The organism is Limnoraphis robusta BA-68 BA1 (assembly GCF_034932365.1).
GTDB classification, from domain to species: Bacteria; Cyanobacteriota; Cyanobacteriia; order Cyanobacteriales; family Microcoleaceae; genus Capilliphycus; species Capilliphycus robustus.
This window is the reverse complement of sequence record NZ_JAYGHR010000094.1, coordinates 1-48,811: the sequence shown is the minus strand read 5'-3', so window position 1 is coordinate 48,811 and position 48,811 is coordinate 1. Positions and strand designations below refer to the sequence as shown.

At 40.9% G+C, this 48,811-nt stretch carries 41 protein-coding genes, 1 tRNA gene and 4 pseudogenes; 29 read left to right on the top strand and 17 right to left on the bottom strand.

Features of this window, described 5'->3' with window-relative positions; all coding sequences use genetic code 11:
* The first annotated feature begins 250 nt into the window (after window positions 1-250).
* From hoxU to VB836_RS27275, 3 genes are read left to right on the top strand one after another with little or no spacing between them, the layout of a single operon-like run.
* Entirely contained in the window at window positions 251-967 is a 717-nt protein-coding gene (gene hoxU / locus VB836_RS27285) for a bidirectional hydrogenase complex protein HoxU (RefSeq protein ID WP_323224277.1), read from the top strand.
* Window positions 955-1,503, top strand: a complete 549-nt coding sequence (locus VB836_RS27280; protein ID WP_046278548.1) for an NADH-quinone oxidoreductase subunit B family protein — start codon at window positions 955-957, stop codon at window positions 1,501-1,503. The genes hoxU and VB836_RS27280 overlap by 13 nt, the downstream gene beginning before the upstream one ends.
* Before the next feature lie 17 nt (window positions 1,504-1,520).
* Complete coding sequence (locus VB836_RS27275; protein WP_323224276.1) at window positions 1,521-2,951, top strand: Ni/Fe hydrogenase subunit alpha; 1,431 nt, start codon at window positions 1,521-1,523, stop codon at window positions 2,949-2,951.
* An 87-nt stretch (window positions 2,952-3,038) separates the two neighbouring features.
* Here VB836_RS27275 and VB836_RS27270 read toward each other — a convergent pair whose 3' ends face one another.
* Complete coding sequence (locus VB836_RS27270; protein ID WP_323224274.1) at window positions 3,039-3,362, bottom strand: DUF2834 domain-containing protein; 324 nt, start codon at window positions 3,360-3,362, stop codon at window positions 3,039-3,041.
* A gap of 161 nt (window positions 3,363-3,523) precedes the next feature.
* Here VB836_RS27270 and VB836_RS27265 point away from each other — a divergent pair, with 161 nt between their 5' ends.
* The 4 genes from VB836_RS27265 (at window position 3,524) to VB836_RS27250 (ending at window position 8,586) form a co-directional block, all read left to right on the top strand.
* Entirely contained in the window at window positions 3,524-3,871 is a 348-nt protein-coding gene (locus tag VB836_RS27265; RefSeq protein ID WP_323224273.1) for a XisI protein, read from the top strand.
* A 145-nt stretch (window positions 3,872-4,016) separates the two neighbouring features.
* Window positions 4,017-4,433 carry an element excision factor XisH family protein gene (locus VB836_RS27260; RefSeq protein ID WP_323224270.1) on the top strand — a complete coding sequence of 139 codons (417 nt, stop codon included), beginning with the start codon at window positions 4,017-4,019 and terminating at the stop codon, window positions 4,431-4,433.
* On the top strand, window positions 4,421-4,756 hold the full coding sequence (locus tag VB836_RS27255; protein ID WP_323224268.1) for a XisI protein: 336 nt from the start codon (window positions 4,421-4,423) through the stop codon (window positions 4,754-4,756). Before VB836_RS27260 ends, VB836_RS27255 begins: the two co-directional genes overlap by 13 nt.
* Window positions 4,757-4,956: 200 nt before the next feature.
* Window positions 4,957-8,586: a CHAT domain-containing protein gene (locus VB836_RS27250; RefSeq protein ID WP_323224266.1), complete on the top strand. Its 3,630-nt coding sequence runs from the start codon at window positions 4,957-4,959 to the stop codon at window positions 8,584-8,586.
* Here the strand turns inward: VB836_RS27250 and VB836_RS27245 are convergent.
* Complete coding sequence (locus tag VB836_RS27245) at window positions 8,583-8,996, bottom strand: hypothetical protein (protein ID WP_323224264.1); 414 nt, start codon at window positions 8,994-8,996, stop codon at window positions 8,583-8,585. The two genes, VB836_RS27250 and VB836_RS27245, sit on opposite strands and share 4 nt — an antisense overlap.
* A 172-nt stretch (window positions 8,997-9,168) precedes the next feature.
* Here VB836_RS27245 and VB836_RS27240 point away from each other — a divergent pair, with 172 nt between their 5' ends.
* Window positions 9,169-9,627, top strand: coding sequence for a hydrogenase maturation protease (locus VB836_RS27240; RefSeq protein ID WP_323224262.1), 459 nt, complete (start codon window positions 9,169-9,171; stop codon window positions 9,625-9,627).
* Here VB836_RS27240 and VB836_RS27235 read toward each other — a convergent pair.
* On the bottom strand, window positions 9,624-10,262 hold the full coding sequence (locus VB836_RS27235) for a Uma2 family endonuclease (protein WP_323224260.1): 639 nt from the start codon (window positions 10,260-10,262) through the stop codon (window positions 9,624-9,626). The genes VB836_RS27240 and VB836_RS27235 overlap by 4 nt on opposite strands.
* Window positions 10,263-10,286: 24 nt before the next feature.
* Window positions 10,287-10,784 (bottom strand): ATP-dependent zinc protease family protein, encoded by a 498-nt coding sequence (locus VB836_RS27230; RefSeq protein WP_046280403.1) that lies wholly within the window; start codon window positions 10,782-10,784, stop codon window positions 10,287-10,289.
* Window positions 10,785-11,035: 251 nt separating this feature from the next.
* Between VB836_RS27230 and VB836_RS27225 the strand changes: the two genes are divergently transcribed.
* The 5 genes from VB836_RS27225 (at window position 11,036) to VB836_RS27205 (ending at window position 19,417) form a co-directional block, all read left to right on the top strand.
* Window positions 11,036-12,700 (top strand): alpha/beta hydrolase, encoded by a 1,665-nt coding sequence (locus VB836_RS27225; protein ID WP_323224258.1) that lies wholly within the window; start codon window positions 11,036-11,038, stop codon window positions 12,698-12,700.
* Between the two features lie 168 nt (window positions 12,701-12,868).
* Complete coding sequence (locus VB836_RS27220) at window positions 12,869-13,348, top strand: hypothetical protein (protein ID WP_323224256.1); 480 nt, start codon at window positions 12,869-12,871, stop codon at window positions 13,346-13,348.
* 17 nt (window positions 13,349-13,365) lie between these two features.
* Window positions 13,366-14,547 (top strand): lipase family protein, encoded by a 1,182-nt coding sequence (locus VB836_RS27215; RefSeq protein ID WP_323224254.1) that lies wholly within the window; start codon window positions 13,366-13,368, stop codon window positions 14,545-14,547.
* A gap of 89 nt (window positions 14,548-14,636) precedes the next feature.
* Window positions 14,637-17,153 (top strand): alpha/beta hydrolase, encoded by a 2,517-nt coding sequence (locus tag VB836_RS27210; RefSeq protein WP_323224252.1) that lies wholly within the window; start codon window positions 14,637-14,639, stop codon window positions 17,151-17,153.
* Window positions 17,154-17,404: 251 nt separating this feature from the next.
* Window positions 17,405-19,417 (top strand): DICT sensory domain-containing protein, encoded by a 2,013-nt coding sequence (locus VB836_RS27205; RefSeq protein ID WP_323224250.1) that lies wholly within the window; start codon window positions 17,405-17,407, stop codon window positions 19,415-19,417.
* A 3-nt stretch (window positions 19,418-19,420) separates the two neighbouring features.
* Here the strand turns inward: VB836_RS27205 and VB836_RS27200 are convergent, their stop codons facing one another.
* Both VB836_RS27200 and VB836_RS27195 read right to left on the bottom strand, forming a co-directional pair.
* Complete coding sequence (locus tag VB836_RS27200) at window positions 19,421-20,374, bottom strand: Hpt domain-containing protein (RefSeq protein ID WP_323224248.1); 954 nt, start codon at window positions 20,372-20,374, stop codon at window positions 19,421-19,423.
* A gap of 231 nt (window positions 20,375-20,605) precedes the next feature.
* Entirely contained in the window at window positions 20,606-20,851 is a 246-nt protein-coding gene (locus tag VB836_RS27195) for a hypothetical protein (protein ID WP_200906303.1), read from the bottom strand.
* A 287-nt stretch (window positions 20,852-21,138) separates the two neighbouring features.
* Between VB836_RS27195 and VB836_RS27190 the strand changes: the two genes are divergently transcribed.
* The 5 genes from VB836_RS27190 to VB836_RS27170 all read left to right on the top strand — a co-directional run bounded on the left by VB836_RS27190 (window position 21,139) and on the right by VB836_RS27170 (window position 26,523).
* Window positions 21,139-22,107 (top strand): glutathione S-transferase family protein, encoded by a 969-nt coding sequence (locus VB836_RS27190; protein ID WP_323224245.1) that lies wholly within the window; start codon window positions 21,139-21,141, stop codon window positions 22,105-22,107.
* A 151-nt stretch (window positions 22,108-22,258) separates the two neighbouring features.
* Window positions 22,259-23,596, top strand: a complete 1,338-nt coding sequence (locus tag VB836_RS27185; RefSeq protein WP_323224244.1) for an ABC transporter substrate-binding protein — start codon at window positions 22,259-22,261, stop codon at window positions 23,594-23,596.
* Between the two features lie 32 nt (window positions 23,597-23,628).
* Window positions 23,629-24,537, top strand: a complete 909-nt coding sequence (locus VB836_RS27180) for a carbohydrate ABC transporter permease (RefSeq protein ID WP_323224241.1) — start codon at window positions 23,629-23,631, stop codon at window positions 24,535-24,537.
* A gap of 3 nt (window positions 24,538-24,540) precedes the next feature.
* Window positions 24,541-25,413, top strand: coding sequence for a carbohydrate ABC transporter permease (locus VB836_RS27175; protein WP_046277682.1), 873 nt, complete (start codon window positions 24,541-24,543; stop codon window positions 25,411-25,413).
* Between the two features lie 36 nt (window positions 25,414-25,449).
* Window positions 25,450-26,523 (top strand): ABC transporter ATP-binding protein, encoded by a 1,074-nt coding sequence (locus tag VB836_RS27170; RefSeq protein WP_323224238.1) that lies wholly within the window; start codon window positions 25,450-25,452, stop codon window positions 26,521-26,523.
* 29 nt (window positions 26,524-26,552) lie between these two features.
* Here the strand turns inward: VB836_RS27170 and VB836_RS27165 are convergent, their stop codons facing one another.
* The 5 genes from VB836_RS27165 to VB836_RS27145 all read right to left on the bottom strand — a co-directional run bounded on the left by VB836_RS27165 (window position 26,553) and on the right by VB836_RS27145 (window position 31,347).
* The gene (locus VB836_RS27165; protein WP_323224236.1) at window positions 26,553-28,271 is read right to left on the bottom strand and encodes a PhnE/PtxC family ABC transporter permease; all 1,719 of its coding nucleotides are present in this window, start codon (window positions 28,269-28,271) and stop codon (window positions 26,553-26,555) included.
* Window positions 28,272-28,306: 35 nt separating this feature from the next.
* Window positions 28,307-29,077 carry a phosphonate ABC transporter ATP-binding protein gene (locus VB836_RS27160; protein ID WP_323224234.1) on the bottom strand — a complete coding sequence of 257 codons (771 nt, stop codon included), beginning with the start codon at window positions 29,075-29,077 and terminating at the stop codon, window positions 28,307-28,309.
* Window positions 29,078-29,095: 18 nt separating this feature from the next.
* A complete protein-coding gene (locus tag VB836_RS27155) occupies window positions 29,096-29,479 on the bottom strand; it encodes a hypothetical protein (protein WP_323224231.1) in 384 nt (127 codons plus the stop codon).
* Window positions 29,480-29,597: 118 nt separating this feature from the next.
* Entirely contained in the window at window positions 29,598-30,509 is a 912-nt protein-coding gene (locus tag VB836_RS27150; protein WP_323224230.1) for a putative selenate ABC transporter substrate-binding protein, read from the bottom strand.
* Window positions 30,510-30,579: 70 nt separating this feature from the next.
* Entirely contained in the window at window positions 30,580-31,347 is a 768-nt protein-coding gene (locus VB836_RS27145; RefSeq protein ID WP_323224228.1) for a class I SAM-dependent methyltransferase, read from the bottom strand.
* A 58-nt stretch (window positions 31,348-31,405) separates the two neighbouring features.
* Here VB836_RS27145 and VB836_RS27140 point away from each other — a divergent pair, with 58 nt between their 5' ends.
* From VB836_RS27140 to VB836_RS27120, 5 genes are read left to right on the top strand one after another with little or no spacing between them, the layout of a single operon-like run.
* On the top strand, window positions 31,406-31,726 hold the full coding sequence (locus VB836_RS27140; protein WP_323224226.1) for a nucleoside triphosphate pyrophosphohydrolase: 321 nt from the start codon (window positions 31,406-31,408) through the stop codon (window positions 31,724-31,726).
* Window positions 31,727-31,762: 36 nt separating this feature from the next.
* Window positions 31,763-33,412 carry a WG repeat-containing protein gene (locus VB836_RS27135; protein ID WP_323224224.1) on the top strand — a complete coding sequence of 550 codons (1,650 nt, stop codon included), beginning with the start codon at window positions 31,763-31,765 and terminating at the stop codon, window positions 33,410-33,412.
* A gap of 16 nt (window positions 33,413-33,428) precedes the next feature.
* The gene (locus VB836_RS27130; protein ID WP_323224222.1) at window positions 33,429-35,309 is read left to right on the top strand and encodes a DUF3370 family protein; all 1,881 of its coding nucleotides are present in this window, start codon (window positions 33,429-33,431) and stop codon (window positions 35,307-35,309) included.
* Window positions 35,299-36,336 carry a 4-hydroxythreonine-4-phosphate dehydrogenase PdxA gene (pdxA, locus tag VB836_RS27125; RefSeq protein ID WP_323224220.1) on the top strand — a complete coding sequence of 346 codons (1,038 nt, stop codon included), beginning with the start codon at window positions 35,299-35,301 and terminating at the stop codon, window positions 36,334-36,336. The genes VB836_RS27130 and pdxA overlap by 11 nt, the downstream gene beginning before the upstream one ends.
* Before the next feature lie 52 nt (window positions 36,337-36,388).
* A complete protein-coding gene (locus VB836_RS27120; protein ID WP_323224218.1) occupies window positions 36,389-36,559 on the top strand; it encodes a hypothetical protein in 171 nt (56 codons plus the stop codon).
* 73 nt (window positions 36,560-36,632) lie between these two features.
* Here VB836_RS27120 and VB836_RS27115 read toward each other — a convergent pair whose 3' ends face one another.
* The 4 genes from VB836_RS27115 to VB836_RS27100 form a co-directional block, all read right to left on the bottom strand.
* Complete coding sequence (locus VB836_RS27115) at window positions 36,633-38,210, bottom strand: VanZ family protein (protein ID WP_323224217.1); 1,578 nt, start codon at window positions 38,208-38,210, stop codon at window positions 36,633-36,635.
* Between the two features lie 212 nt (window positions 38,211-38,422).
* Complete coding sequence (locus VB836_RS27110; RefSeq protein ID WP_323224214.1) at window positions 38,423-40,525, bottom strand: nucleotide-binding protein; 2,103 nt, start codon at window positions 40,523-40,525, stop codon at window positions 38,423-38,425.
* 507 nt (window positions 40,526-41,032) lie between these two features.
* Complete coding sequence (locus VB836_RS27105) at window positions 41,033-41,920, bottom strand: EI24 domain-containing protein (protein WP_046277695.1); 888 nt, start codon at window positions 41,918-41,920, stop codon at window positions 41,033-41,035.
* A 19-nt stretch (window positions 41,921-41,939) separates the two neighbouring features.
* Window positions 41,940-43,004: a branched-chain amino acid aminotransferase gene (locus tag VB836_RS27100; protein WP_323224212.1), complete on the bottom strand. Its 1,065-nt coding sequence runs from the start codon at window positions 43,002-43,004 to the stop codon at window positions 41,940-41,942.
* Between the two features lie 130 nt (window positions 43,005-43,134).
* Here VB836_RS27100 and VB836_RS27095 point away from each other — a divergent pair, with 130 nt between their 5' ends.
* From VB836_RS27095 to VB836_RS27070, 6 genes and pseudogenes are all read left to right on the top strand, one after another.
* Window positions 43,135-44,556 (top strand): sodium/proline symporter, encoded by a 1,422-nt coding sequence (locus VB836_RS27095; protein WP_323224210.1) that lies wholly within the window; start codon window positions 43,135-43,137, stop codon window positions 44,554-44,556.
* Between the two features lie 151 nt (window positions 44,557-44,707).
* Window positions 44,708-45,202: a DUF427 domain-containing protein gene (locus VB836_RS27090; protein WP_323224208.1), complete on the top strand. Its 495-nt coding sequence runs from the start codon at window positions 44,708-44,710 to the stop codon at window positions 45,200-45,202.
* Window positions 45,203-45,312: 110 nt separating this feature from the next.
* Window positions 45,313-45,555, top strand: a pseudogene (locus tag VB836_RS27085) (hypothetical protein); the annotation flags it as partial.
* 113 nt (window positions 45,556-45,668) lie between these two features.
* A pseudogene (locus VB836_RS27080) lies at window positions 45,669-45,827 on the top strand (RNA-guided endonuclease TnpB family protein); the annotation flags it as partial.
* A 257-nt stretch (window positions 45,828-46,084) separates the two neighbouring features.
* Window positions 46,085-47,176 (top strand): ISAs1 family transposase, encoded by a 1,092-nt coding sequence (locus VB836_RS27075; protein WP_323224207.1) that lies wholly within the window; start codon window positions 46,085-46,087, stop codon window positions 47,174-47,176.
* Between the two features lie 40 nt (window positions 47,177-47,216).
* A pseudogene (locus VB836_RS27070) lies at window positions 47,217-48,058 on the top strand (RNA-guided endonuclease InsQ/TnpB family protein); the annotation flags it as partial.
* Between the two features lie 89 nt (window positions 48,059-48,147).
* On the opposite strand, the gene VB836_RS27065 reads toward VB836_RS27070, so the two are convergent.
* Both VB836_RS27065 and VB836_RS27060 read right to left on the bottom strand, forming a co-directional pair.
* Window positions 48,148-48,221 (bottom strand) — tRNA-Arg (locus VB836_RS27065).
* Window positions 48,222-48,490: 269 nt separating this feature from the next.
* A pseudogene (locus VB836_RS27060) lies at window positions 48,491-48,686 on the bottom strand (transposase); the annotation flags it as partial.
* Between the last annotated feature and the right edge of the window lie 125 nt (window positions 48,687-48,811).

Genomic DNA, 48,811 nt, shown 5'->3' with positions numbered 1-48,811 from the left:
CCACCCGCCTCCCCCCAGCCCCCCTAGCCCCCCTTAGAAAGGGAGGGAGGAGGAGGCTAATTACACCGATTAACCCCCACCAACCGCCCCCAATCCCCCCTAGCCCCCCTTAGAAAGGGGGGTTGGAGGAGGCCTAATTTCTTCTTCCCTCGCCTCGTAGGAGAGGGTTAGGGAGAGGTGGGGAGGGATGGGGAGGGGTCGAGAAAGAGGTCAAAAAACACCTATCCGACTCAAAGAGGAGAACACATTTATGTCTGTAAAAACGCTAAAAATTAACGACATTGACGTTGCCGTAGAAGAAGGTTCAACGATATTAGACGCCGCCAAAGAAGCCGGGGTTCATATTCCCGTCCTCTGTCATTTAGAAGGAATTTCTGATGTGGGGGCTTGTCGATTATGTTTAGTTGAAATCAAAGGAATTAACCGATTACTTCCCGCTTGTGTCACCGAAGTTGCAGAAGGAATGGAAGTGACAACCCACACTCCCCAACTGCAAGACTATCGTAAAATGGTGGTAGAATTGTTATTCTCAGAAGGGAATCATTTCTGTGCTGTTTGTGTCTCAAATGGCAACTGTGAACTGCAAGACGTAGCAATAGAAGTGGGGATGGATCATACTCGTTTTCCCTACATATTTCCTAAGCGAGAAGTTGATATTTCTCATACACAATTTGGCATCGATCATAACCGTTGTATTCTCTGTACTCGTTGTGTTCGAGTCTGTGATGAAATTGAAGGCGCCCACGTTTGGGATGTTGCTGGACGAGGTGCTGATGCTAAAGTAATTACGGGATTAAATCAACCTTGGGGTCAAGTGAGTGCTTGTACCTCTTGTGGGAAATGTGTTGATGCTTGTCCAACAGGTTCAATATTCCGTAAAGGATCGACAGCAGCAGAAATGATTCACGATCATTCTAAGCTTGATTTTCTAGTAACTGCACGGGAGAAAAAAGAATGGCTAAGATAAGATTTGCAACGATTTGGTTAGCGGGTTGTTCGGGTTGTCATATGTCATTTCTAGACTTAGATGAATGGCTAATTGACTTAGCAGAAAAAGTTGATGTTGTGTTCAGTCCGGTGGGCAGTGATATCAAAGAATTCCCCGAAAATGTTGATGTTTGTTTGGTCGAAGGGGCGGTTGCCAATGAAGAAAATTTTGAATTGTTAAAAAAAGCTAGAGAACGGTCAAAATTGCTCATTTCTTTTGGAGACTGTGCAGTAACAGCCAACGTTCCCGCCATGCGAAATATGTTAGGGGGTTCTGAACCTGTTTTAAAACGTTGTTACTTAGAGTTAGGTGATGTCACGCCGCAAATTCCGAAAGACCCCGGTATCGTCCCGGAACTACTTGATCGGGTGCGCCCCATCCATGAAGTCGTGGATGTCGATTTGTTTTTACCGGGGTGTCCGCCATCCGCCGATCGCATTAAAGCCGCGATCGCACCCTTATTAGAAGGGGAAAAACCCGAAATGACCGGGCGAGAAATGATCAAATTCGGATAAAAAAAGGATAACTATTTATGTCTAAAACCGTTGTCATTGACCCCGTGACACGCATAGAGGGTCATGCTAAAATTTCAGTCTATTTAGATGATGCGGGCGAAGTCGAAAATGCGCGGTTTCACGTTGTCGAATTTCGCGGCTTTGAAAAATTCTGCGAAGGTCGCCCAATGTTTGAAATGGCAGGAATTACTGCTAGAATTTGTGGAATTTGTCCCGTTAGTCACCTACTCGCTTCTGCAAAAACAGGCGATAAAATATTAGCGGTTCAAGTTCCGCCTGCGGGTGAAAAACTGCGGCGCATGATGAATTTAGCCCAGTTAACTCAATCCCATGCGCTATCATTTTTCCACCTCAGTAGTCCTGATTTTCTCATCGGTTGGGATAGCGATCCGGCTAAACGAAATGTGTTTGGATTAATTGAATCTGACCCAGATTTAGCCCGAAGTGGAATTCGCCTGCGTCAGTTTGGTCAAACGATTATTGAAATATTAGGCGCGAAGAAAATTCATGCGGCTTGGGCGGTGCCAGGAGGCGTGCGATCGCCCTTATCAGAAGAAGGTCGAACTTGGATAAAAGAACGGCTTCCAGAGTCAAAAACCACCGCAGAAAATGCCCTGGTTTTGTTTAAAGACTTGCTGGATTCTCACTTTACCGATGAAGTAGATGCCTTTGGAAAATTCCCCTCATTATTTATGAGTTTAGTTGCAGAAAATGGCAACTGGGAACATTACGGCGGTCATCTGCGATTTATTGATAGTGATGGCAATATTGTTGCCGATCATTTGAGTGAAGATCATTATCAAGAATTCTTGGGAGAAGCCGTTGAAAATTGGTCTTATCTCAAGTTTCCCTACTACAAACCGTTAGGATATCCTAATGGAATTTATCGGGTTGGGCCGTTAGCCCGGTTGAATACTTGCGATCGCATTGGTACCCCAGAAGCCAACCGAGAATTACAAGAATTCCGCGATCGCGCAGGGGGACGAGTTGCCACTTCTTCTTTCTTTTATCACTACGCAAGACTCATAGAAATTCTCGCTTGTTTAGAAGAAATCGAACATTTAGTAAACGATCCAGATGTCGTTTCTTCACGGGTTCGGGCGACTGCCGGGATTAATAATTTAGAAGCAATTGGCGTCAGTGAAGCCCCACGCGGAACGTTATTTCATCACTACAATGTCGATGAAAATGGGTTAATTGAGAAGGTAAATTTGATTATTGCCACCGGACAAAATAACCTCGCCATGAATAAAACAGTCACGCAAATTGCTAAACATTATATTCATGGAAACGAGATTCCAGAAGGCTTATTAAACCGGGTAGAAGCGGGAATTCGCGCCTACGATCCCTGTTTAAGTTGTTCCACTCATGCCGTCGGTCAAATGCCTTTACAGGTGCAATTAATTCGCCCTGATGGTAGTATTGCTAATGAGGTTTTCCGTAATTAATTCTAACTACCTCAAAGAAAATTGAACCACAAAGACACAAAGTCACGAAGATTTTTTCTCTTAGTGTTCTCTGTGTCTTCGTGTTTTTTATTCTTTCTGTTCTTCTAGTTTGGTTTCCCGAACATACAAAAAGAGGGGAAGGGCAAAGGAATAAGCTATTAAAAAGCCAATCAAAATATAAATAAACCCGAACTTCATATTTAAACGTTTAGACTCAAAATATATCCAAATTGACCCAACAACTGTTGCAATAAACAAATCTAAACTAATTGATTGTGTTGCTAAGTTCCCCGAAGAAGCCGCCACAAATTCCGCTAAACTTCCCGTGAGAAAAAACTGAACATTGTAATACCAGGGAAAAATTAAACCCGCAATAGCAAGGAGAAGATAAATTATTTTTTTGATGTTCATATTTGGACTCGTTTTCTGTTGATTATACTAATTTATAACACTGAAGGGAATTATCGAGATTAACCTCTCCCCCTAACCCCTCTCCTGCGAGGCGAGGGGAGTTAAGAGAAGTAGTATAAAATTAATACAGATGGAGTCTAAAATCGTGAGGAAATAATTCTATGGAAACCCTAAATCAAACCTTAGACAAATGGCGCGATCTCCTGGAGAAAATTCTTCAATATTATGCAGATCTTCCCTATCGTTATGGTGATGTCGTTACATCTTTGATTGTTAGTCGCGATTGCAACCATTTTCTACTCATCCATGAAGGTTGGGAAAATAACCTTAGAGTTCATGGCTGTATCGTTCACGCAGAAATTCGCAATGATAAAATCTGGATTCATTATGATGGAATTGAAGACGGAATTACAGATGAACTCGTTGCTGCTGGAGTCCCTAAAGATCATATTGTTCTTGCTTTTCATCCTCCCGAAGTTCGACAATATACGGGATATGCGATCGCGTAGTTTCTGTTATTAACCTCTCCCCTAACCCCTTTCTTGGGAGGCGAGGGAAAAGGTGTCCCTAATGGGACTATTATTTAATGGCGAGGGAAGTTAAAAGAAGTAGTATAAAATAAATACAGATGGAGTTTGAAACAGGACAACCTTCATGCCCGCCAAAGACCTCTATCACAATACTGTCCGCACTGCCTTGATTAAAGACGGTTGGACAATTACCCATGATCCTTTCAAACTAAAAGTTGGAGGACGTTCAATTTACGTTGATTTGGGCGCAAAAAAGCTCTTTGCTGCGGAAAAAGAAGGGTGCAAAATTGCCGTAGAAATTAAAAGTTTTCTTGAACCATCGCCCGTCAGTGAATTAGAAAAAGCACTTGGTCAATACGAGCTTTACTCCCTAATTATGGAGGATGAAGATCCAGAACGAGTTCTTTATCTAGCAGTTATTAACATCATTTTTGAAGGTTTTCTTTCAGAAGAGATAGGTCAACGGGTTATTCGCAAAAAGAAACTCAGACTGATTATTTTTGACGCTGACACGGAGGAGATTATTGAATGGATAGCTTAACATTTTATCAAGATACAGTTGAGAAAATTCTCAAAGATCATGCGGCTATACCTTACAGTCACGGCGATATAAAACAATACGTTATCGTCGATCAAGATCGCACACATTTTCTACTGTTAAACGAAGGTTGGGATAAGAAAAAGCGGGTTCACGGTTGCGTTGTCCATGTACAGATTATCGGTGAGAAAATCTGGATTCATTATGATGGAATTGAAGACGGAATTACAGATGAACTCGTTGCTGCTGGAGTCCCTAAAGATCATATTGTTCTTGCTTTTCATCCTCCCGAAGTTCGACAATATACGGGGTATGCGATCGCGTAGTTTCTGTTATTGATCTCTCCCCCAACCCCTTTCTTGCTGCGATATTTTATCCACGTCACTTACCAACTCTCTTAGTTTAACACCAGAATAGCAAATCTTAAATTGTAGGATCATAAAAATATTAATCGCTCTTATGCTCTCAGTTGAGAGCCGACTCCCACTCTACTTAAGCTTAGATTCAATACCGGAGGTAACGCGCAATGGATGAAAATCGAGGTCAAGCTTATCTCAATCTGATTCAACAACTCCTCACTTGCCCCAACGGTGAGGAACCAGAGATTTTACAGGCAAACTCCGAATTGGTAGATTTGGAGTTTCTGCAAGTTTGCGAGGGAGTCGCGGCACAGTTGGCAGAGTCAGGAAACGAAAATGCGGCTGATTTTTTGCGAAATATTGCTAGTCAGTTGGGGGAATTTTGGGGTTTTACATCTGCTGCGGGGAATGAGGTTGACAATAAGTCGCCAGATGATTATTTAACATTTTTGCAATTGCTGTTGCAGACAGAAGATGAGAATTTTGGGGGAGATGCGCGGCACATTTATGCAGTATTGCAAGCAAATTTAGATAAGCTGAATCTTAATTTTATTCCAGTTCTGCAACAAAGGATGGCTGAAATACTGTGGGTAATAGATGACCGAGAAGAAGTTGAAGTAATTGCTACTTTAATTGAAAATATTGCTAATAAGATTCAAGAATTTCCTAAAGGCAGAAGGGCGGATAATCTAGAAATTGCCATTGCTGCCTACGAAATTGTACTTTTGGTTTTTACCAGGGAAACTAACCCAGAAGATTGGGCGCAGACGCAGGGTAATCTGGCTGTTGCCTACGATAACAGAATCAAGGGAGAGAAGGCTGATAATCTAGAGATGGCGATTGTCTGTTACACCAATGCACTCGAAGTCTACACCCGTGAAGCTTTTCCCCAAAAATGGGCAATGACGCAAAATAATCTGGCAGTTGCCTACAGTAACAGAATCAGGGGAAAGAGAGCAGATAATATCGAGAGGGCAATCTCATTTTACACCGCAGCACTCGAAGTCCGCACCCGTGAAGCTTTTCCCGAAAAATGGGCAGATACGCAAAATAATCTGGCAGTTGCCTACAGCAACAGAATCAGGGGAAAGAGAGCAGATAATATCGAGAGGGCAATCTCATTTTACACCGCAGCACTCGAAGTCCGTACCCGTGAAGCTTTTCCCGAAAAATGGGCAGATACGCAAAATAATCTGGCAACTGCCTACTATAACAGAATCAGGGGTGAGAGGGCTGATAATCTAGAGATGGTTATCGCCTTGTACACTGCTGCTCTAGAAGTCTACACCCGTGAAGCTTTTCCCCAAAAATGGGCAATGACGCAAAATAATCTGGCAATTGCCTACAGTACAAGAATCAGGGGAGAGAGCGCAGATAATATCGAGAGGGCAATCTCATTTTACACCGCAGCACTCGAAGTCCGCACCCGTAAAGATTTTCCCCTAGATTGGGCAGATACGCAAAATAATCTGGCAGTTGCCTACCGTGACAGAATCAGGGGAAAGAGAGCAGATAATATCGAGAGGGCAATCTCATTTTACACCGCAGCACTCGAAGTCCGCACCCGTGAAGCTTTTCCCCTAGATTGGGCAGATACGCAAAATAATCTGGCAATTGCCTACCATGACAGAATCAAGGAAGAGAGAGCAGATAATATTGAAAGAGCAATTGCCTTTTACACTGCTGCTCTGGAAGTCCGTACCCGTGAAGATTTTCCCGAAGATTGGGCACAGACAAAGCATAATCTGGCAATTGCCTACCGTGACAGAATCAGGGGAGAGAGAGCAGATAATATTGAAAGAGCGATCGCCTTTTACACCGCAGCACTCGAAGTCCGCACCCGCGAGGCTTTTCCTGAAAAATGGGCAATGACGCAAAATAATCTGGGAAATGCCTACTCTAACAGAATCAGGGGCAAGAGGGCCGATAATATTCAGCAGGCGATCGCATTTTACCGAAATGCACTAGAAATTCGTACCTGCGAAGATTTCGCGCAAGACCATGCTGAAACTTTATTTAATTTGGGGCTTACCTACCGAGAAGTTCCCAACTTACAGTCAGCTTATGATAGTTTTGCTGATGCCATTAATACTGTTGAGTTACTTCGAGGTGAAATTCATTCTGGCGATGAAACTAAGCGTAAATTAGCCGAAAAATACAACCAAATCTATCGAAATATGGTGGAAGTTTGCCTAGAAATCAAAAACTACACCGCCGCGATCGAATACGTGGAACGCAGCAAAGCCCGCAACCTTGTCGAACTCCTAGCGAACAAAGACATCTATCCCGAACGAGAGGTTTACCCGAATTCAGAACTTTACCAAAGTCATTGCCAGCAACTCGAACAATTGCGACGGGAAATCCCCGGCAAACAGCGAGAATTAGAAATATTCGGCAGCAGTCGAGAGAGAGAAGAGGAAAATCACGACAGAATCAAAGTTGTGCGATCCCAAATCAATCACTTGCAAGAAAACCTGAATGAACTATTAGCCAAAATTAACCAAATAGATAAACGCTTTGCCTTCACTCAAGAAGTAAAAAAAATCCCCTTCAGCGATATCCAATCCCTCACTGATGAAAACACTGCTATTGTTGAATGGTACATCACAGGCAGTCAAATTTTCACATTAATTATCACCCGCCATCATCCCCATCCTATTGTTGTTGCTTCTGAACAGATGACGGCTTTGGAAAATTGGGATAACGAGTATCGAGATTCCTACCAAAACCAAAAGACTCAATGGATTAAAAATTTAGCATCTCGCCTCCAAAATCTGGCTGAGATTTTGCATATTGATGAAATTATTTCCCGTATTGATGAATGCTTTTTTGAAATCGGTACTAAGTGCGACCGCCTCATCCTCATTCCCCATCGCTACTTACATCTATTTCCCCTTCATGCTTTACCCCTAGCTGACGGTAAATTACTGTTTGAACGCTTCCCTAAAGGTGTGGGTTATGCCCCCAGTTGCCAATTACTGAAACAAGCAAAAGACCAAGAGCAGCATCGACCTGATTTTACCCGCTTATTTGCTATTCAGAACCCTGTCCGAAAAGATCCTGGCCCTTTACTTGGTTCTCAACTAGAAGTTAATAAAATTAGTCAACACTTCGATTCAGAGCAAAGTATTATTCTCAAAGAAGTAGAAGCAACAGAAGCCAATCTCTATCAAAGCATGGAACAAATACGTTCCTCTCATTGCCTTCACTTTTCTTGTCATGGCAAATTCAATTCTGAATCTCCGCTAAAATCCGCCCTACTTCTTACTGATCCAGAAAATAAATTAGGGGAAGAAGGTAAATTGACATTGGGTGAAGTGTTTGAAAAACTTTACCTGAACCAATGTCGCCTCGTCACTTTTTCTGCTTGTGAAAGTGGGATGACAGATCCGCATAGCATCAGCGATGAATATATTGGCTTACCTAGTGGCTTTTTGTATGCAGGTAGTCCTAGTATTGTCAGCACTCTTTGGAGTGTCGAGCCGATCGCCACAACTCTATTAATGGTCAAATTTTACCACAACCTCAAACAACTGCCGCAAATCACAACAGGAGATGTAGCTATTGCCCTCAACAAAGCTCAAAAATGGTTAAGGACATTAACCTATAAAAAGTGGGCGAGAATCCAAAGTTATCCACAATTTGAACACTTAGTTGAGGAAGCGTTTGAAAACTCACCCAAACGCGATTTGAACAGATTTAAGGAATCTTTATCTGCCAGCCTACACCCCAATCGTCAACCATTACCCTTTGCTAATCCATATTATTGGTCAGCTTTTGTCGCGATCGGGATTTAAGGTTGTCCATTAAATGATCGACAAAATTTATCCATCTTTTCTTCTCCAATGTAAAGAGCAAATGGAGTAGCAATTAATCCTGCCACTCCTGGAGGACAACCCAAACTTCCAGCTAAAAACTCAGTTAAAACAGGTATTAATGTAGATACATATTTATCTCTCAAGTTTTCATACTTGGGTTGACAAATAAATTGATGACATTCTTTAAGCTTCTGAGAAAACCAACGCAAATCAGCATTGGTTTCTACGCCCTCAATACCATTTCGCTTCGCTATTGATTCAGCCGCATCTGCTAAATCGCCATCCCACTCTTCAATTACATCAAGAGCCGCTAATGCTTCTTCATTACCTGCTAGTTGTTTCCGATAGAAAGCAATTTGTTCTGGTGTAACAATTATTTCAGAAACCATAGTCCTCCTAGTGTATGTCTTTAAATTTACAAGGATTTACTGACATAACCTATATATAGCATTTATTTTTTGGTTTTTGCCACAGTGCTTGTCTTTATGCTTCCAAACCAGACAACAGATCTGCTAAACTCGTATTTTATACTCTCAATTTTTGATAAAATATAAAATAAACATGATAAATTCAAACCCAAAAAATACTCAAAAAATCGTCTTAGTGTTGGGATATGGTAATCCCATTCGGGGAGATGATGGAATCGGACAAATTGTAGCAACGGAAGTCGAAAACTGGAATATTTCTAATGTGAAATGTTTAGCACTCCATCAGTTGCTTCCAGAAGTTGCAGAAACTTTATCTCTAGTCGATCTTGCTATTTTTGTGGATGCGTCGATAACAGGAGAAACCGTTGAAATTTTACCTCTAAAACCTTTAGAAACAACTGAATTAAACTGGGGACATCATCTCAATCCTCAATCTTTATTAACTTTAGCAAAAACCCTTTATCAAAAAACGCCTGAAGCCTGGTTAATTTCGGTTCCGGGTGTTGATTTTGAATTGGGTGAAAATCTCTCGGAAACAGCAAAACAAGGTGTAACAGTTGCGTTAGAAAAAATCAAACAGTTAATCACTTAAATATTGTCTTTTATCCATTGTCGAAACTCTCGCACGGCTTGACTTCTTCCTTGAGTTAACGCTTTCTGCACAAATGTATTAATCAACTCAATGATTGGAATACCCGGAAAATTAGGGCTGGTTTCAGACTTGACATATTCACCGAATTGGAGTAAATTAATTTCCAAACCTTTTTGACTGTAACGCCAAAGTTCAGGAACCCCTAACAAACGATAATTATCAAACTTTGTCCGAGAGGTAATATCAATTTCAATCGCGAGATCAGGAGGCGGATCAACGGTTAAATTAATCCGATTTTTACCAATCACTGCTTGATGATTTTGAATATAAAAACAGGTATCTGCTTCTATGGCTTGGGTCATTTGTTCACTTTTAAACGTCGTTGAACCCAACCCTTCAAAATCAATATTCAACCCTTCTAAGAGAATCTTAACTAAATCACCAATTATTTCTTTATCCTTTTCATGTTCCAATGAAGGTGTGATCATTTCTAACACTCCATCACTATAAGACAACCGAGAAGCACGGCTTTCTCCTAATTCCTCTAAAATTTGTTCAAATTCTTGCCAAGAAATATCTTTCAGTAAGATTTGATGACCAGGTGGTACAATAATCTTTTGAATATCAATTTTCATCCTTCCTAAAACTCCTAAATAAAATTAAAACTTAAAATCTAATTCATCGTCGTCTTCTGGTTCAGATAATTCTAAATCGGTGGGTTTTTGACTGAGTAAATAAGAGCGACCCGGATGCACTAAAAAATTTCCTCGTACCGCAGCCCGTCCGAGTAACATCCGAAACCCCATCACATCTCGATTGGTTAAAGTCAGTTCAATAGGCCATCGTTGTTGCTGCAATTCAACTGTTGTTAAAATCGCAATTCTTTTTTCAGCATGACCCCCAGAGTTACGAACTTCTCGTTCATCTAAAATTTCGGCTTCTGCGGTGATTGTTTTCGATGCACTGCGTTGAAAAGGGTGCATTTGAAAACGAACTCTGTGCTTTCCATTTCTCGAAAACGTTTCGACATGAAAAGCATGAATGGCGGAAGAACGAGCGCCTGTATCAATTTTTGCTTTGATTGCAGTCACGCCGAGTTCAGGTAGCGCAATCCACTCTCGCCAACCGATGATTGATAATTGTTTTTGTTTTGACAATTTCAACTTTATTTAAACTTTTTGATTAGGACTCTAATTTTAGATTTTATCTCAAATGGTATCTAAAGTCACGGGATTGAAAAAATTTATGCACAAAAATAGGATGGTGTTCAGTTTGAGGCAACACGTTTTTTGAAATAAGGTTTAAAATCTATCAAGGATGCCTCTACTTAGTCAATCTTCTCGTAATTTTATTACCATGAGGAGCGGTCATTGAACAAACAAACTCTAGATTAATTTTATTTAAAACAATGAAGAAATTCTTTAAAGCTTTCCGATGGTTTCCCTTGGGGATTTTATCGTTTGTCTTGAATTCATTTTCAGTTCAAGCGGCTGAACGCATTTATATTGACTATGGATCAATGGAAACTTCCGTTTCAGTTGCCGCTTTAGAACGTTATGCAAAAGAAAATAAAATTGATCCTGAACTGTCTCCCTATCTAAATCTTTTAAGCTTAGAAGAACAAGAACAACTGCGGCAACTCTTACAAATACAGTTATCCTTTAATTATCAACAGCTTGAGCAAGCTTTTAAAGCGAAAATGGGAGAACTTTTGTTTGAAACAATCGGAGAAATGATTCAAGTAAAAGATGATCAAAATGGCGCGGAGGCTCTGCAAAATGCTGTTTTACAAGCCGCCAATTCTGAAGGTTTAACACCCCTCAATATTATCCGTCAATTTCCCGGTGAAATTCAGCTCGATATGGTTAAAATTCAAGAATTATTTGACAACTTCTCTCTTTTAAAACAAGATACTTTATCTTTAGTTAAAACCTTAGAAGGAATGACCGGAATAGAAGCAAAACAGGAGCCAGAAACAGACTTTTCGCAGTTAGCTGATATTCGCCAAATGGGTAAATATCAGGTTTCCCGAGAAACGCTAACCCTAAAAGATTCTAATCGCGATCGCGAATTTTTGGTTAATCTTTATTTTCCCACCCAATTACCAGGAGAACCAGAATCTACCCCGGTTATCGTGATTTCTCCCGGTTTGGGTGCCACTTCCGAAACCTGGCAACATCTTGTTCAACACTTAGTTTCTCATGGATATGTCGTCGCAACGGTGCATCATCCTGGAAGTAATTTTAGCCATTTGCAAGGGTTTTTTGAAGGGCAAAAATCGGATGTGTTTGATGTCCAAGAATTCATAAACCGTCCTCTCGATATAACGCAAGTTCTCAATGAATTAGAAAACCTCAATCAATCTCAATTTCAAGGAAAACTCAATCTCAAAAAAGTGGGAATTGCGGGTCAATCTTTTGGAGCGTATACAGCCCTGGCTTTAGCGGGAGCCAAAATCAACTTTGATCAGCTTAAAAAAGATTGTCGTTCTCCCATTGAACTCTTAAATCTTTCCCGTCTTTTGCAATGTCAAGCCCTCAGCCTGCCCAATCAAAACTATAACTTAAAAGATCACCGAATTGCTGCTGCTTTTCTCGTTGATCCGGTGAGTCGTAGTGTTTATGGAGAAGCCAGTTTAAGTCAAGTGAATATCCCCATTTTTTGGGGAGCGGGAAGCCATGATCAACTCACACCTGTGATGCTCGAACAACTGCATTCTTTCACTTGGTTATCCTCAGCCAATAAATATTTTGCACTGATCAAAGGCGGACAACACCTAAATCTAAACTTTGAAGCTTTAAAAGAATTTGAATCTTTAGAAGAAGAAGCCTTACCCGAATTAGTCAGTGAAAACTTACCGATGATCGAATCCTATGTTAATGCGTTTAGTCTGGCATTTTTTCAAGTTTATATCGCCGAAAAACCCAACTATCAACCCTATTTGCGTTCGTCTTATGCGGTAACAATTAGCCAAAAACCCCACACCCTAAGTTTCCTCTCCTCCTCCACTTCCCATCAACTTACAAACGTTTTAACTCAAATAATCGGTAGTAAAGACCAGAGTTTAGACTAAAAAGAGAAGGTTTAATTGTCATCATAATATTAAACTCAAAGATTGATAGGACGGGTTGTTGTCAATATTAGTCTGAGTTAATATTAACCCTGCACCACCTTAAATTCGGATAAACTTTCATCAGTTGAATGGTACTTTCTGTAAAATAGAGGAGATGCACAAAAGTCCATGAAGCAGGCACTTTTAGCTCTACTCCTCGTCCTTTCTTTATTTCTCACTATGTCTCAAGCGCATTCAAAAACCGAATCCGAAAAATATCCAAACATTATTCACTGCTATCGACAGAGCCGAGAATTGGTCTTTAACTACGCACTTTTTGCGGCTATCTTGGGATTGAATCCCTTTCCGAATCTGCTTTTAATCACAATTGCAATTACGGGGATTGTCGCCCTAAAAATGATTCGAGACGTGGGGGCGCAGTGGAACTTTCAACAAGGACAAGATTTTCTAGCAATTGTGGGAAGTTTGTTTGGTATATTGGGGGCATTTGCAACGGCTTTTATGGCTTGGGTCACGGTAATTATAATTAGTATTTGGATTCCTTTGGTGAACCGATTTGCAATTTCTGCGGCCCTATGTACTTGGATGTGGATGACGGGACGAACCGCCAGTCAATACTATCTCAACGGCTGTGAAGGCTACAAATAAGTTTAGAAAGATAGAGTATGATTAGACTGACCCGACGACAACTTTTGCTCAATATTCTACTAGCCGGAACCAGCGCAACCGCAGTGCATGAATTTCTCCGACTGAGGGCTTTGGGAGAGCAACAAAGCATTTTGACGGAGCTATTTTTGCGATCGCCGGATTACATTGAGCAATCTCTGACATCGGCTCTAGATGCAGACGGAAAAATGACCGCAAAAGTTGAGGAAATTAATAATTCCTTGAACTTAAATCCACCGACAGTCCCCTACAATCGCAGCATTTCAAAGCAGTTAATTCAGTGCAGTCGAGTCAGTACCGAGCAATATATTTTTGGCAAGTACAAACCCGGGTATGATGGTTCAATCCAAATGCTTCCCAACTACACGGAACGGTTAAAATCCTATACTCAAGTTACCTCAATTCTCGGCCCGGAGCGTGCAGAGATTTCAGAAGATATTGAAGTGCCAAACTCAATTAATACTCTTATACCTTTTAACGATCCGCTCGAAGAAAAGCTCGATGTTGTCGAACGGATTATCAAGCGCACAGCCGGACAAGTGATCTCAATTCAGTGGAAAATTCCGGTGTATTGGGGATTTGTCTTGAGTTCGGATCGAGCCAATTTAATTGTGTTTCGGGGTACGCAACAAACAAACGAATGGATGCAAAATTTAATGGTGTCTCAAACTGAATCCACCAACGATCAATATCCCTTTCAATTTATGGGAAATATCCATGAAGGATTTGCGAATCTATATAGTAGTATTGCCGAATCTGTCATTGCCGCCGTTCGGGAATTAAACCCAAAGGTTCCCCTCTATTTTTCCGGTCATAGTTTGGGTGGCGCCCTTGCGACTCTAGCCAGTATGGACGTTGCCATTCGTCTTCCTCAGTTAAAGAATCAAATTCGACTCTATACCTATGCCAGTCCCCGTGTAGGAGATCCCATATTTGCTGAGGCTCACAGTCAGCTTATTCCCAACAGCTACCGCATTGTTAATCTAGGAGACAGCTTTACCTTATTACCCTTAACCAACACCAAAAAATTAGTTTATGTTCATGTGGGTCAGAAATGGTCTTTTTTAACTCAAAATGAAGATTTTGGGCTAAATCATTTCGTCAGTACCTATCAGCAGGCAATTGAGCGGGAAATCGAAAGAAATCAAGATAGACGGTATCCAATTTCAGCCATTGACTAGCCATGAAATAAAAAATATCCTTGCCGGAAATGATCAAAACTCACCCGAATTACCTTATACTGAATCCTAGTCCTCAAGTCTGATTTAATATGAACAAGCGAGTTAAACTGGTCCGATTTATTCTCATCAGCTTACTCTCTTTAGGTTTGGTCTTGTCCGGGGGAATATTCCCCGGTTTGTTCGAGCCAAAAGCCGCAATGGGTGCCGAAGAGATTACCTTTTCCTATCCTCCCGTCCGAGTGTATATGTCCATCAAAAACTTAGAAGCTTTTGTTAACGATGGCAAAATACAGGGCGACTTCGGCCTCTACGCAAAATTGATCGGCAAAACCCGAGTCGAAAGTTTGCGGCAAGTTTTGGGAAGGCGTTTTAATATTCCTGCCGAAACTGTCGATCTGGCGGTGAATATGCCTTTAGTTGACCCCGTTTTTCAACAGTTGGGACAGGTCTTGCAACCCTCAGCCAATATCAACGGTTCGGAAGCTTTACGAAAGGCAATTGTTGAAGCCGCTTCCGACCCCGGAGGGTTTACATTATTAAATGTGATTCGGAAATTTCCCGCCGAAAGTATACAAGTTGATGCCAATCTCATCTTTCAACTCGCCGAAGAATTACCGATTTTATTAGAATATCGAGAAGCCGCAACTCAAGCCATTACCAAAGAGGCGGAAACCGAAGCCGCAGCCGAACCCAAAGTTGACTTTTCTCAATTAACCGATTTGCGAGAAACCGGCCCCTATAAACTCACGAAAAAAGAAGTCAGTTTTCAAATTCGGAATATTCGTCAAACCGAGACGGGTTTAGCGGGTTCCTATCGACTCGATGTAGATTTTTTAATTCCCGAAGGACTGACTAAACCTGTTCCTTTAATTATTTCGAGTCATGGTTTTGGTTCCTATAAAGGTCACGATAGTTTAGCCCGACATATTGCATCTTATGGTTATATTGTTGCGACTCCTGAACACATTGGCAGCAGTTTAGGATATCGGGAAGCCTTTATTCGAGGTGAGGTGGGTTTACTGCTGAGTCCGATTGAATATATCAGCCGTCCTTTAGACATTATCTATCTATTAGACGAAGTTGAAAAATTAGTAAAAACCGATCCATTCTGGCAGAAACTGATTGATTTTAATCAAATTGGAGTGATTGGCAATTCCTTTGGAGGAACAACCGCTTTAGCATTAGGCGGTGCAGAAATTAATTTTAATCGATTGAGCCAAGAATGTAACCCGGATAACTTCACCTTAAATCTGTCTCTTTTACTGCAATGTCGAGCGGTTTATCTGCCTCAAAATAACTATGACTTGCGTGATTCTCGGATTAAAGCGGTTGTGGCGGCGCATCCCCTCACCAGTGCATTATACGGGCCAGAAGGGATGAGTAAAGTCGAAGTTCCCACTTTAATGGTTGCGGGTTCAACGGATATTGTCACTCCGGTTGTTCAAGAACAAATTCATCCGTTTTTATGGTTAAAATCCCCGGATAAATATCTTGCTTTATTGAATCCGGGAACTCATTTTTCTTCAACTTTGCGTTCCGATACGAAAGGCGTTTCCAGTATTCCTAAATTTATTATCGGGACGAATTTTGACTTAGGAAGGCCTTATTTTTTTGGTTTAAGTACGGCATTTTTTAATGTCCATCTCAAACAACGTCAACAAGATTTACCCTATCTCAGTTCTTCATACAATAAATCTCTGAGTCAGGAAGGCTTAGATATTAACTTTATTCAATCACTGACTTTAGAACAATTAGAAACCGCCTACGGAGCGCCAGCACCCGCTCCCCTTTTACCCAAATCTCCAATTGTTGCTACACCTCCTCCGCCTAACGAAACCGTTTTAGAGGAAATTAAACGCACAGGTGTTTTAAAAATAGCCATGAGACGGGATGCGGCGCCGTTTGGCTATATTGATGATAAACAAAACTGGACAGGTTATTGTTCAGAATTAGTCACATCTTTGGCTCAACATTTAACCGAAACACTAGATACACCCGTTGAAGTTGAACTGATTAGATTTCCTTCAAACTTAGATAATCGCTTTCAAATTGTTAGCAATAGAACGGTTCATCTCGAATGTGGCCCGAATTCAATCCGCAATAATATTTCCGGTGTTTCCTTTTCTAAAGCTTTCTTTATTAGCGGAACTCAGTTTTTAATTCAAACCAAAAATGAAGAAAAAATTCAACCCAACAGTAATCTGAACGGAATAAAAACAGGAGTCTTAAGAAACTCAACCACTGAACAATTCATGCGACAGCAATATCCGCAAACCCAAAGGATTTATTTTCGAGGAGAAAACGCCATTTCAGAAGCCGTTAAAGCTGTAACCAATGATCAAATTGATGCCTTTGCCAATGACGGAATTCTCACCCTGGGAGAACTGTTTAGACAAAAATTACCCTTTGAAAACTATACCTTAGTTCCTGAAGATCCCCTAACTTGTGATTTTTATGGTTTAGTTCTGCCCGATAATGATATCCAGTGGCGAAGAACGATCAATACTTTTATTGATAGTGAACGCGCCGAACAAGTTTGGGGAAGCTGGTTTACCTTTGCGTTTCCCTATGTCTTATTAAACCTAGATTATTGTGTGAATCGCTAACTTTCGGGCTTTTTAGGGTTAAAATTGCTCGTATACAGAAAAAGTCGAATTTTGAGCAAGTGGCTTTTCCGAGACGACTTCAAAGGCTTGCATCTGGTGAGAACAACGGAAAACGAGATCACGCCTGTGGACGATCACAACTATGATTATCTTAATCAGCGATCGTCTGAATGTCTTTGCGATGGATTACGGCACGTCTCCGACAAACAGGCAGGCTCCGGCATCCTTCCCCTAACTTGCTTGAGACTCCTATGAGCAACCCTAATTCTTTACTGCACGATTTGCTGCAAAATTCCGACTTTCCCAACCTGCGGACACAGGTTTATTTTAAATCGACTCTAACGGCTCTGTCTCACGCAATTGAAGACTTAGTGTTAGCCCGATCAGACGCCGCTTTGGTGATTGCCAGTTTTCAACAAGAGCGTTTTTATCGGCAAGAAATTCGTCGCTATCGCCAAATTGCTCAACATAGTGATCAGGTTTATGTTTTAGCGGTACCGGAAGCGAAATCAGACTGGAGTCTCAACAGCGAACCCTATGAAATTCTTGCCCTACAACCGGATGACGCCCTCGCCAAAGAATGGCATTTAGTGATTGTCGCCGAACAGTACAGCGCTTGTTTAGTGTGTCGAGAAGAGTCGGAAGATGGAAATTTCGTCGATCAAGCCAGGCGATTTCAAGGATTATGGACCTTTGATCCTCAAGTCTGTCGTTCGGCGGCAGGCTGGCTTTTAGAATATATTGTCGCGGACTGTCCACAACTGAGAACCAAAGTAGAACGTGCTTACCAACAATACCAACTGACGATCAACCCATCGGAATCGGTTGCAATACGAACCCCGCAGGTTATTGAGGCGGAAATCTTCGCCCAGCGCTTAGTCACCTATTTGCAAACCAATCAATATAAACTCCTCAAAGCCTACCGTGCGATCGCAGATAAAGAACGTCGAGAACGTCTGATTAACGCTATTGCTACGGCGATTCGCAGTTCCCTGCACTCCCATGAGATTTTCGCCATTGCGGTGCAGGAGATTGGCGAAACGTTTGAAAATTGTCGTTGTTTGCTGTATCGTCTCAGTTCTCGAGTCCGAGAGGCCGAAATTGAATATGAGTTTTTACCCTTGGGAATGTCAGCCTTAAAAGGACAATCTTGGTCTTTAATAGATAATCCCTTGTTTGTGGCGGTTCAGGCTCAAGAGCGGGCCTTAGCGATTGATGATGTCTCTCAAAATGCCTATTTATTAGAACATCGGCAACTGAAGGCCAAGATTGAACAAGCCAATATTCAGGCTTGGTTGTTAGTCCCGATTCGCTATCGGGGAACCCTCTTAGGGATGATCGAGTTGCATTATGGCGGAGGATCACAACCCTATCACTGGAAGGCTGAGGATATTGCCCTACTCGAAGCGATCGCGACTCAAATTGGCGTTGCTCTAACTCAAGCTCAAGCCTATGCTAATTTAATCTCACTCAATGAACAACTCGAAGCGATTGAACGAATTCAAAATAACTTAATTGCGATTGTTGCTCACGAATTACGAACCCCACTTTCAACGATCCAAATTTGCCTTGAAAGTATTGCCAGCGAACCCGATATGCCGATAGAATTTCGTCAGACGATGCTGGATATGGCCTTAATCGATGCCGAACGACTGCGCCGCCTGATCCAAGATATTCTCACCCTTTATAAGTTGGAAAGCGGTAAAACCTATCGCCGTCCCGAACCGATGCAACTCCAAGAAGCTTTAGAGTTTGCCCTCAGTGGTCTGAGGGGGATTTGGGGAACCGAACGCTTACCAAGTATCGCGATCGAATTATCTCCTCAATTGCCTTGTGTACGGGTAGACGGCGAGGGATTGGTAGAAGTCTTAACGAAATTGTTGGATAATGCCTGTAAGTTTACTGGAAGGGACGGACAAGTAACCATTCAAGCCCAAGTCAAACCGCCAGAAGCTCATCAAGACAATTATCGTCCCCGAACTCCGATGTTAGAAGTCGTGATCGCCGATACCGGACGCGGAATTGAACCCAGTCAGCTTGAAACGATTTTTGATCGCTTCTATCAAGAGGAAGATTCTCTCAAACGCTCTGTGGGTGGGACGGGTTTGGGTTTGGCGATTTGTCGTCAGATCGTCCAAGGAATGGGCGGAGAGATTTGGGCGGAGTCAGCAGGGCGCGATCAGGGCAGTCAGTTTCACTTTACGCTTCCCATTGAGTTGTCGCTGTTAGAAAGGCAGAGAGAAGATGCAGGCAGATCAGGCTAAATTTTAGGTCTTGATGTGCTTGATCAGCAATTGGGCGATCGCTTGTAATTGCTTTTTATCAAAGGTTTTCAGCAGCACTTTCACCACTTCTTTCGGATCAGCCGGGATGGTAATTTGTTGAGCGACTGCCGCAGGTTTAGCGGCTCCAGACACCAATTGCAGTAAAGCGGGACTGGGGGCAATTTCGTTGGCTTTTCCGGCTTCGAGGAACTCAGAGCCTTGCTTCAATTCCTTAATCACCGTGCTGGCTAAATCGGCGTAGGAATTGCTGGGGTTGCCGATCGCTTGGTAAGCTGTTTTAACGAGGGTTTGCCAAGGAGCTACAGCAGGGCCAACTTTCGTCAGCCGACCACATAAAGCGGCGATTTGTTTGCGAGAAGCGGCAGACTCGGCTTGTTTGAAGCCTTGCAACATCGGTTTGAGAACCGTCATCACTTGAGCGGCGGCTTTCGGAACGCCTGGGGTTGTTGCAGTGGGTTGAGCCGCAGGAGTTGCAGGAGCGGCTTTGCCACTGGCGAGGGCTTGCAAGTGAGCTTCAAGTTTCTCAAACAGGGGAGCAGATGCCGTGACAATTTTTTCGCCCACTTGAGGAGATAACCCGCCTGGACTTTGACAACGGCTAATCAGATTTTTCAGAACTTCATAGGCTTTATTGGCGAGAGTTTGAGCAGTAGCGTCTACTTTAAAGGGAGCATCTTTGATGGGCTTAAAGCAGTCTTCCAAACTTTTCGCGACTTTGTTAATACTGGTTAAACTGGGGCTTTGATTCATCAGCATCGCCGCACCTCCCTTGATGGTATGAGCAGCACGGTAGATGGCGATCGCCTCTTCGCGATCGGGGTTTGCCATGACAGCAGGCAAGCGTTTTAGCCCCTGTTCCATGATTTCCAGGTGTTCTCCGGCTTCTTCCATGAAGGCGAGGAAAATTTTTTGGTACTGCTGTTGATCTGGCGGCACGGCTATCCTCCTAATCTGTTCAAATGCCCAGCCGAGTGTGTGAGTCTGAACGAAATTGTCTCGATTCTCGGGAAACTGTCCAGGCTGAAAAACCGACACGACGAGGCAACGGACTGATCATTCAAAACAACTCTAACGTATTCATTGTAGGTTGCCCAGATCTAAATCAATTCTTTTCAGGCAATATTTTTTTGAGCGATGGCTCGCCCAGTGTTAATCGTTCCGAATTGACTAGCTTGTGAGGCTTGAGGAAAGTGTGGGGTCGGTTTTTGAGATTTGATTGAAGGTTAAGGGGACTTTTAAGCCTAACGTTAGCACTCGTGTTGCCATGAATAACGATAACGCGAACCATAACAGATGGGAACTGTGGAACTGCCAAGCATTAATTGCCATCGCCACACAGCCAACAATAGCGGCGATCGCACCGTTTCGCAAGATTACCCCTTCTGTTAATCCTAAGAAATAGCCATCGAGCATGAATGCAATTGAACCTAACCCTAATAAGGGTAATAACCAAAATACATAGTGATCAATTCCGGCGATAATCTCTGTATGATTTGAACATTGAGAAAAATTTATTCCGAATCAGAGATTATTTAATATTTATTAATAGACTTATCAGTATAGCTTAACGACAGTTCAAAGATCAAGGGGGTTGAAATTTTACGGCGACTCATTTTATTTTTTGATTCTGAATTAAAATAAAAACAGTTAGTCTTTAGAAATAGAACGTTTGAAGAAACTGAACACCCACAGGAGGAATCATGCCACTCGGAATGTTAGTTGAGGGAAAATGGACAACAGAATGGACAGAACAAGATAATCAAGGCAAATTTAACCGAATGCCAACCCAGTTTCGCAACTGGATTAAAAGCGATGGTTCAACCCCTTTTCAGCCCGAATCTAATCGCTATCATCTTTATATCAGTTTAGCTTGTCCTTGGGCGCATCGGACGTTAATTATGCGAAATTTAAAAGGACTACAAGATGTGATTACGGTGTCAATTGTTGATCCTGAAATGGGGGAAGATGGCTGGAAATTTTCCGAAGAACCCGGTTGTATTCCTGATCTTGTTAATAGCTGTGAATATTTACGCGATCTTTATGTAAAAGCTCATCCTCAATATACTGGACGAGTAACAGTTCCAGTCTTGTGGGATAAGCCCAATCAACTGATGATTAATAATGAATCACGGGAAATTATTCGGATGTTGGATCTAGAATTTTCGGCTTATACTCAATCGGATTTAAACTTATATCCCGAGGAACTTCAAGAGAAAATTGATCAGACCCTTGACGCGATTTATCAACCGATTAATAATGGCGTCTATCGTTCGGGTTTTGCTTCAACTCAAAGCGCTTATGAAGAAGCTGTGACCGAATTATTCAATCATCTCGATCACTGGGAGCAGGTGTTAGAAAATCAGCGTTATTTGTGTGGAAATCAACTCACGGAAGCTGATGTTTGTCTGTTCACAACACTATTTCGCTTTGATGCCGTTTATCACGGTCATTTTAAATGTAATTTACGGCGAATTGTCGATTATCCTAACCTCTGGAACTACGTCAAAGATATCTATCAAACACCAGGAGTTAAAGAAACCTGCAATTTAGATCACATCAAACGCCATTACTACAAAAGCCATACTCAAATTAATCCTACCCGAGTCGTTCCGAAAGGGCCGATTATTAACTTTGATGAACCTCATGATCGCGACAAATGGAGTCATTGAGTCGGAGGGAATTGATTAGATCTCTATCTTAGGAGAGGGGAACTTTTCCCCTCAACGTGTTATAATAGCCTAAAATTTTGGCATCATAGCATTTTTATTCAACATGAATTTAGCGGCTATTTTTGCAGTTATTTTATTTTAAATACAAATAATGTTTGAGGGTCAAAAATCAAAATATCAGTTCATTTTTTTCTCGGTTTCATTCCTGGGGAGTCGGCGCGTAATTCAGATAATCGGGTTAGCGATCGCAACGCTTTTCAGTATTGGGCTATTCAGTGATTTTCCCTCATTTTCTCAAGAATCTGTTACTGTCCGATTTTTAGTACAAGCCGGAGAAGCAAGCCAATTCGCATCTTTTGCTGAAGATTTTAACCAAAAAAACCCTAATATTACTCTAGAAATTGTTCGAGGGCCGAATAATACGAACTTAGTAGAAGATCTTTATACCTCTGCATTTTTACTCGGAGATTCACCCTATGATATTGTGTATATGGATATCGTTTGGGTGCAAAAATTTGCAGCAGCCGGATGGTTAGCGGATTTATCGCCTTGGGTTGATCCGAATTTATTAACACCCTATTTAGAAGGAGTCACAGAGGGAGGACGTTATCAAGATAAACTGTATAGAATGCCTCTGCGGGCTGATGGTGGAATGCTGTATTATCGCACAGATTTGTTGAAAGAAATTGGGGTTGAACCGCCAGCAACTTTTGCAGATTTGAGCAAGATTTCTAAACAAATTCAAGACAAAGGTTTAGCCCAATGGGGATATGTTTGGCAGGGAAAACAATATGAAGGATTATCGGCGATGTTTACCGAAGTTCTAGAAGGATTTGGAGGATTTTGGGTAGATCCAGAAACCAATGAAGTTGGACTCGATAAACCTGAAGCGATTGCAGCCGTTGAATTTTTGCGTCAAACGATTACAGAAGGAATTTCTCCAGAAGATGTAACGACTTATTCAGAAGAAGAAAGTCGATTACTCTTTCAAAGTGGAAATACCGTTTTTTTACGCAATTGGCCCTATGTTGTTCCCCTAGCGAATCAATCTCAAATAGCTAACAAATTTAGTATTAAACCAATGGTTCATGCGCCCGGCTTAAATAGTGGGGCTTGTTTAGGGGGTTGGGGATTTGGTATTTCCAGTAATTCACCTCATCAAGAAGAAGCCTGGAAAGTAATTGAATATTTTAATACGGTTGATGTGCAGCGCGAGTATTTTTTAAAAACAGGGTTTGTTCCGGGGCGGCGCTCACTGTTTTTAGATGCAGCATTAGTTACGAAATATCCCCATTATCCTCTACTTTTAGAGGTGATTAATAACTCCGTTTTACGTCCGCCTATTGCCCAATATGCTCAAACCTCTGACATTTTGCAACGTTATCTGAGCGCCGTCTTAACAGGTTCTCAAACTCCCGAAGCTGCGATGCAAGCAGCAGCCCGAGAAACCCGAACATTATTAGGTGGAAAACAAAAAATAAACAGTTAAAAATAGTTGATTGTCGTTTATATTAAAGATGAATGAAACAAAAAGATATTGAACAACGAGAAAAAACAACCGGATGGTTACTGATTTTGCCAGCCTTATTCATTTTAGCATTGGTGTTTATTTATCCAATTGCTCGGGCGTTTTGGTTGAGTTTTTTTACCGAAAATTTAGCCACTCAGTTACAACCTATTTTTTCAGGACTGTACAATTATTCTCGCCTACTGGGAGATAGTCGTTTTTGGCAAAGTTTGTGGAATACCAGCGTTTTTACTCTGATTTCAATTACAATAGAATTAATCTTGGGCATGGGAATTGCTCTTATTCTCAATCAAAGCTTTCGCGGACGAGGATTTGTGCGAACTTCAGCGCTCATTCCTTGGGCGTTACCAACGGCTGTTATGGGGTTAGCTTGGGCGTGGATTTTTAATGGTCAATATGGGGTCGTCAATGACCTATTACAACGCTTAGGATTGATGGAAACGAGCATCACTTGGTTAGGTGATCCCACAAGAGCCATGTTTGCTTTAATTGTCGCAGAAGTTTGGAAAACTACCCCTTTTATTTCTATTCTTTTGTTAGCGGGATTGCAATCGATTTCGATGGATTTATATGAAGCGCATTCGATTGATGGAGCAACACCTATTCAAAGTTTTCGTCAAATCACTTTACCACTCTTAATGCCTCAAGTTATTATCGCCTTACTGTTTAGATTTGCTCAAGCTTTTGGGGTATTTGATTTAGTTCAAGTGATGACGGGAGGGGGGCCAGCAGGGTCTACAGAAACCGTTTCTATCTATATCTATGCAACCGTTAGACGTTACTTAGATTTTGGATATGGGGCGGCGTTAGTTGTGGTGACGTTTTTCTTATTAGTAATAGCTGTAGCCATTGCCGCATTTTTACTGTCAAAAAGTCGTGTTAATTTAACTGGAGGACAATAAGTTATGGCGAATATTTCCAAATCTGACACCTCGGCAACACCAACCGACATCAATTGGAAAAATATTCTTCTATTTATTGGAGTTATATTTACCGTTATCTTTTGTTTAGCTCCGATTTTATGGCAGATTCTCACCTCATTTAAAACCAATGAAGCGATTGCTGCGATTCCCGCAATTTATTTCCCAAAATTCAATCAACTTACGCTTGAACATTATCTCAATTTAGGTTCACCTTTTATTGGATATATTCTTAATAGTGCTTTTGTTTCTTTGACTTCAACACTTTTTTGTTTAGCAATCGGTGCGCCAGCCGCTTATACTCTAGCCCGGTTGCGAATTCCGGGTGAAAATATCATTTTAGGCTTTATATTACTGGTGACTTTATTTCCCTATGTGTTATTATTTTTAGGACTGCTAGAAGTCGTGAAATTTTTGGGACTGGGAAATAACTATCTGGCTTTGATTATTCCCTACACTGCGATCAACTTACCCTTAACCATTTTAGTTCTTAGAAGTTTCTTCCAACAACTGCCTAAAGATTTAGAAGACTCGGCTAAAATAGACGGTTATAATACTATTTCTATGTTATTACAAATTGTTCTGCCGATGACCACTCCAGCGTTAATTACAACGGGAATTCTCACGTTTATCTTTGCCTGGAATGAGTTTATTTTTGCCCTAACTTTTATTACCCGAGAAAACTTGTATACGATTCCGGTTGCTGTTGCTCAACTCGGAGGGGCTTCTGTTTATGAAATTCCTTACGGGCCAATTGCTGCGGCGACAATTGCGGGAACATTCCCCTTAATTCTATTAGTTTTGCTGTTTCAAAGACGGATTGTTCAAGGCATTACGGCGGGCGCTGTTAAGGGTTAATTTTTCATTAAAAACTCAATTTAAAAACGATTAACTATGGCTAAACTAGAACTTGAAAATCTCCGTAAACAATTCGCTCCCTCTGTTGTTCCCGTTAAAGATATTAGTTTAGAAGTAAAAGATGGTGAATTTCTCACCTTACTCGGCCCTTCTGGATGCGGGAAATCAACCCTATTACGATTAATAGCAGGACTCGAACAACCCACCCAAGGAAAAGTCTTGATTGGCGGAAAAAATGTGACATCAACTCCACCCGGAAAACGCAATATTTCAATGGTTTTTCAAAGCTATGCACTGTATCCTCATATGAGTGTGTTTGAAAATATTTCAGCCGCTTTAAAATTGCGTAAAACTTCGCGAGAGGAAATCGAAAAACGAGTTCAAGATGTGACGCAACGACTCGGTTTAGAACATCTGCTAACTCGCAAACCCGGTCAACTTTCGGGAGGTCAGCGTCAGCGAGTGGCGTTGGCTCGTTCGTTAGTGCGAAATCCTGATATCTTTTTATTAGATGAACCTTTGAGTAATTTAGATGCGTTATTGCGAGAACAGGTTCGGGCTGATTTAAAACAGTTATTTGAATCCCAAAATAAGCCAGTCGTTTATGTCACCCATGACCAAATCGAAGCGATGACTTTATCGGATAAAATTGCGGTTTTGTGTGAGGGATATTTACAGCAACTCGCTTCTCCTCGTGAGATTTACACTGCACCTGCCAATAAGTTTATCGCGGGTTTTGTGGGAAGTCCTCAAATGAATTTACTCAAGCTTAACTGCCAGAAAAATACAGCAATTTTAGGAGAATATCAGATTATTTTACCTCCCTTAAAAACTCAACCTCATCAAGTTATTTTGGGAATTCGTCCTGAAGATATTAGCTTAGGAGAAATAGAAACGGGTCAAACAATCACAGGTTATATTTTTCTCGTTGAAGATTTTGGCAAAGAAAAATTACTGAGTCTGCGAGTAACAGGTTCGGATCATACAGTCAGAATGATGGTTCCTTCTGATCGAAGTTGGGAGGGAGAAAATATTACCGTTTCTCTGTTCAAAAAACAATTCCATTGCTTTGATGTGGAAACAGGCGATCGCCTCAATTCATCGACTTAAAATAAGAATCATCTAACCCATTCATTTTTTTATCTTAATGTTTTTCGCATAAAATGACTGATAAAATCGACAAAAATGGTGAGAAAAACAAAAACAATTAAGGTCGCCAAAACACTGTTATAATCAAAACTACTTAGTTGTTCTGTGAGTAACCGTCCTAAGCCACCTGCACCAACTAAACCCACAATTACAGTCGCCCGAATACAGACTTCCCAACGATAGAGAATATAGGCGATAAACCGGGGAAGCGTCAAGGGTAAAACGCCATAGATAAACACTTGAGGACTCGTGGCGCCTAACCCCGAAAGCGATCGCAAGGGACGCTGATCTAAATTTTCTGTAACTTCTGCCATTAATCGTCCTAAAATCCCCAGATTATGTAACCCTAAAGCAATGGCTCCGGGTAAAATTCCGGGAAATAAAATAAACATAAAAATTAACGCCCAAATGGGTTCAGGAACAGACCTAGCAAAGAGTAAGATAAACCGACTTATACCCCAAATGACGATACCAAAGTTGAACAAAGGAGGATTTTTATTTTGACTAAAATCAAAGATTCCACCGGGTAATAAGAAGTTATTTGCAGCCGGAAATGAGAGTAAAATCCCACCTAAACCTGCTATAATTATCGCTAAAATAGACAGGGCGAGAGTTTGTTGGGCTAGGGTAAAAAGCTGTTCAAGTTCGCTAAAATCGGGCGGCAACGCTTCTTGTAAAATTGAGACGAATAATTGCCAAGTTCGAGGCGACCACAGTTTAGAAAAATCAGCGTTAATATCCCAAAAGGAAAAACAAATTAAAATTAGGGTAAAATAACCAGATAGGGTAACAAAAGAAGGAAAACAATATTTCTTTACTGCTATATTTTCTGAATTTTCGTTGTATTTTTTGTCGGTTTTTAACTGCAAAATATTAAGATCTAAGCGAGAGGGCGCACCCAAACGATGACGCAAGCTTGAACTCCACAGATCGGTCAATCCGGTTAAAATAACTAATGCAATTAATAGCGTCCAAACTTGATGGTAACGCAAGGATTGAAGGCTGAGTAATATTTCATAACCTAAGCCACCCGCACCGATTATTCCTAATAGAGTCGCTGAACGGATAGAGCATTCAAATCGATAAAAAGTGTAAGATAAAAGGTTGAGAAAGGCTTGGGGAAATAGGGTGTAAAGAAAGGCGTTGAGAGGGGAAATACCACTACTCAAAAGGGCGGTTAAAGCTTGGCGTGGGGTTTCATCTAAAATATCTGAAAAAACTTTGGCGGTAATGCTACCAAAAGGAATGGCGATCGCGAAAATAGCGACAAGCGGATCGAGTCCAAAGATATTAATAAAAAATAAGCCCCAAATTGCTTCGTGAATGGAACGAGGAATAGCTAAAAGCGATCGCACAAATAACCAAGGGGTTGCTAAAGAATCAGGAGAAAGCGATCGCCACCAAATTTCTGAGGACAATAAACCGCCAATTACACCGATGAAAATACTGAAAACAGTACCACAAACTGCAAAGCTTAAGGTTTTTAAACTTGCTTCTAGGGTCAGTTGAATAAATTCTCGGTTAAGTTCGGGAGAAAAAGCAGCCTTGAGAAATGCTTTAACTAAGCTAAACCCGCCAAAGTTCAGTAATTCTTGTTGGAAAATTCCGGCTATTTGGCAGGACAAAATCAGAGATAAAGTTGTAATAATCAGCCAAACTGTTTTCCAGTTGATTAGAGAGGGACGTTTGATTTTAACGGTTGAATTCATTCCTTAAATTAGCGTTGATTAATAGAATTTTCTGATCAAATTGAGTGAGTTTTAAATTGAGTATCGTATAATTGATCAATCTGATCATCTGTTAAGCTGTTAGCCGGAAGATCAAAGAAAATTTTCCCTGCTTTTAAACCAATAATACGCTGATAATGACTGCGAGCAAATTCAATGGCGTGCAGACTGGTCACGAGAGTTTTATTAGTTTCTTGGCTTAATTGACGCAGTAAATCTATAATTTCCGAGGAGCGTTGCGGATCAAGACTAGAAATCGGTTCATCGGCTAAAATTGCAGTGGGATTTTGTACTAAAACCCTGGCGATCGCGACCCGTTGCTGTTGACCTCCTGAGAGGCGATCGGTACGTTCAAAGAGTTTTTCGGGAATTCCTACTTGTTGGAGGGCTTGGGTTGCTGTTTTAATTTCTAGAGGATAAATGAGTGAAATTGCAGCTTTTAAAAATGACCAACGCCCTAAATGACCTGCGTTAATATTATGAATCACTCGCAGATTATCCACCAGATTAAATTGTTGGTAAATTGTTCCGATTTGTTGTTGAACTTGACGACGTAATTTTGGACGCAGGTTTCTCAGATTTCGACCCAGTATGTAAACTTCACCTTGAGTTGGAATAATTGTACCATTTAGTAAACTCAGCAGGGTACTTTTTCCCGCACCAGAAGATCCAACTAATGCGACTTGTTCTCCTGCTGTAATCTTGATGTTAATATCAGTCAAGGACTGAAATTTTCCAAACCGATGTGTTACATTTTTGAGTTCAAAAATTGGAACATTTTGCATCATTGAACAAAGACACTGAATTTAAAAACTGACATCTATTTTAACCGTTTTTCCTGTGTCTTTATTATAAAGTGTTAGTTCCATCACATTATCAAATCGTTCGGCTCTCTCCACAACCCAAGAAGTCTGAATCAGAGTATTTACTTTGTCAGGATTGGGCATAATCACTTCTGCACCGGACTGAGCTTTTAAGATAATCAATGTGCCTAAGTTTGTTGACAATTGAAAACCTATTCTTTCGGTGTCAATTTGTGAGCGCGAGTAATTACAATTAAACAGTAGAAAACTAGAATCATTAGTCCCAGATTCATCAATCTGGCAGGATACAGTTGATTGTGCGATCGCTGAATTGGCTAGTCCAATCCCTAGAAAAAATAACAGCGTCAGAAATAGATTTTTGAGCATAGTATTTACCCAAAGATTTAGAGTATCGTTTTAATAGATTGATCCCTAGCTATTTCTAAATCATTTAGAATGAGGCCGTTAATCCAAAATTATATCGGATCAAAACACGGTTCAATTATTACTTTATTTTGCCAATTTCTCGCCCGACTTCCTCAATTTGAGAATAGTTGGAGTTTTGAGTGGTAATAAACTGACCTGCGCTGAACAAATCTAGGATTTCCTTTTCCTCCGGCACATTGGGATCAAGACTCATAAAAGCCTCTTGTACCTTTTGAACGAAGTCTGCGCCGTATTGTTCCTTAACTTGCGGGTGAATGACCCAATGGTAATCATAATAGGCAGGTGTACGCCAAATCACCTCAACCTGATCTAAGTTTATCGCATTTTCTTGAACTCGTTTTTCCCAAACTTTTTCATTGACTGCACCCACCTGATAGGTTCCGGCTTCTACTAATTTAATAGTCTTATCGTGATCGCCAGAAAAACCCGGTTCGCCTTTAAAATCTTCTAGAGTGACACCTGCTTGTTTGAGAAAATACTGCGGCATTAATCGCCCCGATGTTGAAGATTCACTTCCAAATGTCAAGGTTTTGTCTTTAAGTTTTTGCAGTTCAGAAATATCATTTAAAGGGGTAAGTTCGCTAGATTTGTGAGCAATGAATAAACTATGAAACTGTTGATCAACATCCCGTTGAGCGATCGCTTCTGCTCCCGGAACTTGTAGACGCGCTTGAACTCCCGTTAAACCGCCAAACCAAACTAAATCTAAATCCCCGACTTTAAAAGCTGTTACTGCTGCTGCATAATCTGTGACGGGTTTGTATTCAACGGGAACGCCTAGTTTTTGTTCTAAATAGGTGGCTAATTGTTGATACTTTCGCTGTAATTCTTCTGGATCTTGGTCAGGAATTGCACCCACAATTAACGCTTCTTCAGAGCCACCCGTTGACGTTTGAGAAGAAGGAGAAGAACAGGCTGCTAAAGGTAGCATAAAGACCAAGATTCCAAAAAACAAAAATTTTTTAATCATCAGTTGATTCCCTTGAATTGTGTGATCCTAAATCTTTTAGATTATACTATAATTTTAAGCGTTTTCAACTCTAATTAAAAATCTCTGGTTTTTGAAAAATTAGCAGATGTTGTTGAGGTAAAATGTCTTTTGTTTCTTGCCAAACTAAACCAACTGCTTGCATTTCTTTTTTCACTTGCTTTTCGCTCATTTTGTGCAAGCCTTTGATCATAACCCAGGGATTTTCCTTACGGTATTCTAGCAAAACAACCCGTCCTCCAGGCTTGAGACCTTGAACAATTCCCTGCATCATTTCTCGGGGATATTCAAATTCGTGATAAGCATCAACCATCAAAGCGATATCAACCGTTGATTCCGGTAAATTTGGGTTTTCAATATCCCCTAAAATTGTTTCAATATTGCTAATTTTTTCCTCCCTTTTCACAAATTCGATTAACTCTAACATTTCCGGTTGAACATCCACAGCCAAGACCTTTCCTTGAGGAACTAACGGACTAATTCTAAAGGTAAAATAACCCGTCCCCGCACCAATATCAGCCACAATATCAGTCGATTTAAAATCAAGTACATCAATTGCTTGTTGGGGTTGTTCAGAAGTCATGCGACTGGGACGTTCTAACCACGCTGCCCCCTCATGTCCCATAACCTGAGCAATTTCTCGACCCATATAAAACTTACCAATTCCATCGGGACTATGAACCAATCGTTCCTGATAAATGCTATCAGAATGGGAAACAGAAACAGACTCAAAAAAAGTACAACCGTTCAGTCCGATTGCGAATATAATGAACAGGAAAATGAGAGTAACTTTCTCAAAAAGTTTACTGAAAATTTGCATGACAACGAGTAACTGAATTGAGGTAATCTTAATCTATTGTACAGGAGGATCAGTATCCATGCGTCAAGAACATAATAAACTCGTGCGTGATCTCATTCCCGAAATAATTCGCCAAGCGGGTCGTCAGTGCGATAGCATTATCCTTTCAGAAAGCGAATATCGTCAAGCATTGCGGGATAAACTTTTAGAAGAAGCCCAAGAAGCAGCAACCGCAAATGGAGAAGATTTAATTGAGGAGTTGGCGGACTTACTGGATGTGATTGATGCTTTAATAGAGAGTCATAATATTCCTCAAGAATCGATTTTATTAACTCGCGATCAAAAACGTGCGGAAAAAGGCGGATTCACTCAGAAAGTAAAATTATTATGGACTGAGTAACTCTAGGGTTAAATCCAATAAAATCTGAGGTTAATCATGTTTTCTGACGTTCAAAACCATTGGGCGAAATCGTCCATTCTTGAGCTGGCTGGACGGAACCTTGTTAGCGGTTATCCCGATGGAACGTTTCGCCCCAATGCTCCAGTTACACGCGCTGAATTTGCGGTACTAATGTTCAATTGTTTTTCTGAAGCTCCTATTATTCGAGAACCCCTAAATTTTAAAGATGTTACCAAAACTTATTGGGCTTATGATGCGATTCAAAAGGCAACTTCTCGGGTTTTTTTAGTTGGTTATCCCGATAAAACTTTTAAGCCAGAACAACAAATTCCGAGAGTACAAACCATCATTGCTTATGCAGGTTATAAGAAGTTAGAGATTCCTACAGGGCCAGAAATTTATGTAAATACAAGTCTAGATCAACTGTTAAAACTCTATTTTGAAGATGCGGCTGATATTCCGATTTATGCTAAACCTTTAATGCTAAATGCTGCTTATCATTATTATGTTGTTAACTACCCAAATTCCAAGAAATTAAACCCGAATAAACCCTCAACCCGAGGTGAAGTTGCAGCGTTAATTTGTCAAGCTTTAAAGTTTTGGGGGGCTGTTACGGTTGAATCTATCGCCACAGAAAATCCCTTAGCGATCTTTCCTCAATATGATTTTGCGGCTCCCTTTTCTCAAGGATTAGCGGTCGTCAGTAATCGCTTAGAATATCCTAGTTTTGGTTATCAACAAATCGTGATTGATCAAAAAGGGAAACCTGTTATCGATCTTCAAGCCTATAATTGGACGAGTCTACAATTTTCTGATGGACTTTTGCAAGTTTCAGTTAATGAAAAGGCAGGGTTCATCACAAAAAGTGGAAATATGGTCATTTCACCTCAATTTGAAGCAGCATCGGATTTTTCAGAAGTGTTTGCTGCGGTATATATTGATGGGAAATACGGTTACATTGATCCCAGTGGAACGATGAGAATTCCTCCACAATTTGATCAAGCGGGTCAATTTAAAAATGGTATGGCAATGGTCAGTTTAAATCAAAAATATGGCTACATCAACCAACTGGGAAAAGTCATCATTCCAATCGAGTATGAATCTGCTTCAGACTTCTCCGAAGGACTCGCAAAAGTTAAAATAGAAGGAAAATTTGGTTTTATTAATCCTCAAGGAAATCTAGTCATCTCACCTCAGTTTGAATCTTGTGAATCTTTTTCTGAGGGGTTAGCGCGTGTGAAGTTAGAAAATCAGTATGGATTTATTGATAAAACGGGTAAAATTGTTATTAAAACCTCAAATCATGTTGAATCTTTTTCAGAAGGACTAGCCGCAATTTTAGTGAATGATAAATGGGGATTTATTGATAAAACGGGAAAAATTGTAATTGCTCCTCAGTTTTATGGTATAAACCATATCCAGCCTTCTATTGTTAAAAGGTTTTCAGAAGGACTGGCGGCTGTAAGATTAGGTGCAATTTGTGGGTTTATTGATCAAAATGGAAATTGGGTTATACGACCTAAATTTAGCGATGCAGATTCATTTTCAGAAGGTGTTGCATCGGTGAATTGGGGTGGAAAATGGATCTCTCGTCCTACAGCATATGATGGTTCAGCAGTACCTACTGATTGGGAAACCGTTTTAGAAGATGGAAAATGGGGATATATCAAAAATCCTTTAAAGTAAATTTAAAATTAATAAAATGACATTTAAAGACCTAGAAAAACACTGGACAAAAGACTGTATCCTAGAACTTGCTAAACGAAATCTCGTTAGCGGTTATCCTGATGGAACCTTTCGTCCAGACAAAGACATTAATCGCGCCGAATTTGCGGTTTTGATGTGTAATATCTTTCCTGATGCTAAAGTCAGACGTCAATCGATTAAATTCAAAGATGTTACCGAGAAACATTGGGCGTATAACGCCATAAAAACAGCTTCAGAAAAGGGATTTTTTGCAGGTTATCCAGATGGAAGCTTTCGACCTGAACAAAATATTACTCGTGTCCAAGCTATTACGGTTTTAGCAGCTTATTTGCAATACTCTTCTTTCTTGTTTGAGGAACATCCATTTGACAGATTTTTTCTAGATTCTACACTCATTCCCGGCTATGCTACAGAATATATAGCCAAAGCAATTCAAACCGGAATTATTGTAAATTATCCTGATATTCAAGAATTTAGACCTAATGAAAATACGACCAGAGGAGAAGTCGCAGCACTATTTTGTCGAGTTTTAAATTTCGCTGGAGTTCCCTTAGAATATGTTGTGGGTTTAGATATCAAACCGATGGAAATTCGCTCGTTACCCGGTCAACTCAATACTTTACCAACCTTTAACAGCAACAGCCCCGAACTAATACGTACTGAAGGTATTTTACTCTCCACTTTTCCACCCAATAACAAACAATTTCCAAAGGCTCATCTAAACTTTCCCTTTACCGGAAGATTTGATATCTTTTCCCATCATATTACACGGGCAGAAACCAAGTCAGAAACCCATCCTTTTTATCAAGGAATTATTCTGTACAATCCAACCGATAATAATATTAATGTTAAAATATTAGCGGCAGCGAGTTATCTAAGTACGCCCGATTCACCCTATATTAATTTACCTGAAAAACAAGAAAATTCCCAAGGAACTGTTTATTCAGGCCCGGGAAGTCGCACGATGAATGAGGTTCTGCGAGGCAATCGTCAAGATATCTTTCCTGAAGAATTAACCCTCGAACCTAAACAGTATAAAATGCTGATGAATTTGCCGATTCCGGTTCCGGGTTTTCCCGCTTCAAATGGTCGTTCAACGATGATCCGTCTCTCTACAACAGGTCAAATCTATGTAGCAGATTTAGCCCGAAAAGCTTCGTTAAATGCTGATAAAACCTATCGTCCCCCAACCTTATCAGAATGGGTTGAACTGTTAAATAATAAAGGACTCGCTGAACCTCGTGATAGAACTCCCACACCACTCGAACCCCAAGTCACTTTACCTATTGTTTTTAGTCGAGTTGCAGGAGTATCTCAGGGAACTGAATGGCAAGCCGAAATTACTGATAATCCTGAATCTAAAGTTCTCAGTATTCCTCAAATTGGAAAAGCCTTTTCCTATGTGATTGGAACCCTTCATAAAATTACACTCGGCACCCAACAAGTTCAGAGTGCTAAAATGTTAGTTCGATATCCCGATACCGCATTTTTTGCTCATGCTAACTATGGAATTGAGTACAAAATAGGCTTCACGTTATATAATCAGTTTAGTCAACAGCAAACCGTTCGGATTGGTTTTTCCTCTCCTTTAAAAAATGATGAAACCGATGCGCTGAAAAATCAGCTAATCTTTCTCCAGCATCCCCCAGAAGATACCTTTTTTCGCGGCACAGTTCGAGTAAGTTATGATAATCTACAAGGTGGTTTTAACATGGGTTATTTTCATCTGACCCAACCCCGTGGAAAACAGGGTGAAAGTATATTTTCGCGGGTTGATCTTCCACCCGCTTCACGTCACCGGGTTGAGATTAATTTTCTTTATCCACCTGACTCAACACCTCCCCAAGTTATTACAATTGAAAGTTATGTATTCTAAACCTCATCTCGCAGTCACATTAGGCGATCCTGCCGGAATAGGGCCGGAAGTTATTCTAAAAGCTTTAGCGGATCAAAGTTTAACTTCCGAATGTCATATCACCTTAATTGGTCATCGCAAAATTTTACAACAAACTTATGAAAACTTACACTCAATTTACTCATCTTTAGCTATTCCAGATGATTTAAATATTTTAGAAGTTGAACTGAATGAAAACTGCCATAAAATAACACCCGGAATCGGAAATATTGCCAGTGGTGCGGCAAGTTTTGCCTACTTAGAAACAGCGATCACCCAAACATTAGCCGGGAAATTTCATGCTATTGTCACCGCACCCATCGCTAAAACCCACTGGAAAGCAGCCGGACATGACTATCCAGGTCAAACCGAATTACTCGCAGAAAAAGCAGAAATTCAACGATTTGGGATGCTATTTGTCGCCAAATCTCCTCACACAAACTGGACTCTACGAACGCTATTAGCAACGACTCATATTCCGTTATCTGAAGTTCCTAAAGCCTTAAAACCTGAACTTTTGAGCTTGAAATTAGACTTATTAATTGAATGTTTAGAACAAGATTTTGGCATCAAAAATCCTAAAATTGCAGTCGCAGGTTTAAACCCTCATAGTGGAGAAAATGGGCAGTTAGGGACAGAAGAAAAAGACTGGATAATTGACTGGATAAAACAGCAAAGCGATCGCTATCCCCAACTGCAATTAGACGGCCCTATTCCACCGGATACCCTTTGGGTAAAACCGGGTCAAGCCTGGTATAATTCTGCAACAAATGCTCACGATGCCTATCTCGCCCTTTACCATGATCAAGGCTTAATTCCCGTTAAATTAATGGCATTTGATCGGGCTGTTAATACAACCATTGGTTTACCCTTTATTCGCACTTCCCCTGATCATGGTACAGCTTTTGATATTGTGGGAAAAGGGATAGCCGATGCTTCGAGCATGAAAGCTGCATTGCAGTTTGCGATAGAATTAACCCGTCAAAGATTACATGAAACTCAAAGCTAATTTTTTCTCAAACAATCCTGTATCATTAATATAAACAGAGTCAGTCATTGTGATGAATACTACTCAAATTTATCAAACAGAAAGTTCACCTCTCATTGTACAATTGCATCCAGTGATTGAGATGACAGATGAACAATTTTTTCCCTTATTAGGATGGTTAATTGACCCAATCCACCAACAAGTTTATATTGACCGCCCACCAACTCAAATAGAATGTTTATAAAATCCCGCAACCGTTAACGGTGATCCAGTGTTGTCGGGATTTGTATTAGATTTAAACAAAATTTTTTCAGGAATTAGTGAGACTTCAACCCCCATCCCACAGAGACTCTCAGCACAAGCCAAGTGATCAGCGTTATCACCATATTTAAGCCGACATATTTCCAAGTCCAAACTCCATTTAGACTACTTGCTAAAACCCCTTCAACTAAAAGAGCAGGAACCACTACACCGCCTAAAATTAACAGCAGATAGAATATTAAATTACCCCGATAAACCCAAGAAATTAACGTTAAAATGAGTCCGATAGGAATAAAAATAAGTCCATGATAAAGGATATAATATAATTGATTATTTTCGGGATTCAGAGGCATTTTTTCGGACAAGGATGAAAAAACAGACCAAAATAAAGCGGCTTCAGGTGTAAATTTTATGCTGTACAAGTTCTCAATACTGTCTAGATAAATTTTTAATTCTGAGCCAGTGTAGCTGATAATCATCTGATAGGTTTTCGGCTTTGAAAATACATCAAAAATCTGAACTTCGGGTTCCATTCCATTCTTTCCAGTTATCGGATTTCGCAAACGTATCCGTAATTCTGAACCGGACTGTCCGATCATAAAATTTCGATTCATTACATCATTGGAAATCGATAAAATGCGAGCAGGGCCATCTTGGGTTGAGTTGGAAGTTGTAATTTGAGTATTTAAAGTAAATTTAGAAGTTTGTCGAATTTTTTCACTTAATGACTTGACGGGTTCTGTACTAATTAAAGCGTGATTTTTACCTAGAAAAACACCTAGATCATTCACCTCTGTTGAGGGGGTTTCTATCCACTCTAAATCCGGTAAATTTCCCGTTTTATCAGAATAGTTATTTTTTAATTCCGTAAACTCGTAATCAGCAATTAACGAATCAGCAATCGCTGCACAGGATTTTTTTTCAGATAAAAGTTGAGAAATTTCGGCTTCTGATGCGGCTTGATTGGAAATACAAAGCTGAGAAATTTGACCTTCCCAACTGCGATATCTTGTTAATTCATCACCGATAATTAAAGGCAAATTATCATCCCAATCATTCAGTTGAGTTGCGGCTTGTAAGTTCCATAAGAGCAAACTCACAGTGATCACATACCCAATTAATACAAAAGTTAAACTGGGGAGAGAAAGCAGGGATCGAAACGAGCGATACAGAGAACTTAAAAAAGTTGCAGGTGTTTGTTCGAGTTTGTTTTTAATCACGTAAAAACTCAAACTTCCTAAACAACCACTGAGACTATTAGAAAATAGATCGACTGAAGTCGGCGCACGGGAAGGTAAAAAGACTTGTAATAACTCAACCGATGATGATAAAATAAGACTAAAAATACCAACAATTATAATCGTATCTGAGGGATTGAATTTATTTTTATTCAACAAAGCAGCTAAACTCAAGCCAAAGGGAATAAAAAGCAACAAATTCGCAAATAAATCCGTCCAGCTACTATGCTTCGTAAAGCGATCAATGATGAACTCTAGAGATAGATTCTCAGGAAAAACAAAGTTAAAGGGTAAAAGGGTCGTGAATAAAATTAGCAAGATGCTCACCAGAAGAATCACACCAGATCCGGCTTCAAGCAGAATCAACAAATTCTGGTCTGAAAAAGTTTTTTTCATAAGTAATTAACGACTATTGATTTGAGAGTGAGCCAGTTCTGTCGAAGTCCTGCGCCCACGCATTGATCAATTATAGCGTCACGATTTATAATTCCCCAACCGTCAAAGCCTCCAAACAGACTGAGGTTGACTCCATTGTTGTCGCAAATTTGTGGAAATAATCCGGAAACCAGACCCCAAAACATCACGAATAACAGGGGTAAAATTAACAGTTAGACTCGAGCAACAAAATTATTAAATACTGTACCCATATCATCGCCTCCCCACTCCCAATTGACCACCAAGCCAATCCGACGAATCAGAAGCGGTTGTTTTAACTTCGGATAAACATCAGTTAAAGCCCGATACAACACAGGTTCGTCATTAATTAAAGCCGTGTAATTCATCCCATCAAATACTACCCGCAACGTATGAGTGACGCCCCAATTAATCCGACGCCCCACCGACGCCCCAACTGCATCATAAACATCTTCAAACCCATGAATACAAAAAAATGATGAAATCGAAGCCCCCGTATAACTAGCACTCAAACAATTTGCCACAATCATATAATTACTTTCATCTTGCCAAAAAATTAATCCCCCTCGACCTTCCGTTTTCTTATTTTTATAGAGTTTTGGGGGAGTAATATCTACTTGCACATCGGCAAACAACGCATCATCCCAGTCAACGGTATAAACCGTTCGACCCGGATTAGGATTTGGCAAACTTGCTTTGACTTTTGCCCGATTTTTTCCCGTAATTATAATCGCTCCTTTTCCAAATTCTTTGTGCCAGCTTTTATTTCCTTGAGTTGTTCTTTTTCCCGATAAGTCTTGAGCCGAACCTTCAAATTTTTCTACGACAACCCTCGTCTTTCCATTTTCAAACCAAGGCGAACCCATGTCTATTTCATGGGGAATAGAAATCGAACGCGGATGAACTTCAAACTCGCGAAAATAAAGCTGATGATTAGCCTCTTTTGCCGCAAAACCAGCCCCAGTTGCTTGTTGAAATCGCGTTTCATTAAAAGATGTATTAAACAATAACTTACCGTTGAGATAGAGGTTAAAACTGTTGCCATCATCCAATATTTGCACCGAATGAATGCTGTTAGGCTGCAAAGACAAAGCATTACTAACCGCGATACTATTACCCCTGCCTTTTTGTTTAATCTGAAGCTGACATTGACTCTCACTCAGCCACAAACACCAGCAGTTTTCCTGATCCTGTACTCGCCACAAAATAGCAACGGGTGTTATAAGATCTGAAGTCTCAATTAAAGTATGAATAAGTCCACTCGTTTGACGGGGATTCAAAATAGCAAAACTATTGGATTGGATCGCGATCGCACCTTGAACAGACCGTTGATATTTTCCTTGAAAAACCTGCCACTTTCCCCCAACTTCCCCCACCATACTGTTAAGTGAACCTTTACCGACTAAGCGATCGGCCCCGTGAGCGGTACCATACCACTGCGTAAACGAGGGAATTTCGACAATTTGCGTACCGTAGACTCGCGTATCAATACTAAACCCAGTTTGTCCTAAAACGTTTTGATAGATAGCCCCATAAACGCTTTTATCCGTATTAAAGGGATCGATCGCCAGAGGACGCAGCTCGGGATAAGCCGTCAGTCCCAAAACGTTGGGAACAGAAGACGCATAATAGACGGCACCTTTTTCTCGCAAAATCACCACATAATAAACTTGCAGGTTTTGCAAGCCTTGAAAAGCAGACTGAAGCCTTTCACCCACACGAGTCCAAAGTTCTCCGTTTTCTGAGCCTGTCCCCTGAACAATAAAAGCATTTCCCTCGTTAAGCGGATCAACCGGAACCGGATTCGCAAACCAGCCCACCGCCAAGTTTTTATCCAGACGCGACTCCTGAAACCCTTGCGGGGTGTTATTCGCCCAAAATTGCCATCGCCGCCACATTCGCTGTTTGTAGGGACTTGCGACCAAACCCAAGAACTGCTGTAGGGGGGCGCGTGAACCACTCCCGGCGACCCAACGCAGCGATCGCCCCAGGATTGACTGCTGAAGATCCGCTCTGTGTGAGGTGTTGTGACCATTCAGCATGAACACCGCCAAAGTTAAGCCGTTTCTGCGACGATAAGGCCCATAGGCTATTCCCTGACGTCCCCAACCCGGTTTGAGCAAATAAGGTAGACGCAAAGCGTCGTTATCAATGGCGATCACTCCTTCTCGGTCGCTTCCCTGACGCAGCAGGCCACTCCCAGAGAGAGTTCCAAGGGTTTGACCGGGTAAACGTTCATCGGAGTAGGAGTCCGTTGTTAGCTTTTGAACGGCTATCAGTGGGTCTACATTTTTCATTGTTGAATTCAATGTTTTATACTCCGAGATTGCTCGATTTTGTGGTTTTGTTTTGTTGATGGCTGGCAAAATTACGATTTCTCAAATCAACCCTATTCTCTTTTTTATCTCCGCGATGAACCGACCCTCAACTTATATGAAATACTTAAATGGTTGCTACAGATAATCGATGGGGTGATAGAGAGACAGTTATCAGTCACCAAGAGCGTAGGGGGAATTCATAAATTACCCCTACCAGTTAACCGTTTTTGCATGAGTGCATGGGTGCCTTTTGTATGGGTGCCTTTTGCATGAGTTTCTCTTGCATGAACACCTCTTAATATTTACCCTAATATAACCCCTCTTAAAAGACAATCATTCAATCCTAACTTGAGCAAATCTTTACAATAGAGGGGGTTAATCTTCTACTCACTTTACAAAGACAGGTGTTATGTAAAGTTCAGGCTTCAATAGGTCTAGACCTTTTTCAGTTAGAGAAATAGCCTGAATCAACTTCCTCTCAAATAACTAAACTGGGGGAACTTCTGCGGAAGTCGTCTGTTCTTGGGAAGCAAAATAATAGGGCCAAAGGCGATCGCAAAAGAATAATGTTCCTGAACCGACACAGACTGGAATAGCCAGTAAATTCACAAACGGAATCATAATTAATCCCAAACAAACGAAAGCAAAACTCCCACTTGCGGGTAACGCTAAACGGAACATTTTCAACTTCTCTCTAAACTTTAACCGTCGTCGTTCTAAAGGAGCATCTACAAAGTCTAAAAAAGTCACCGTCGCCGCCAGTGAAAATCCGCCGATTGTGAATAAAATCGAGCCATAAACGGGTAAAAAATTGAGCAGTAATAACGGTATTCCGATTCCCAATTGGAGGGCGATTTTTTTCAGTTCAAATAAAAGCGCTCGTCCGATATCTTGGAAAATACTCGTTAAACTATTGGGGGGGAGAACTGCTGGTTTACCTGTTCTTAATTCTTCCAGTTTTTCCGAAAGTTGACCATACCAAGGCGCACCCAAAATTCCCCCAAATTGCAGCAATAGAAACCCAATCACAAACAGTAAAGCCCCAACTAACACCATTCGCAGTAACCAACCCAAAATCACCGCAGATACATCTAAATACCTCAACCAGGTTGGTAAATTTGCCACCCAAGTATCAATCTGATGATCTAAGTTAGAAACGAGAACCTCAATCCCATTCAAGCCCGGAAACAGTAACCCCACATACAGGAGAATACCGACAATAATATTAACGATAATAGGAACAATCACATACCCCCAAAGATTAGGCGTTCGGATAAACAAACCCAAGGCTCTAAAGGGGTAAGTGAAGCCCAAAATTAATCCCAAAGGGGCATGAATCAACGAGGGAGGTTGTTTAATTTGTAGAGGTTTCATGCAGGATTAAAAATCAAAATTAAACTCGGACAACCCAGCCGTAAGGATCTTCACATTTAGCTGTTTTAATGTCTTCCAATTTCTGACCCACAGCATGACTATACTTATATTCAGAAACCGGAGGCAAAGTCAAATCTCTTCCTTGATAGTTAATCGTTGAAATCGGAGCTATCGTCGCCGCCGTACCCATTCCAAAGGCTTCCATCAAAACACCGCCATCATAAGCTTCGACAATTTCATCAATAGAAACCAGTCGTTCTTCAACAGCAACTCCCATATCTCTAAACAAAGTTAACACAGTATTACGGGTAATTCCATTTAAAATCGTTCCCGTTAGTTTTGGAGTAACAACAACGTTATCGATTACAAACGCCAAATTCATCGTACCGCATTCTTCAATGTATTTTCGATGAATCGCATCCAACCAAATCACATTATCATAACCTTGAGCTTTCGCCTCTTTATCGGCTAATAAACTCGCGGCATAATTCCCGGCAACTTTCGCCGCACCTGTTCCCCCTTCACAAGCGCGAACATATTGCTCTGTAACTATCAATTTAACGGGTTGAGAATAATAGGCCCCCACTGGACAAGTAATAATAAAAAATTTGTAACTTTCAGACGGTTTCAAACCAATTAACTCATCCGTCGCAAAATAAATCGGTCGGATATATAAACTTCCTTCTCCCGCAGGAATCCAATTTGAATCAAGTCGAATTAATTCTGTTAAGCCCGCTAGAAAAACATCCTTAGAAATTGCCGGCATACATAATCGTTGAGCTGATAAATTAATCCGTTCAAAATTCGCTTCAGGTCGAAACAGTAACGGTTCTCCGGCCGGACTTTTATAGGCTTTCATTCCTTCAAAAACCGCTTGACCATAATGTAAAGCAGACAGAGAAGGCGCCATTTCTACGGGTCCGTAGGGAACAATTTTTGCCTCCTGCCAATTTCCCTCATCATAGGAAGCGACAAACATATGATCACTAAATACCTTACCAAAGGGAATCTTGTCACTGTTGAGTTCGTTAAGGCGGGAATGGGTAACTTTTTCAACCGAAAGATCAGGAGCGAATGTTGACATAAAGGGTTCTATCCTTGAATAAGCTGAATTTCATCTATTCTATCAGTAAATGCGATAGGATACAAAAAGGACTTCTTTGTACTCTATTCTCCGTGAACAACTGACTTTAACCCCCACTCCTCTAAATCTAATGTCAACTCAAGTCATCATTGCAATTTGTTTTATCGCCTTCCTACTCTTATTTGCCGTTGTCGGGATTTATTCAGCGACTAAAAAGCAAAACAACACCACCGATTATTTACTCGCGGGTCGAAACGTTAATCCTTGGTTAACTGGACTTTCAGCCTTTGCAACTTCTCACAGTGGCGGAATGTTCATCAGCACAATTGGCTTTACTTACCAAGCTGGAATTTCGTCAGTATGGCTATTACTAGGATGGTTTTTGGGAGATTATCTAGCATGGTTTATTGTTCACAAACCGTTGCGAGAAGTTTCCGAAGAAAACCAATCCGAAACCATTGGTTCTTTTTTAAATAACAACTGCAAACAAAATCGTTCTATCGCTATTATTTCTGCTTTAATTACCATCCTTTTTCTCGGTGCTTATGCCGCCGCTCAACTGATCGCTGGCGGTAAAGCTCTCTATGCTGTTTTTGGTTGGGACTACTCGTTCGGCATCATTGTTGGAGCTATTATCGTCATTTTATACTGTTTTTCTGGCGGAATTCGAGCTTCTATTTGGACGGATGCAGTGCAGGCTGTTGTGATGATGTTTTCCATGTTGATGCTGTTAGTTGTTTCTATCGCAGCTTGTGGAGGAATGGGTGAACTTTGGAGACAATTAGAACAAACTGACCCCGCTTTAATTAATCCCGTTCCTCCTAATCTTCAGTTTGGATTTGGGCTATTTTTACTCAGTTGGTTATGTGCTGGTTTTGGAGTAGTCGGTCAACCGCATATTATGGTGAGAGCAATGGTTCTTGACTCCTCTAAAAACATGGCTTTAGCCCGCAATATTTATGCCGTTTTGTACATCATCTTTTCTGCTGCTGCTATTGGCATTGCATTAGCTGCAAGAGTTCTCATTCCTGATTTAATCACCAATGGAGATCCAGAATTAGCCCTCCCGCAAATGGCAATGCAACTCTTACCCGCCGTTTGGGTCGGTGTGATTTTAGCCGGAGTATTTTCGGCTGTTGTTTCCACGGCTGATTCTCAAATTCTCTCCTGTTCAGCCGCTTTAAGTCAAGATATTTTCCCAGAAACCGCTCACTCTTATAAACTCGCAAAATTAGCAACTTTAACCGTGACAGTTATTGTCCTAACCATTGCTTTAGCCAGTGATAAAAATATGTTTGCGTTGGGTGTTTTTGCTTGGTCAGCATTGGCTTCTGCTTTAGGGCCATTATTAGTTTTACGAGCTTGGAAATGTCCTGTTAGCCCGGCGGTGGGAGTCACCATGATGCTGGGGGGAATTACCGTCGCCGCCGTTTGGAATGCCGTTTTGGGACTCTCTAATTCAATTTATGAAGTATTACCGGGAATGGCGGCAGGTTTGTTAATTTATTTATGTTGTTTGCTATTGAAGCCAAAAAAGAAAAGTTTGCTCTAAAACTCTTCCCACCCAACAAGATCTCTAGATGATGATCTAAAATATTAACCCAAATCAATTTTATCGTTTCAACTCCCATAAAGTTTTTGAATTTACGTTATAATTTAACTCAGATAACCATCAAGACAACCTACAATCAAAGCACGTTAAAATGAGACCACAACCGATTCCTCCTCAACCGGGTCAAGAGTCTGTTTGGGATTATCCCCGTCCGGCAATTTGGCAAGATGTCAGTCAACCCATTAAAATCATCTTTAATGGAGAAGTCATCGCCGAAACTCAACAAGCCAAACGAGTTTTAGAAACCAGTCATCCGCCTGCTTACTATATACCCGCAGAAGACATTAAGCTAGAGTATTTGATTGAAACCCCCCGAATAACGTTGTGTGAATGGAAAGGCCGCTGTGTTTATTACGAAGTTAAATTAGGCGATAAACACGTCTATCCCGGTGCTTGGCGTTACTTTGATCCCACCCCGAATTTTGTTCCGATCAAAGACTCCTATGGCTTCTATGCGAATGTCATGGATGCTTGCTATGTCGGTGATGAATTAGTTACACCCCAACCCGGTAACTTTTATGCAGGTTGGATCACCAAAAATATTGTAGGCCCGTTTAAAGGAGAGCCGGGAACAATGGGTTGGTAAGTTGATTTTACCCCAGTATCTTACCAAGAGAAGCAGGTTTAGAGCAAGGTCGTTTACGACGGATTATTTTTGTGCTACAATAGTTTATCGTGGCTTGATGCCGATAATCTATGCTTGTGTATGAAATGAAGCTGCAAGGAACACAATACCAGTACAGAAAGTTAGACGAAGCTATCCGTACTGGTAGGTTTGTTCGTAACAGCATCATCAAAGCATGGATAAATGGTCAAGTTCAAAGCCGCAACGATGCCTATCGCTACTGCAAACTGCTGTCAGACAATCCTAGTTTTCCTTGGGTGAACAAACTCAATTCTATGGCTCGACAAGCACACGCAGAGAGAGCATGGGCATCAATTTAAAAACGGATAGAGAAGCGGAAGAACGGATTAACTTAACTGTAAAACCCATAGATCTTGGCATCTCACAGATAGCTTAATCCGTTAAATCCTTATCCTATCTGTTTTAAATTGAACGATTTTATCAAAATTGTCGGCAAAAAATACCAGGTCGAAAAGGCTTTCCCCAATTTAAAAAGTACCAAGTCAGAGCATCTGTTGAGTACAAAACTTCGGGCGGTCAACTTTCAGAGGATAGACGCTATTTAACGTTTTCCGACAAGTTTCAAGCATCCCCCCTATCCCCCCTTTCTAAGGCAGGGCCGTTTCATTCTAAAATTTTGCGATCGCGCTTGACATAAGAAATTAGGCTGTTTTACTCCTTTTTTCTTCAGAAAATCTAAAATCCTAGAAAAACATAGCGATCGCCAAGCTAAAACTTCACTTTGGACTCCCATCGGTTAATCTGAAGTTTAATAATAAAACTGGCGATCGCTCTTGATGTAGAATGATAGCGATCGCCAGCATTTTTAAAAAAACTTTAGATATGAACAGTCTAATTGAAGAACTCAAAAAAGTCAAGGACTTTCGCCGAAGCCAAGGCAAAAGATATCCTTTGTGGTTAATTTTATTGATAATTATTTTAGGAACGATGCAGGGATATTTAGGATATAGAGCTTTGGGAGACTTTGCCAAAGCGAATCAAGGGTTAATCGGTAAAAAGTTTAAGATTTTCTCAGAAAAAGTACCATCTTATTCGACAATGAGACGAGTGTTAATGGGAGTAGACTGGCTACAACTTCAGCAAATATTTAATCAATGGTCTGGTAATTTGTGTGAATCTGATGAGTTCAGCGATTGGGTTTGTATTGATGGCAAAAGTTTGAAAAGTACAGTGAAAAACTACGAGAATCACTGCCAAAATTTTGTTGTTATGGTTTCTTTATATAGTCAAATAGATGGAGTTGTTTTAGGGGTGAAAAGATTCGAGAATAAACACAGTTCAGAAATTCAGGAAGCTCAAGAGCTAATCAGGGATTGCTCATTAAAGAACAAGGTTTTTACTCTGGATGCTTTGCACTGTCAAAAGCCAACTCTTCAATCTATTGTTGAATCGGGAAATCATTATGTAGTTCCCGTCAAAAAAAATCAAAAAAAATTATATCAATCTTTGGAATCGGCGACCAAAAATAAAAAACCTCGCAGTATTAGCCTAGAACAAGAGCAGAGTCATGGTCGAACTCTATCACGTCAAGTTTTGGTTTTCAAAAGTCTTGATTCTCTCAAGCCTGACTGGTGTGGAGTTGAAAGTTTAATCCGGGTTGAAAGATGGGGAACAAGAGGGAATAAGGATTATTATCAAGTGGCTTACTACATCAGTAGCCTGTTGGAAAAAGCTCAAGTTTTGGGGACGATAATTAGAGGGCATTGGCAAATAGAGAATCGGCTTCATTGGGTCAAAGATGTAATTTTTAAAGAGGATAATTCTCAAATACATCACTTTCAAGCACGAACGAATTTATCAATTCTTCAAACTCTTGCAATAAACCTTTTTCGACTCTTGGGATTTTCCTCAATTACAGAAGGTCAAAGATGGCTTAATAACAGGTGGTTTTGGCTTTGGATTTTGTTAGAATGAAACGGCCCTGCCCTTTCTAAGGGGGAACCAAAAGGGGGGATGGGGAAGTCGAGATTTGCACTTCTATCAACTCCAACAAATTAAACGGGTTAGGGTGATTAGAAGACACGATGGGTATTATGCTCAATTTTTGATAGACCATGAAAGGGAGGAAAACAAAGAACTCAGTAACAAACAAACAGGTTTGGATGTCGGTTTAAACCATTTCTACACCGATTCTTTTGGCTCACAGGTAGAGAATCCCCGTTTTCTAAGAAAAGATGAGCGACGAATTAAAAAGCTGCAACGTCGGTTATCAAGAACAAAAAAGGGAAGTCAAAACCGTAAAAAAGCAAGGAATCGTTTGGGTAGGGGAGGTGCGGGTGCGGAACCTGCGTCCGCACATAGAGCGCCGTCGCATCTCAAGGTTTCACGCAGACGTAATGATTGGGTTTGTAAACAGGCCCAACACGTCATACAGTCTAACGACTTGGTAGCGATTGAAAACCTACGGATACGCAATTTAGTTAAAAATCATCATCTAGCCAAATCAATTAATGATGCTGCTTGGTACAGATTTAGAGAATGGTTGGAGTATTTTGGGAGAATTTATGGGGTTCCGGTGATTGCCGTTGAACCTGCATACACGTCTCAAAACTGCTCAAATTGTGGTGAAAAGGTTGTGAAAACTCTCAGCACCCGGACTTCACGAATGTCCTCACTGTGGGTATGTAGCAGACCGAGATGAAAATGCCGCCAAAAATATTCTAAAATCTGCACTTAAACAACTATCAAATACCGTCGGGCAGACGGAAATCAACGCCTCCCGAGAGACTGACCTCTGCTTGGACGGGGAAACCCAATCCTTGTAAGTCAACTCATAGAAAGAGGAAGCCCAAATAGTGATGTTTGGAATCTCCGTTGTTTACGACGGAGAGGATGTCAAGGCTGATTTTTCTTTCCGAAAACCCTGTTAGACAACAGTTTTTCAACGGGTGTGGCAGGACTCGAACCTGCGGCAGGCTGCTTAGAAGGCAGCTACTCTATCCACCTGAGTTACACACCCAAAATTCAAATCTTGAGGTATATTATAGCTTACCTGAGTCCGTTATAAAGTCTTCAGTCAAATTCAAGCAACTTAATCGCCATTGTCCGTTATGTTCCATTGGATTCAAGCGGATTGAAACTGAGCCTGGACTTGCCTGCCCCAAACAGGCGAAGATGATAAGTTTAGCACTTAGACGGGAAGCCCCGCGCTCTACCCGCTCTTGGTGAGCGTCGGGATGAGAGGCGCGTGAGTCGGAGCGAAGCGGAGACGAACAATCTCCTATAGCGCTAGTCGGGTGCGTTCTGATTTTCGATGTACTGAGGCAGAACCGAAACAGTGACACCACCGCATGACGCTTCGGAAATACGACTCATTCCAAAGCACATCTTTCCAATAGACGCTGTTAAAGTGTTCTGCAAACTCGCTTTGGATGCGACGACTGGAAACCGATTTGATATTGTTCACAAATTTAGATAAGTCCATTTACCAAGAGAAGCAGGTTTAAAGCCCCGTCGTTCACGACGGATTATTTTATGCTAACATAAGTTTATCGTGGCTTGATGCCGATAATCTATGCTTGTGTATGAAATGAAGCTGCAAGGAACGCA

Bases quoted from the DNA above. Each gene is read 5' to 3' on its own strand.
- hoxU (WP_323224277.1), top strand. From the start codon at position 251: ATGTCTGTAAAAACGCTAAAAATTAACGACATTGACGTTGCCGTAGAA.
- VB836_RS27280 (WP_046278548.1), top strand. From the start codon at position 955: ATGGCTAAGATAAGATTTGCAACGATTTGGTTAGCGGGTTGTTCGGGT.
- VB836_RS27275 (WP_323224276.1), top strand. From the start codon at position 1,521: ATGTCTAAAACCGTTGTCATTGACCCCGTGACACGCATAGAGGGTCAT.
- VB836_RS27270 (WP_323224274.1), bottom strand. From the start codon at position 3,362: ATGAACATCAAAAAAATAATTTATCTTCTCCTTGCTATTGCGGGTTTA.
- VB836_RS27265 (WP_323224273.1), top strand. From the start codon at position 3,524: ATGGAAACCCTAAATCAAACCTTAGACAAATGGCGCGATCTCCTGGAG.
- VB836_RS27260 (WP_323224270.1), top strand. From the start codon at position 4,017: ATGCCCGCCAAAGACCTCTATCACAATACTGTCCGCACTGCCTTGATT.
- VB836_RS27255 (WP_323224268.1), top strand. From the start codon at position 4,421: ATGGATAGCTTAACATTTTATCAAGATACAGTTGAGAAAATTCTCAAA.
- VB836_RS27250 (WP_323224266.1), top strand. From the start codon at position 4,957: ATGGATGAAAATCGAGGTCAAGCTTATCTCAATCTGATTCAACAACTC.
- VB836_RS27245 (WP_323224264.1), bottom strand. From the start codon at position 8,996: ATGGTTTCTGAAATAATTGTTACACCAGAACAAATTGCTTTCTATCGG.
- VB836_RS27240 (WP_323224262.1), top strand. From the start codon at position 9,169: ATGATAAATTCAAACCCAAAAAATACTCAAAAAATCGTCTTAGTGTTG.
- VB836_RS27235 (WP_323224260.1), bottom strand. From the start codon at position 10,262: ATGAAAATTGATATTCAAAAGATTATTGTACCACCTGGTCATCAAATC.
- VB836_RS27225 (WP_323224258.1), top strand. From the start codon at position 11,036: ATGAAGAAATTCTTTAAAGCTTTCCGATGGTTTCCCTTGGGGATTTTA.
- VB836_RS27220 (WP_323224256.1), top strand. From the start codon at position 12,869: ATGAAGCAGGCACTTTTAGCTCTACTCCTCGTCCTTTCTTTATTTCTC.
- VB836_RS27215 (WP_323224254.1), top strand. From the start codon at position 13,366: ATGATTAGACTGACCCGACGACAACTTTTGCTCAATATTCTACTAGCC.
- VB836_RS27210 (WP_323224252.1), top strand. From the start codon at position 14,637: ATGAACAAGCGAGTTAAACTGGTCCGATTTATTCTCATCAGCTTACTC.
- VB836_RS27205 (WP_323224250.1), top strand. From the start codon at position 17,405: ATGAGCAACCCTAATTCTTTACTGCACGATTTGCTGCAAAATTCCGAC.
- VB836_RS27195 (WP_200906303.1), bottom strand. From the start codon at position 20,851: ATGCTCGATGGCTATTTCTTAGGATTAACAGAAGGGGTAATCTTGCGA.
- VB836_RS27190 (WP_323224245.1), top strand. From the start codon at position 21,139: ATGCCACTCGGAATGTTAGTTGAGGGAAAATGGACAACAGAATGGACA.
- VB836_RS27185 (WP_323224244.1), top strand. From the start codon at position 22,259: ATGTTTGAGGGTCAAAAATCAAAATATCAGTTCATTTTTTTCTCGGTT.
- VB836_RS27180 (WP_323224241.1), top strand. From the start codon at position 23,629: ATGAAACAAAAAGATATTGAACAACGAGAAAAAACAACCGGATGGTTA.
- VB836_RS27175 (WP_046277682.1), top strand. From the start codon at position 24,541: ATGGCGAATATTTCCAAATCTGACACCTCGGCAACACCAACCGACATC.
- VB836_RS27170 (WP_323224238.1), top strand. From the start codon at position 25,450: ATGGCTAAACTAGAACTTGAAAATCTCCGTAAACAATTCGCTCCCTCT.
- VB836_RS27165 (WP_323224236.1), bottom strand. From the start codon at position 28,271: ATGAATTCAACCGTTAAAATCAAACGTCCCTCTCTAATCAACTGGAAA.
- VB836_RS27160 (WP_323224234.1), bottom strand. From the start codon at position 29,077: ATGATGCAAAATGTTCCAATTTTTGAACTCAAAAATGTAACACATCGG.
- VB836_RS27155 (WP_323224231.1), bottom strand. From the start codon at position 29,479: ATGCTCAAAAATCTATTTCTGACGCTGTTATTTTTTCTAGGGATTGGA.
- VB836_RS27150 (WP_323224230.1), bottom strand. From the start codon at position 30,509: ATGATTAAAAAATTTTTGTTTTTTGGAATCTTGGTCTTTATGCTACCT.
- VB836_RS27145 (WP_323224228.1), bottom strand. From the start codon at position 31,347: ATGCAAATTTTCAGTAAACTTTTTGAGAAAGTTACTCTCATTTTCCTG.
- VB836_RS27140 (WP_323224226.1), top strand. From the start codon at position 31,406: ATGCGTCAAGAACATAATAAACTCGTGCGTGATCTCATTCCCGAAATA.
- VB836_RS27135 (WP_323224224.1), top strand. From the start codon at position 31,763: ATGTTTTCTGACGTTCAAAACCATTGGGCGAAATCGTCCATTCTTGAG.
- VB836_RS27130 (WP_323224222.1), top strand. From the start codon at position 33,429: ATGACATTTAAAGACCTAGAAAAACACTGGACAAAAGACTGTATCCTA.
- pdxA (WP_323224220.1), top strand. From the start codon at position 35,299: ATGTATTCTAAACCTCATCTCGCAGTCACATTAGGCGATCCTGCCGGA.
- VB836_RS27120 (WP_323224218.1), top strand. From the start codon at position 36,389: ATGAATACTACTCAAATTTATCAAACAGAAAGTTCACCTCTCATTGTA.
- VB836_RS27115 (WP_323224217.1), bottom strand. From the start codon at position 38,210: ATGAAAAAAACTTTTTCAGACCAGAATTTGTTGATTCTGCTTGAAGCC.
- VB836_RS27110 (WP_323224214.1), bottom strand. From the start codon at position 40,525: ATGAAAAATGTAGACCCACTGATAGCCGTTCAAAAGCTAACAACGGAC.
- VB836_RS27105 (WP_046277695.1), bottom strand. From the start codon at position 41,920: ATGAAACCTCTACAAATTAAACAACCTCCCTCGTTGATTCATGCCCCT.
- VB836_RS27100 (WP_323224212.1), bottom strand. From the start codon at position 43,004: ATGTCAACATTCGCTCCTGATCTTTCGGTTGAAAAAGTTACCCATTCC.
- VB836_RS27095 (WP_323224210.1), top strand. From the start codon at position 43,135: ATGTCAACTCAAGTCATCATTGCAATTTGTTTTATCGCCTTCCTACTC.
- VB836_RS27090 (WP_323224208.1), top strand. From the start codon at position 44,708: ATGAGACCACAACCGATTCCTCCTCAACCGGGTCAAGAGTCTGTTTGG.
- VB836_RS27075 (WP_323224207.1), top strand. From the start codon at position 46,085: ATGAACAGTCTAATTGAAGAACTCAAAAAAGTCAAGGACTTTCGCCGA.